The 55668-nt window shown below is 69.5% G+C and carries 51 protein-coding genes and 1 riboswitch; of the genes, 22 read left to right on the forward strand and 29 right to left on the reverse strand.

The window, feature by feature from the left end; translation table 11 throughout:
- Nucleotides 1–238: 238 nt before the first annotated feature.
- The 5 genes from ASF94_RS05300 to ASF94_RS05320 all read right to left on the reverse strand — a co-directional run bounded on the left by ASF94_RS05300 (nucleotide 239) and on the right by ASF94_RS05320 (nucleotide 6364).
- On the reverse strand, nucleotides 239–1174 hold the full coding sequence (locus ASF94_RS05300) for a CysB family HTH-type transcriptional regulator (RefSeq protein ID WP_056662671.1): 936 nt from the start codon (nucleotides 1172–1174) through the stop codon (nucleotides 239–241).
- A gap of 186 nt (nucleotides 1175–1360) precedes the next feature.
- Nucleotides 1361–2380, reverse strand: a complete 1020-nt coding sequence (locus ASF94_RS05305; protein ID WP_056662674.1) for an iron ABC transporter permease — start codon at nucleotides 2378–2380, stop codon at nucleotides 1361–1363.
- Nucleotides 2377–3363 carry an ABC transporter substrate-binding protein gene (locus ASF94_RS05310; protein WP_056662677.1) on the reverse strand — a complete coding sequence of 329 codons (987 nt, stop codon included), beginning with the start codon at nucleotides 3361–3363 and terminating at the stop codon, nucleotides 2377–2379. Before ASF94_RS05310 ends, ASF94_RS05305 begins: the two co-directional genes overlap by 4 nt.
- Nucleotides 3360–4142 (reverse strand): ABC transporter ATP-binding protein, encoded by a 783-nt coding sequence (locus ASF94_RS05315; RefSeq protein WP_056662678.1) that lies wholly within the window; start codon nucleotides 4140–4142, stop codon nucleotides 3360–3362. Before ASF94_RS05315 ends, ASF94_RS05310 begins: the two co-directional genes overlap by 4 nt.
- Before the next feature lie 14 nt (nucleotides 4143–4156).
- Entirely contained in the window at nucleotides 4157–6364 is a 2208-nt protein-coding gene (locus ASF94_RS05320; protein WP_082493002.1) for a TonB-dependent siderophore receptor, read from the reverse strand.
- 75 nt (nucleotides 6365–6439) lie between these two features.
- Nucleotides 6440–6689: riboswitch (cobalamin riboswitch) on the reverse strand.
- Nucleotides 6690–6868: 179 nt separating this feature from the next.
- Between ASF94_RS05320 and ASF94_RS05325 the strand changes: the two genes are divergently transcribed.
- Nucleotides 6869–7252 (forward strand): Fur family transcriptional regulator, encoded by a 384-nt coding sequence (locus tag ASF94_RS05325; protein ID WP_056662683.1) that lies wholly within the window; start codon nucleotides 6869–6871, stop codon nucleotides 7250–7252.
- Nucleotides 7253–7601: 349 nt separating this feature from the next.
- On the opposite strand, the gene ASF94_RS05330 is transcribed toward ASF94_RS05325, so the two are convergent.
- The 8 genes from ASF94_RS05330 to ASF94_RS05365 all read right to left on the reverse strand — a co-directional run bounded on the left by ASF94_RS05330 (nucleotide 7602) and on the right by ASF94_RS05365 (nucleotide 13896).
- Nucleotides 7602–7817: a molybdopterin-binding protein gene (locus tag ASF94_RS05330; protein WP_056662686.1), complete on the reverse strand. Its 216-nt coding sequence runs from the start codon at nucleotides 7815–7817 to the stop codon at nucleotides 7602–7604.
- Nucleotides 7818–7891: 74 nt separating this feature from the next.
- Nucleotides 7892–8743 carry an ATP-binding cassette domain-containing protein gene (locus ASF94_RS05335; RefSeq protein ID WP_056662688.1) on the reverse strand — a complete coding sequence of 284 codons (852 nt, stop codon included), beginning with the start codon at nucleotides 8741–8743 and terminating at the stop codon, nucleotides 7892–7894.
- A gap of 19 nt (nucleotides 8744–8762) precedes the next feature.
- Entirely contained in the window at nucleotides 8763–9629 is an 867-nt protein-coding gene (ssuC, locus tag ASF94_RS05340) for an aliphatic sulfonate ABC transporter permease SsuC (RefSeq protein ID WP_056662691.1), read from the reverse strand.
- On the reverse strand, nucleotides 9626–10003 hold the full coding sequence (locus ASF94_RS05345) for a VOC family protein (protein WP_056662695.1): 378 nt from the start codon (nucleotides 10001–10003) through the stop codon (nucleotides 9626–9628). The genes ssuC and ASF94_RS05345 overlap by 4 nt, the downstream gene beginning before the upstream one ends.
- 87 nt (nucleotides 10004–10090) lie before the next feature.
- The gene (gene ssuD / locus ASF94_RS05350; protein ID WP_056662698.1) at nucleotides 10091–11254 is read right to left on the reverse strand and encodes an FMNH2-dependent alkanesulfonate monooxygenase; all 1164 of its coding nucleotides are present in this window, start codon (nucleotides 11252–11254) and stop codon (nucleotides 10091–10093) included.
- 55 nt (nucleotides 11255–11309) lie between these two features.
- Complete coding sequence (locus ASF94_RS05355; RefSeq protein ID WP_056662701.1) at nucleotides 11310–11549, reverse strand: hypothetical protein; 240 nt, start codon at nucleotides 11547–11549, stop codon at nucleotides 11310–11312.
- Between the two features lie 49 nt (nucleotides 11550–11598).
- Entirely contained in the window at nucleotides 11599–12561 is a 963-nt protein-coding gene (locus ASF94_RS05360) for a sulfonate ABC transporter substrate-binding protein (RefSeq protein ID WP_056662705.1), read from the reverse strand.
- A gap of 312 nt (nucleotides 12562–12873) precedes the next feature.
- Complete coding sequence (locus ASF94_RS05365) at nucleotides 12874–13896, reverse strand: sulfate ABC transporter substrate-binding protein (protein ID WP_056662708.1); 1023 nt, start codon at nucleotides 13894–13896, stop codon at nucleotides 12874–12876.
- A 142-nt stretch (nucleotides 13897–14038) separates the two neighbouring features.
- Here ASF94_RS05365 and ASF94_RS05370 point away from each other — a divergent pair, with 142 nt between their 5' ends.
- From ASF94_RS05370 to mnmC, 3 genes are all read left to right on the forward strand, one after another.
- A complete protein-coding gene (locus tag ASF94_RS05370) occupies nucleotides 14039–14311 on the forward strand; it encodes an oxidative damage protection protein (protein ID WP_056662711.1) in 273 nt (90 codons plus the stop codon).
- Nucleotides 14312–14556: 245 nt separating this feature from the next.
- Nucleotides 14557–15225, forward strand: coding sequence for a trimeric intracellular cation channel family protein (locus ASF94_RS05375; protein ID WP_056662714.1), 669 nt, complete (start codon nucleotides 14557–14559; stop codon nucleotides 15223–15225).
- 34 nt (nucleotides 15226–15259) lie between these two features.
- On the forward strand, nucleotides 15260–17251 hold the full coding sequence (gene mnmC, locus ASF94_RS05380) for an FAD-dependent 5-carboxymethylaminomethyl-2-thiouridine(34) oxidoreductase MnmC (RefSeq protein WP_056662717.1): 1992 nt from the start codon (nucleotides 15260–15262) through the stop codon (nucleotides 17249–17251).
- Between the two features lie 23 nt (nucleotides 17252–17274).
- Here the strand turns inward: mnmC and ASF94_RS05385 are convergent, their stop codons facing one another.
- On the reverse strand, nucleotides 17275–18549 hold the full coding sequence (locus tag ASF94_RS05385; protein WP_056662721.1) for an MFS transporter: 1275 nt from the start codon (nucleotides 18547–18549) through the stop codon (nucleotides 17275–17277).
- 197 nt (nucleotides 18550–18746) lie between these two features.
- Between ASF94_RS05385 and ASF94_RS05390 the strand changes: the two genes are divergently transcribed.
- From ASF94_RS05390 to ASF94_RS05420, 7 genes are all read left to right on the forward strand, one after another.
- Nucleotides 18747–19553, forward strand: a complete 807-nt coding sequence (locus tag ASF94_RS05390) for a sulfite exporter TauE/SafE family protein (RefSeq protein ID WP_056662723.1) — start codon at nucleotides 18747–18749, stop codon at nucleotides 19551–19553.
- A gap of 39 nt (nucleotides 19554–19592) precedes the next feature.
- Nucleotides 19593–21452, forward strand: a complete 1860-nt coding sequence (locus ASF94_RS05395) for a nitrite/sulfite reductase (RefSeq protein WP_056662725.1) — start codon at nucleotides 19593–19595, stop codon at nucleotides 21450–21452.
- Nucleotides 21453–21485: 33 nt separating this feature from the next.
- Nucleotides 21486–21872, forward strand: a complete 387-nt coding sequence (locus tag ASF94_RS05400) for a DUF934 domain-containing protein (RefSeq protein ID WP_056662728.1) — start codon at nucleotides 21486–21488, stop codon at nucleotides 21870–21872.
- 47 nt (nucleotides 21873–21919) lie between these two features.
- Nucleotides 21920–22867, forward strand: coding sequence for a sulfate adenylyltransferase subunit CysD (gene cysD / locus ASF94_RS05405; protein ID WP_056662732.1), 948 nt, complete (start codon nucleotides 21920–21922; stop codon nucleotides 22865–22867).
- Complete coding sequence (locus ASF94_RS05410; RefSeq protein WP_056662734.1) at nucleotides 22867–24240, forward strand: sulfate adenylyltransferase subunit 1; 1374 nt, start codon at nucleotides 22867–22869, stop codon at nucleotides 24238–24240. Before cysD ends, ASF94_RS05410 begins: the two co-directional genes overlap by 1 nt.
- Nucleotides 24241–24345: 105 nt before the next feature.
- The gene (gene fdxA / locus ASF94_RS05415; RefSeq protein WP_056662738.1) at nucleotides 24346–24669 is read left to right on the forward strand and encodes a ferredoxin FdxA; all 324 of its coding nucleotides are present in this window, start codon (nucleotides 24346–24348) and stop codon (nucleotides 24667–24669) included.
- 12 nt (nucleotides 24670–24681) lie between these two features.
- Nucleotides 24682–25761 (forward strand): NAD(P)/FAD-dependent oxidoreductase, encoded by a 1080-nt coding sequence (locus tag ASF94_RS05420; protein WP_056662741.1) that lies wholly within the window; start codon nucleotides 24682–24684, stop codon nucleotides 25759–25761.
- A gap of 96 nt (nucleotides 25762–25857) precedes the next feature.
- Here the strand turns inward: ASF94_RS05420 and ASF94_RS05425 are convergent, their stop codons facing one another.
- The 5 genes from ASF94_RS05425 to ASF94_RS05445 form a co-directional block, all read right to left on the reverse strand.
- The gene (locus ASF94_RS05425) at nucleotides 25858–27450 is read right to left on the reverse strand and encodes a hypothetical protein (RefSeq protein ID WP_056662743.1); all 1593 of its coding nucleotides are present in this window, start codon (nucleotides 27448–27450) and stop codon (nucleotides 25858–25860) included.
- Nucleotides 27416–28327, reverse strand: a complete 912-nt coding sequence (imuA, locus tag ASF94_RS05430; RefSeq protein ID WP_156382429.1) for a translesion DNA synthesis-associated protein ImuA — start codon at nucleotides 28325–28327, stop codon at nucleotides 27416–27418. The genes ASF94_RS05425 and imuA overlap by 35 nt, the downstream gene beginning before the upstream one ends.
- A gap of 146 nt (nucleotides 28328–28473) precedes the next feature.
- Nucleotides 28474–29886, reverse strand: a complete 1413-nt coding sequence (locus ASF94_RS05435) for a CoA transferase (RefSeq protein ID WP_056662746.1) — start codon at nucleotides 29884–29886, stop codon at nucleotides 28474–28476.
- Between the two features lie 15 nt (nucleotides 29887–29901).
- Nucleotides 29902–30540 carry a 3-oxoacid CoA-transferase subunit B gene (locus tag ASF94_RS05440; protein WP_056662750.1) on the reverse strand — a complete coding sequence of 213 codons (639 nt, stop codon included), beginning with the start codon at nucleotides 30538–30540 and terminating at the stop codon, nucleotides 29902–29904.
- A gap of 1 nt (nucleotide 30541) precedes the next feature.
- Nucleotides 30542–31363 carry a CoA transferase subunit A gene (locus ASF94_RS05445; RefSeq protein ID WP_056662753.1) on the reverse strand — a complete coding sequence of 274 codons (822 nt, stop codon included), beginning with the start codon at nucleotides 31361–31363 and terminating at the stop codon, nucleotides 30542–30544.
- A 75-nt stretch (nucleotides 31364–31438) separates the two neighbouring features.
- On the opposite strand from ASF94_RS05445, the gene ASF94_RS05450 reads away from it, so the two are divergent.
- Both ASF94_RS05450 and ASF94_RS05455 read left to right on the forward strand, forming a co-directional pair.
- Nucleotides 31439–31984 carry a PAS and helix-turn-helix domain-containing protein gene (locus ASF94_RS05450; RefSeq protein WP_056662754.1) on the forward strand — a complete coding sequence of 182 codons (546 nt, stop codon included), beginning with the start codon at nucleotides 31439–31441 and terminating at the stop codon, nucleotides 31982–31984.
- Nucleotides 31985–32148: 164 nt separating this feature from the next.
- On the forward strand, nucleotides 32149–32856 hold the full coding sequence (locus tag ASF94_RS05455; protein ID WP_235505272.1) for an HD domain-containing protein: 708 nt from the start codon (nucleotides 32149–32151) through the stop codon (nucleotides 32854–32856).
- 105 nt (nucleotides 32857–32961) lie between these two features.
- Here ASF94_RS05455 and ASF94_RS05460 read toward each other — a convergent pair whose 3' ends face one another.
- From ASF94_RS05460 to ASF94_RS05485, 6 genes are all read right to left on the reverse strand, one after another.
- Nucleotides 32962–34242, reverse strand: a complete 1281-nt coding sequence (locus ASF94_RS05460) for an NAD(P)/FAD-dependent oxidoreductase (RefSeq protein WP_056662757.1) — start codon at nucleotides 34240–34242, stop codon at nucleotides 32962–32964.
- 160 nt (nucleotides 34243–34402) lie between these two features.
- Nucleotides 34403–35878, reverse strand: coding sequence for a YdgA family protein (locus tag ASF94_RS05465; protein ID WP_056662761.1), 1476 nt, complete (start codon nucleotides 35876–35878; stop codon nucleotides 34403–34405).
- 209 nt (nucleotides 35879–36087) lie between these two features.
- Complete coding sequence (gene katG / locus ASF94_RS05470; protein WP_056662764.1) at nucleotides 36088–38316, reverse strand: catalase/peroxidase HPI; 2229 nt, start codon at nucleotides 38314–38316, stop codon at nucleotides 36088–36090.
- 371 nt (nucleotides 38317–38687) lie between these two features.
- Nucleotides 38688–39620, reverse strand: coding sequence for an NAD(P)-dependent oxidoreductase (locus tag ASF94_RS05475; RefSeq protein WP_056662767.1), 933 nt, complete (start codon nucleotides 39618–39620; stop codon nucleotides 38688–38690).
- Nucleotides 39617–40303 (reverse strand): diguanylate cyclase, encoded by a 687-nt coding sequence (locus tag ASF94_RS05480; protein ID WP_056662770.1) that lies wholly within the window; start codon nucleotides 40301–40303, stop codon nucleotides 39617–39619. The genes ASF94_RS05475 and ASF94_RS05480 overlap by 4 nt, the downstream gene beginning before the upstream one ends.
- 250 nt (nucleotides 40304–40553) lie before the next feature.
- Nucleotides 40554–41567 (reverse strand): tripartite tricarboxylate transporter substrate binding protein, encoded by a 1014-nt coding sequence (locus ASF94_RS05485; RefSeq protein WP_235505273.1) that lies wholly within the window; start codon nucleotides 41565–41567, stop codon nucleotides 40554–40556.
- Nucleotides 41568–41680: 113 nt separating this feature from the next.
- Between ASF94_RS05485 and ASF94_RS05490 the strand changes: the two genes are divergently transcribed.
- Both ASF94_RS05490 and ASF94_RS05495 read left to right on the forward strand, forming a co-directional pair.
- A complete protein-coding gene (locus tag ASF94_RS05490; protein ID WP_082493004.1) occupies nucleotides 41681–42532 on the forward strand; it encodes an IclR family transcriptional regulator in 852 nt (283 codons plus the stop codon).
- Nucleotides 42533–42718: 186 nt separating this feature from the next.
- On the forward strand, nucleotides 42719–43303 hold the full coding sequence (locus tag ASF94_RS05495) for a peroxidase-related enzyme (RefSeq protein WP_056662773.1): 585 nt from the start codon (nucleotides 42719–42721) through the stop codon (nucleotides 43301–43303).
- A gap of 68 nt (nucleotides 43304–43371) precedes the next feature.
- Here ASF94_RS05495 and ASF94_RS05500 read toward each other — a convergent pair whose 3' ends face one another.
- Complete coding sequence (locus tag ASF94_RS05500) at nucleotides 43372–44415, reverse strand: LacI family DNA-binding transcriptional regulator (protein ID WP_056662775.1); 1044 nt, start codon at nucleotides 44413–44415, stop codon at nucleotides 43372–43374.
- A 409-nt stretch (nucleotides 44416–44824) separates the two neighbouring features.
- Between ASF94_RS05500 and ASF94_RS05505 the strand changes: the two genes are divergently transcribed.
- The 3 genes from ASF94_RS05505 (at nucleotide 44825) to garD (ending at nucleotide 48708) form a co-directional block, all read left to right on the forward strand.
- Nucleotides 44825–45784, forward strand: a complete 960-nt coding sequence (locus tag ASF94_RS05505; RefSeq protein WP_056662779.1) for a tripartite tricarboxylate transporter substrate binding protein — start codon at nucleotides 44825–44827, stop codon at nucleotides 45782–45784.
- Between the two features lie 99 nt (nucleotides 45785–45883).
- Nucleotides 45884–47080, forward strand: a complete 1197-nt coding sequence (locus ASF94_RS05510) for a mandelate racemase/muconate lactonizing enzyme family protein (protein WP_056662782.1) — start codon at nucleotides 45884–45886, stop codon at nucleotides 47078–47080.
- A 50-nt stretch (nucleotides 47081–47130) separates the two neighbouring features.
- Complete coding sequence (gene garD, locus ASF94_RS05515; RefSeq protein ID WP_056662861.1) at nucleotides 47131–48708, forward strand: galactarate dehydratase; 1578 nt, start codon at nucleotides 47131–47133, stop codon at nucleotides 48706–48708.
- A gap of 84 nt (nucleotides 48709–48792) precedes the next feature.
- On the opposite strand, the gene ASF94_RS05520 is transcribed toward garD, so the two are convergent.
- Complete coding sequence (locus tag ASF94_RS05520; protein WP_056662785.1) at nucleotides 48793–49473, reverse strand: TetR/AcrR family transcriptional regulator; 681 nt, start codon at nucleotides 49471–49473, stop codon at nucleotides 48793–48795.
- A 122-nt stretch (nucleotides 49474–49595) separates the two neighbouring features.
- On the opposite strand from ASF94_RS05520, the gene ASF94_RS05525 reads away from it, so the two are divergent.
- Nucleotides 49596–50522, forward strand: coding sequence for a metal-dependent hydrolase (locus ASF94_RS05525; RefSeq protein WP_082493010.1), 927 nt, complete (start codon nucleotides 49596–49598; stop codon nucleotides 50520–50522).
- A 188-nt stretch (nucleotides 50523–50710) separates the two neighbouring features.
- Complete coding sequence (locus ASF94_RS05530) at nucleotides 50711–51064, forward strand: response regulator transcription factor (protein WP_056662863.1); 354 nt, start codon at nucleotides 50711–50713, stop codon at nucleotides 51062–51064.
- A 72-nt stretch (nucleotides 51065–51136) separates the two neighbouring features.
- On the opposite strand, the gene ASF94_RS05535 is transcribed toward ASF94_RS05530, so the two are convergent.
- Nucleotides 51137–51988, reverse strand: coding sequence for an MBL fold metallo-hydrolase (locus ASF94_RS05535; RefSeq protein WP_056662866.1), 852 nt, complete (start codon nucleotides 51986–51988; stop codon nucleotides 51137–51139).
- Nucleotides 51989–52103: 115 nt separating this feature from the next.
- On the opposite strand from ASF94_RS05535, the gene ASF94_RS05540 reads away from it, so the two are divergent.
- Nucleotides 52104–52532 carry a DUF1810 domain-containing protein gene (locus tag ASF94_RS05540; protein WP_056662792.1) on the forward strand — a complete coding sequence of 143 codons (429 nt, stop codon included), beginning with the start codon at nucleotides 52104–52106 and terminating at the stop codon, nucleotides 52530–52532.
- 65 nt (nucleotides 52533–52597) lie between these two features.
- Here ASF94_RS05540 and ASF94_RS05545 read toward each other — a convergent pair whose 3' ends face one another.
- On the reverse strand, nucleotides 52598–53524 hold the full coding sequence (locus ASF94_RS05545; RefSeq protein WP_056662795.1) for a DMT family transporter: 927 nt from the start codon (nucleotides 53522–53524) through the stop codon (nucleotides 52598–52600).
- 239 nt (nucleotides 53525–53763) lie between these two features.
- On the opposite strand from ASF94_RS05545, the gene ASF94_RS05550 reads away from it, so the two are divergent.
- Nucleotides 53764–55470 (forward strand): electron transfer flavoprotein-ubiquinone oxidoreductase, encoded by a 1707-nt coding sequence (locus ASF94_RS05550; RefSeq protein ID WP_056662798.1) that lies wholly within the window; start codon nucleotides 53764–53766, stop codon nucleotides 55468–55470.
- Nucleotides 55471–55668: the final 198 nt, after the last annotated feature.

Below are 55668 nucleotides of genomic sequence, written 5' to 3' on the forward strand. Positions count from 1 at the left end.
CCGAAGTGCTCGGTGGACTGCATTTCCTGGTTTTCGCAGTGCTCATGTTGCCCGCTGCCGTACGGGTGCTGACTTCGGCGGGAAGTTCATAACACGCTCTAACTTCGGTGGCTTACCGTCGAACCTGGCCGCACGGGATCCTCCCCTTCACAACCGGGTCGGCACCCGGGAAGACGCCAGCCCGTGTGAAGATTCGGCGGCATTGTGGGCGGCTCGCAGTGGCGCCGCTGGCCGCGACTCAGCCTGGGGCTTGCGCCGCCATGGCCTGCTCCACGGTCGCCCGCGTCAGCGTGGGCACGAAGGTTTCGATGAAGCGGTAGGCGTAGCCCCGCAGCCAGCTGCCGCGGCGCAGCCCCAGGCGGGTGAGGTTGACCTCGAACAGATGCCGTGCGTCCAGCGCGCGCAGGTGCCGGTCACGCTCCGGATCGACGGCGATGGAGGCCACGATGCCCACGCCCATGCCAAGCTCCACGTAGGTCTTGATGACGTCGGCATCCATGGCGGTCAGCACCACGTCGGGCGCCAGTCCTTCACGGGCGAAGGCCTCGTCGATATGGGCCCGGCCGGTGTAGCCGAGTTCGTAGGTGACGATGGGATAGCCAGCCAGCTGCTGCAGCGTGACGGGTGCATCGCCTTCCAGCAGCGGGTGGCCGGGCGGAACGACGATGCTGTGCGTCCAGCGGTAGCAGGGCAGCGTGACCAGCGCGTCATAGCCCGCCAGTGCCTCGGTGGCCACGCCGATGTCCGCCTCGCCGTTCAGCAGCATCTCGGCCACCTGCCGGGGCGAGCCCTGGTGCAGGTGCAGCGTGACCTGGGGATACAGCGCGCGGAAGTCGCGCACGACCTGGGGCAGCGCGTAGCGGGCCTGCGAATGCGTCGCCGCGACCGACAGGCGGCCTTCCTGGCTGGCGCTGAAGTCGTGCCCGACGCGCTTGAGGTTGTCGGCCTCCAGCAGCAGGCGCTCCACGATGGGCAGGAGGGTCTCGCCCGGCGGCGTCAGCCCCGTGAGCCGCTTGCCGGCGCGCACGAAGATCTCGACGCCCAACTCGTCTTCCAGCTCCCGTATCTGCCGGCTGACCCCGGGCTGCGAGGTGTAGAGCATGCCGGCCACCTCGGTCAGATTGAAGCCGCAGCGGACGGCCTCGCGCATGGAACGCAGTTGCTGGAAGTTCATGGCCGCCCCTCGGCGGCCGCGCGCGGTAAGCGGGAAACGGCGCCGTCATAGGCGCGGTGATGGCACACGGAAAGCCCTCCAGAACACAACAGGGCCCCATCGTAGTTTTCCGTCTATCGATCCAGAACGACTTTGTTTCCATGACGATGGAAGCAAAAGTTCTAATCAGCGCCGCACTCCGGGGCCCTACCGCGCCGGTCGCCGCAGCAGCAGGGCCATCACGAAGCAGGCCCCCAGCCCCGCAGTGACGATGCCCACCGGCAGCTCCTGCGGGCCCAGGGCGGTGCGGGCGATCAGGTCGCTGGCGACCAGCAACCCGGCCCCCAGCACCGCCGCGAGCGGCAGGAAGCGTGCATGCAGCGGTCCGGCCACGCGCCGCGCCAGGTGGGGCACCATCAGTCCGACGAAGCCGATCACGCCGCAGAGCGCGACGCAGCATGCCGTGGTGATCGCAGCCACCAGGAACAGCTGCAGCCGCAGCCGCTCGGGCGCAACGCCCAGGCTGTGGGCCGTGTCATCGCCCGCCAGCAGCGTGTCGAGCGAACGGTGCCGGCGGCCGACGAAGCCGGCCACCACCAGCAGTCCGGCCAGAGGCAGCCAGAGGTTGTCCCACCGGGCCAGGCCCAGGCCGCCCAGCGACCAGAACACCACCGCGTGGGCAGCACGCTGATCGCCTGCGAACACCAGCACATGCGTCACCGCGCCCAGCAGGAACGAGATGGCCAGCCCGCCCAGCACCATGTTGGCCGGCCCCTGCGCGCCCACCCGCCGCACCAGCAGCAGCACCGCGCCGGCAGCCGCCAGCGCCCCGCCGAAGGTGGCTGCCGGCAGGGTCCAGGCGCCCAGCGCATCGCCAGCCCAGCCGATCACTGCGACGGCCGCCGCCGAGGCGCCCGAAGACAACCCGAAAAGGAAGGGGTCCGCCAGGTCGTTGCGGGTGCTGGTCTGCAGCAGTCCTCCCACCACGGCCAGCGACGCGCCCACCAGCAGCGCCAGCAGCAGGCGCGGCAGGCGCAGCTCCCGCACGATCGCCTGGGCCATGTCGCCGGGCACCGTCCAGCCCCATGCGGGCGCCCAGGGCCCGGCCAGCGCCGCCAGGGCCGCCCGCCAGCCCAGGCTGTGGCTGCCTGCGGTGAGCGAGGCCAGGGCCAGCGCACCCAACACCGCGGCGCCGGCCAGCGCCAGGGCCAGGTTGCGCAGCCTCACCGGGGCGCCCTCAGGGCGCGGGCCATCTTTTCGATGGCGTCGATGTTGGCCGGGCCGGGGGTCAGCTCGGCGTAGCGCAGCACGATGTAGCGGCGCTCTCGCACTGCCTGGGTCAGGCGCATGACGGGGTGCCGCTCCAGCACCCGGCGCAGGTGGTCAGGCCCCTGGCCGTTCTGGTAGTCGAGCAGCACGATGAATTGCGGATCGCGCTCAGCCACCGCTTCCCACGAAGTGCTGCCCCAGCCCATGGGCAGGTCGCCCATCGCATTGACGCCGCCGGCCGCTGCGATCAGCGCCTGAGGCATGGCCGCGCGGCCGGCGGTGAAGGGCTTGTCCTCGCCCGAGTCGTAGACGAAAACGCGGGGGGGCCGGGCCAGCGCCGGCTGGGCGGCAACGCGCACCCGCTCGCGCCAGCCAGCCACCAGCCGCTCGGCCAGGCCCTGCCGGCCAAAGACGCTGCCCAGGCGCAGCACGTCGCCGTAGAGCAGCTCCAGCGTGGCTTCGGGCTTGTCGGCACGGGCATGGATACAGCTCTCCGTCAGCACCAGCGTGGGCACACCGTGGCGCGCCAGCGTGGCGGGCGTGACCTCGCCGCCGGGCTGCATGCCGTAGTACCAGCCGGCCACGAACAGGTCGGGCCGGGCAGACAGCAGGTTCTCCAGCGTCGGGTACTTGGCTGCCAGCTCGGGCACCTTGCCCAGGGCGGTGAAAAACTCGGGCGCCGCCTTGTACCAGCCGGTGATGCCCGTCACCCCGGCCATGCGCGACTGCAGGCCCAGGGCCAGGGCCATCTCGGTCATGTTGAGATCGTGCACCACCATGCGGCGAGGCGGGGCGTCGAAGCGCACCGGCTGGCCGCAGCTGCTGACCGTGACGGGAAAGCCGGGTTCGGCCGCGGTCGCAGCGATCGATACCGCGGCACTCAAGGCGCCCGCAATCAGCGCCGCACGCACGGCGCCACGCAACTGGCGGGCGGTCGTCATGCGGCAGCCCTTTCGAAGGACCACAGCGTGCCGCCGTGACGGGGATGCCGGGTATGCACCAGCTCCATGCCGAAAACCGAGGCCACCCTGGCCGGGTCGAGCGCGCGCGCCGGAACGTCGTCCGCCACCAGCCGGCCGCCCTTCAGCACCCAGGCGCGCGTGGCGAAGCCCGGCACCAGGCCCAGCTCGTGCAGGGCCGCCACGACGGTCAGGCCCAGGCTGCGCACCAGCGCCAGCAGGTCGGCGCGCGCGGCCAGGTCCAGATGGTTGGTGGGCTCGTCCAGCAGCAGCAGCGTGGGCTGCTGCGCCAGGGCGCGCGCCAGATGCACGCGCTGGCGTTCGCCGCCCGACAGCGTGCCCAGCGGCCGGTCCGCCATGCCTTGCACCGCGCAGGTGTGCAAGGCGGCGGCCACGGCAGCCTCGTGCTCGGCACGGCTGGCGCTGTGCTGGTGCGGTACCCGGCCGAAGGCCACGTAGTCGCGCACGCGCAGGCCGCCCTCCACCGACTCGGTCTGGCTCAGCAGCGCCACGTGGCGGGCGCGGCCGGAGGCGGGCCAGTCGGCCAGGTCGTGCCCCAGCAGCCGGACCGTACCGCGCGTCGGCGCCAGCCGGGCGCCCAGCAGCTTCAGCAGCGTGCTCTTGCCCGCGCCATTGGGGCCGACCACTGCCACGCACTCGCCGGGCTGGACGACGGCGTCGATGGGCTCGAGCAGCGCCCGGCCTTCGCGCGTCTGGAAGCCAGCGCCCTGCAGTTGCAGTACCAAATGCGGTGGATTCATCGCGGCAATCGCGCTCAGAGCGTCCAGCGCAACGCGAGCTCGTAGCTGCGCGGCACACCCAGCAGGACCTGGTCAGGGTAGAACGGGTCGGACCAGGCGGCATAGGTGCGGTTGCCCAGGTTGCGGCCGCGCAGCGTGAGCTGTACCCCGCGCGCCACATCCACCGCCAGGCCTGCATCAAACACGGTGTAGGCCTTCAGGCGCACGGTGTTGGCGTCGCTGTGGAACCGGTCACCGACATGGCGCACGGAGGCGGACACCTGCATCGGCACGCCCAGCACGAAGCGGTAGCCCACGCCGGCATTGGCGATGACGCGTGGCGCGTTGGGCGGCTGATGGCCCGAAAACGACGTGCCATCGGCCTGCACGTAGCCTTCGTACCGCGCCCGGTTGAGCGCCAGGTTGCTCCAGAGGCTCCATTGCGCATCGGGCCGCAGCGCCAGCGAGGCCTCGACGCCGCGGGACTTCAGCGCGCCGGCCTGCGCCAGTTGCTGGCCACCCTGCGCGGCGTAGACGTTGCGCCGCTCGGTGTCGTAGTAGGCCAGCGTCCAGTCGCCGCGCTGATCCCAGAACGACTGCTTGACGCCCACTTCGGCATTGCGCGTGCGGGTCAGATCGAGCGGCTGGGTAGCGCCCAGCAGGAAGATGTTGTTGGCTGCCACGTCCGCCGCCGTGCCGTACTGGCCGTAGACGGTGGTGCCGGGCGCAGCCTCCCAGGTCAGGCCGATGCGGCCGGTGGTGGGGTTCCAGGTCTTTTCGTAGGGAAAGCCCGCGCGCTGAACGCCCGCGGCGTTGGCGGAGCTCCTGTCCAGTGCGATGCGCTCATGCCGCAGCCCGCCGATGAGCGCGACGGTGGGCGTCACGCGCAGCCGGTCTTCCAGCGCCAGCGCGGTGTTGCGGAGGGCGGTGGTCTGCAGCTGCGTGGTCAGCCGGCCATAGCTGCCGCGCGCTGGGTCCACCAAACTCACGCTGTCGCCGGGGAAGTTGGCAGCGCCGGGACGGTCGAGGTCCGTGTGGCTGTACTCGAAGGCGGCGACCAGCCGGTTGTCCAGGCCTCCCAGGCGGGCATCCCACTGCGCCTCGGTCTTGTTGCCCCAGCTGGCCTGGTCCTGCGCCACGTAGAAGCGTTCCCGGTCCACCAGGCCGGTGGCGGCATTGAACGCGCTGATCTCGTTGTTGAGCCAGGTACGGTCGGCCGTGTAGCGCCAGAACTGGCTGCGCAGCACCAGCGCGTCGCTCGCCTGCCATTCGCCACCGGCCCGCAGCCAAGTTTCCCGCGCTTCGTTGCGGTTGTCCTGCACGTTGTAGTTGGTGCGCAGCGTGCGCCCATCGATGGCGACCGCGCCCAGGTCGCTGCCGTTGAAGCCCGAGCGGTAGGTGCCCGAGACGATGCCGCCGCGCGGCTGCACACCCGGCGCGCCGGCCGACACCAGCGGCGTGCCCCAGTAGCTGCTGCCGCTGTCGCGCTTGGCCTCGCCCGCGACGAAGAGCTTGACGCCCGGCGCGGCCCGCCAGTCGAGCCCGCCCGACAGATGGCGGTTGCGCTGGCTGGTGTCGTCGATGAAGCCGTCGCGGTGGGACACGCTGGCGTCGACGCGGTAGTCCAGGTCCTTCCAGCCCGTCGTGCCGCCGGAGCCGACCGACAGGCGCCGGTCGCCGAACGAGCCGGCAGACGTGTTCACCTCGGTGCGCACCGGCCCCCGGTGCGGGGCCTTGGTGACGAAGTTGACGGCGCCGCCGGTGGCCCCCTCCCCCGACATCAGCGAGGCGGCACCCTTGAGGAATTCGACACGTTCCAGATTGGCCGTGTCCATGACGCGCGAGGTCATGTTCGGCGGGCCCACCTTGATGCCGTTGTACAGCGTGTTGATCTGGCTGTTGGCGAAGCCGCGCATCGAAAACGCACTGGGCTCGGCGGGAAAGTCCCCTGCCAGCACGCCGGTGGCGGCCTGGGCGGCTTCGGTCACGGTGTGCAGCCCGCGCTCGGCCAGCACCTCGGACGGGACGAGATCCACGGAGGCCGGCGTTTCGCGCACCGTGAGGCCCAGCCGCGAGGCGCTGGTGGCCGGCTGATCGAGCGGCGCCGGGGCGCCAGGCGCAGGCGCCGTGCCGGTGACGACCACATCGGGCAGGGTCGAGGTGGTTTGTGCGCAAAGCGGAAATGCGGCGGCCAGGGCCAGGGGCAACACGGCCACCCGCGCGGAGCGAGACGAGTGATTCATACGATCGATGGAAGACACATAGGCCCTGCGCCAGCCACCCGCCAGCACGTGAGCGTCACAGTGCCGCGCCCTCGGGGAGCAGCACCTCTTGTTGGCCGGTATCCGGGCTGGCGGATGAATCTCCCCAAGCCTTCCCAGGTGCTTGTTCAAGGCATCCAGTGGCTGTGGGCGGGGAGACCGGGACGCTCGGAAAGAGCGCCCCATCCGTTGACCGTTGCGGGGGCAGCGCAGGCGCGGCACTTTCCTGGTCGGTCGTGCTTCCCTGCTTCCCGTTGAACTGCAGCCTGCGAACCACGCTGCGAGCACCAACGCGGCGATTCTAGGGGCATGAGAAGCTCGGGAGGATCACGACCAAGATGATAATGCATTATCAATATCAAATAAGCCAGATGCCTTCCTTTTCGGACGCGACAACCTCTGCCTGCATGAGCGGCCGATAATTCCTGCGTCTTCCCGCCTGACTGCCCTTCCGACAGCCTTCCCGACTCCTGCGCACCTGCATCCATGGAACGATCTACCCGGCAACGCACCGCCATCCAGTCCGCCATCGAGGCGGCGCACCGTCCGCTGACGCCCCAGGAGGTGCTGGACAGCGCGCGCGAAAGCGTGGAGGGACTGGGTCTGGCGACGGTCTACCGCAACATCAAGGCGCTGGTGGAAGACGGCGCCGTGCAGGTGGTGAACCTGCCGGGCGAGAACCCCAGATATGAATCGGCCGGGCACGACCACCATCACCACTTCCAGTGCACGGTGTGCTCGCGGGTGTTCGACGTGCACCAGTGCCCGGGCGATCTGCTGGACCTGGCGCCCAAGGGGTTCACCGTGGAACGCCATGAGCTGACGCTCTATGGCCGGTGCGCGGACTGCGGGAAGGGACGCCGGCGCTAGCCGTGCGGCTTGGCCAGCGCCGCGCTGGACTGGGCCAGGGTGGGCTGGGCTTTCAGGCAGGCAGGCCGTGCGAGCGCAGGGCAGCCTTTCGACAGGCTGCCAGCGAACAGGGCCCGGGGTCCGCGGTCTGGAACCCGTGGGGTCACTGGCCCTGGCAGTACGAACGGCGCTGCACCCACCGTGCGGGCTGAGCCTGTCGTAGCCTGCTCGCCTTCTGCGCCTGACCCTCGCGCGCGAAGGACAGGCGTGCCAGCCGCCGGCCACAGCCGGCATTACGCTATCTTTTTAATAGCATTATCTGGCCGAACGGCGGGCGCCAGAGGGCAGTCTGGCTCTGTTTTCCAGCAGACTACAGCTTGGCGATCGACACCTCGGTGGACTTCACCAGCGCCACGACGTCCGAGCCCACTCCCAGGCCCAGTTCGTCCACCGAGCGGGTGGTGATGACCGATGTGACGATGCCCCAGGGCGTCTCGACATCGACTTCGGAAACGACGTCGCCGCGCACGATTTCGCGGACCTTGCCCTTGAACTGGTTGCGGACGTTGATGGCTTGGATGGACATGGTGGGCTCCTTGGAAAAAAACGGTGTGGATGGAACGGGATCGAAGAAACAAGACAGGAGAAGGCCGCGCCCGGCTAGACCGCCCAGCGCAAGCCATGGGCTGGCACGCCGGGCCAGAGCGCGTCAGCCGCGTGCGGGCTGGCGCCCTCCCCCGACGCCGGCTTTTGCAGCACGCGATCGAGGATGCGTTTCTCGATGGCGGCGAAGGCGGCGTCGCCCTGCGACCGGGGCCGCGCCAGGGCAATGCGTTCATCCAGCGCGATCCGGCCGTCCTCGATGAGGATCACCCTGTCGGCCAGGGCCACGGCTTCCTGCACGTCGTGCGTGACCAGCAGCGCGGTGAAGCGGTGGCGCTGCCACAGGCCTTCGATCAGCCGGTGCATTTCGATGCGGGTCAGCGCGTCCAGTGCGCCCAGGGGCTCGTCCAGCAGCAGAAGGCGTGGCTGGTGGACCAACGCCCGCGCCAGGGCCACGCGCTGACGCTGCCCGCCCGACAGGCGTGCCGGCCACTCGCCTTCGCGCTCGGCCAGGCCCACCTGCGCCAGCACCTCGCGGCCCCGCTCGCGCAGAGCGCCCGGCAGGCCCAGCGTGACGTTGTCCAGCACCCGGCGCCAGGGCAACAGGCGCGCCTCCTGGAACATGATGCGCGTGTCGGCATGCAGGCCGCGCACGTCCTGGCCGTCGGTGGTCAGCGTGCCGCTGGTGGCGGCCTCCAGGCCGGCGACGAGGCGCAGCAGCGTGCTCTTGCCGCAGCCGCTGCGGCCCACGATGGCGACGAATTCGCCCGGCTCGATGGTCAGCTGCGCGTTGCGCAGCACCTCGCGCTGGCCGTAGCGTTTGTGCAGGCCGTGCGCGTGGAGCCGCACGCCGCCGGGGGCGGGGTCAGCCAACGGGGCCGGCGGGGGGAACAAAGAAGTGTCGGTCATGGTCGTTCGGCCTTTCCATTCACTTGGGCTGGTAGCCAGGGTGCCAGCGCAGCCACCAGCGCTCCAGCCCGCGCGCCAGCAGGTCGGCCAGCTTGCCGAGCAGTGCGTAGAGCAGGATGCCCACCAGCACGATGTCGGTCTGCAGAAACTCGCGGGCGTTCATGGTCAGGTAGCCGATGCCGGACTGCGCCGAGATCGTTTCCGCCACGATCAGGATCACCCACATCAGCCCCAGCGAGAACCGCAGGCCGACCAGGATCGACGACATGGCGCCCGGCAGGATGATCTGGCGGTAGAGCTGCCACCGGCCAAGCCCGTACGTGCGGCCCATCTCGATCAGCTGCGGGTCGACGTTGCGGATGCCGTGGAAGGTGTTGAGATAGATCGGAAAGAACACCGACACGGCGATCAGGAAGATCTTGGCCGACTCGTCGATGCCGAACCACAGGATCACCATCGGAATCAGCGCCAGCGCCGGAATGTTGCGCACCATCTGGATGGTCGAATCGAGCAGCGTCTGCGCGGTGCGCACGGAGCCGGTCAACAGCCCCAGCGCCAGCCCCAGCCCCCCGCCGATGGCCAGGCCCGCCAAGGCCCGGGCCGCGCTGATCTTCACGTGCGTCCACAGCTCGCCCGACACGGCCAGCTGCCAGGCGGCCACCAGCACGTCGGACGGTGCCGGCAGCACGCGCGACGACAGCCAGCCCAGCGCCGAAGCCACCTGCCAGCCCGCCACCAGCGCCACGGGCACCAGCCACGGCAGGAACAGCTGCCACGCGGTGCCGAAGCCCCTGCGCGCAGCGGCGGCCAGCGCGCCGCTGGCCGGCGCCTCCAGCGACTCGGGCAGGGGCGACACCTGCAATTCTCGGATGGCGGGCGTCGTCATACCGGCCACTCCCGCTCGGTATCGGGCTCCAGAAATTCGAGCTGATTGCCCGCCGGGTCCTTCACGTAGAACCGAAGGTAGCCGGGCAGCGCGCGGTTTTCCACCAAGGGCAGCTCGGCCTGCAGCAGCCGGCCCCGCAGCTCGGGCAGGTTGTCCACCTCGAAGGCCAGGTGCGACGCGGCAGGCGCGCCGGCCCAGCGGTCGGTGGGCACCAGCTCGATGCGCTGGGCGCCGGCCGCGAAATGCAGCGCCGTGCCGGCGGCCGCGTGGCGCAGCTCGGTCAGGCCCAGCAACGCGCTGTAGAAGTTGCGGATCTGCCCTTCCGCCCCGACCGGGAACGGCAGCTGCACGTGGTTGATGGAATGGATCGCCATGTGGTTTCTTCCTCCTCGGCCGGGGGCCGTCTCGTCTTTCTTCATCGTTGTGTCGTTGCGTCGTTGCGGTGCCGGGTCGTTGCGTCGTCAGCTTTGCGAAGCGCGGGGCGCGTACTGGTTGCCCACCGTCTCGCCGAAGGGGCCGAGCGGGTTGCCACCGGACAGGCGTTCCTGCACCGCCAGCGGCAGCAACGGGAAGACCAGCTCCGCGAAGCGGTAGGCCTCTTCCAGATGCGGGTAGCCGGACATCACGAAGGTGTCGATGCCGAGGGCGGCGTATTCCTGGATGCGCGCGGCCACGGTCTGGGGATCGCCCACCAGCGCCGTGCCCGCGCCGCCGCGCACCAGTCCCACGCCGGCCCACAGGTTGGGGCTGATCTCCAGGTCGGCGCGCGATCGCTTCGCGCCGCCCTGGTGCAGCGCGGCCATGCGGCGCTGGCCTTCGGAGTCCATGCGGGCAAACACGGCCTGGGCCTGCACCACGGTCTCGTCCTTCACGCGGCTGATGAGGTCTTCGGCGGCGGCCCAGGCAGCGGACTCGGTTTCGCGCACGATGACGTGCAAGCGGATGCCGAAGCGCACCGTGCGGCCCAGGCGGGCGGCACGCTCTCGCACGTCGGCCACTTTCTTGGCCACTTCGGCCGGTGGCTCGCCCCAGGTCAGGTAGGCATCGACCTGTTCGGCCGCCAGCGCATGAGCGGGTTCCGAGGAGCCGCCGAAATACACCGGCGGATAGGGCTTCTGCAGCGGCGGAAAGAGCAGCTTGGCGCCCTTGACCGAGAGGTGGTCGCCTTCGTAGTCCAGTGCCCCGCCCTCGTGGCTGCGCGCCAGGATCTCGCGCCAGATCCGCAAGAACTCCGCGGCCTGCTCGTAGCGCCTGGCGTGGTCGAGGAACACGCCGTCGCCTTCCAGCTCCACCCGGTCGCCTCCCGTCACCAGGTTGATCAGCAGCCGCCCGCCGGACAGGCGATCGAAGCTCGCCGCCATGCGCGCGGCCAGGCTGGGCTGGTGCAGGCCGGGCCGCACGGCGACCAGGAACTTGAGGCGCTGGGTGGCACCGATCAGGCTGGACGCGATCACCCAGGGGTCCTCGCACGACCGGCCAGTGGGAATCAGCACGCCTTCGTAGCCCAGGCTGTCGGCCGCGACGGCCACCTGCTTCAGATAGTCGAAGCTCAGCGCCCGGCCGCCTTCGGACGTGCCGAGGTAGCGGCTGTCGCCGTGCGTGGGAATGAACCAGAACATCTGCATGGGAAATCTCCTCGAAAGTCTTGCGGGGGGGCCTGGGCGCGTCGCCCTAGCCGTGTCAATACGAAATGTCGAAGCCGTGCGCCGAGAGCCGCAGCCGCGACGGGCTGGCGGCGCGGCGGTCGCGGCAGGCATTCAGCCGCTCGGCCAGGCGGCGGGCGGATGCCGTCGCCGCCCGGGCGGCCGCCCGGGCGCCGGCGGGCGCCGGCACGCCCCAGGCGCGGGCAGTGATGCAGAGCATCTGGGCGGCGGCGTCGAAGGCGGTGTCAAGAGCGGCGGAGCGAATCAGGCGGGCCATGGCGGTCTCCAGGTAGCGGGCTCGGGTGGGGCAAGGACATCGCTGGCGATCACGCCAGATCGACCGGCGCCGCATGCAGCAGATTGATCTTTTTCGGGATCAGCTTGAGGTCGAAGAAGGTGTCCGCGATCTGCTGCTGCTCGGCCAGGATCTGCCGGGTGACCACCGCCGTGCCGTAGCTGGCCCGGCCCACGAACAGCTCCGTGACGGAGCGTTCCAGCCCCAGCAGGGACGACAGCTCGCCGGCTGCGGCCGGCTTGTTCTTCTCGACCCAGGCATCGACGGCGTTCACCTCCTCGATGGCGATCTTCAGCACGTCGGCGTTGCGGGTGGCGAAGTCGCGCGAGGTGAAATAGAAAGCCCGGTTGTTGACGACGCCCGTGGCGTCTGCCAGCAGACGGGCGTCCAGCGTCTTTTGCGCGGCGGCCAGGAAGGGGTCCCAGATGACCCAGGCGTCGATGGCGCCGCGTTCGAACGCGGCCCGCGCATCGGCCGGCGCCAGGAAGACGGGCTGCACGTCGGCATATTGCAAACCGTGCTTTTGCAGCAGCTTGACCAGGAAGTAGTGGACGTTGGAGCCTTTGTTGAGCGCCACCCGCTTGCCCTTCAGGTCCGCCACGCTGCGCAAGGCCGACGTCTTGGGCACGATCACGGCTTCCAGCGCCGGGCGCGGCACGGTGGCGCCGGCATAGACCAGCGGCGCGCCGGCGGCCTGGGCGAAGATGGGAGGCGCCTCGCCCACGTCTCCGAAGTCGATCGAGCCGACGTTGAGGGCTTCCAGCTGCACCGGGCCGGCGTTGAACTCCGTCCAGGCCACTTGCACGCCCAGAGGCGCCAGGCGCTTCTCCAGCGTGCCGCGGCCCTTGAGCAGCGACAGCCAGCCCTTCTGGTTGCCGACGCGCAGCACCCGGTCCTTCTTCTGCGACCAGACGGCCGGCGCGCCGGCAAGCGCCGCAGTGCCTGCGGTGGCGGCCAGCAACTGGCGTCGAGAAATTTTCAATGGCGAATTCATGGCAAGCGGCTCCTGGTGGAGGAATCAGACGTCGAGACCACCGCGCGCCGGGCAAGGCTTCGCCCAGACCGCCTTCCCAAAGGAAGCGGCATGCGGTGACACAGTGAAGAAGCGGAAGAGGCGGCGCGGACTACGGCGGGTCAACGCCGTCCGTGGCCGGCTGCACCGGCGGCCGAAGGCCCCGACATCGCCCGCGCAACGCCGCAGCGGTGGCCGCCGAACGCTTGCGAGCGGGCGACCGATGTGCGGCGGTCATGGCGAGGTTGTCCGGCATCGGGGCCATCGGCGTGCGTCCGGCGAGGCGATGGCCGCTTACTTGCGGTTGGTGTAGATCTGGTCGAAGCTGGCACCGTCGGCGAAATGGTCCTTGTCCGCCTGCGTCCAGCCGCCGAACGCCTGGTCGATGGTCACCAGGGTGAGCTTGGGGAACTGCTTGTCGTACTTGGCCTTGGCCTTGTCGCTCGTCGGGCGGTAGAAGTTCTTGCCGGCGATGTCCTGGCCGTCGTCGGAATAGAGGTACTTCAGGTATTCCTCGGCCAGCGCACGGGTGCCCTTCTTGTCGACCACCTTGTCCACCACCGCGACCGAAGGCTCAGCGAGGATGGACAGCGAAGGCACCACGATCTCGAACTTCTCGGGTCCGAACTCCTTGAGCGCGAGGAAGGCCTCGTTCTCCCAGGCCAACAGCACGTCGCCCACGCCACGCTGCACGAAGGTGATGGTGGAGCCGCGCGCGCCGGTGTCGAGCACGGGCACATTGCGGTAGAGCTTGCCCACGTAGTCCTTGGCCTGGGCGTCGCCGCCGTACTTGCGCTTGGCGAACTCCCACGCCGCCAGGTAGTTCCAGCGGGCGCCGCCGGAAGTCTTGGGGTTGGGCGTGATCACCTGCACGCCGGGCTTGACCAGGTCGTCCCAATCCTTCAAGCCCTTCGGATTGCCCTTCTTCACCAGGAAGACGATGGTGGAGTTGTAGGGCGCGGAGTTGTGCGGCAGGCGCTTTTGCCAGTCCGCCTTGACCAGGCCGTGCTTGACCAGCGCATCCACGTCGCCGCCCAGGGCCAGCGTGGCCACGTCCGCGTCGATGCCGTCGATGATCGACCGCGCCTGCTTGCCCGAGCCGCCGTGCGACTGTTTGAATTGCACGTCCTGGCCCGTCTTGGCCTTCCAGTGCTTGCCGAATGCCTGGTTGTATTCGACGTAAAGCTCGCGCGTCGGGTCATAGGACACGTTCAGGAACTGCACCGGCTGTGCCAGCGCCGGCAGTGCCGTCAGGGACAAGCCGGCGGCCAGGGCGGCGGCAAAGGGAAACTTGATAAAGTCGCGGCGCACGTTCATGAGAGGCTTTCTGGTCATTGGGAAGTCGGTGCCGATCACCGATGCCACGGATTCTGAAAGCCTGCTCTTAAAACTGGAACAACTTAAATTTCAGTTTCAAATTCCCAAAACATCTAATCAAACCCCGAAGGACACCCGCTACATGGCACGCACCGTTCAATGCATCAAGCTCGGCAAGGAAGCCGAAGGCCTCGACTTCCCGCCCTACCCCGGCGACCTGGGCAAGCGCATCTACGAAGGCGTGAGCAAGGAAGCCTGGGCCGGCTGGCTCAAGCACCAGACCATGCTGGTGAACGAAAACCGCCTGAACCTGGCCGACGCCCGCGCCCGCCAGTACCTCGCCCGGCAAATGGAAAACCACTTCTTCGGCGGCGGCGCAGACGCCGCGGCGGGCTACGTCCCGCCCAGCGCGTAACGCAGTGCAGCGCTGCAGAAGTGGTTTCGAGAAAACCACTTCTTCGGCGGCGGCGCAGACGCCGCGGCGGGCATGCTTCCCGCCCAGCACTCCCCGATCCCCCCGCCGCCCCGCCTTCCGGGGCGGCCTCGCTTGCGGCGACGGCCTTTCCAGCGCCTACACTGAGCGCCCTCTCCCGAAGCCCGTCCCCACCGGCCGGGAACGCCGCGCCAGGCGGCCTTCCTCTTCTTTCTCCATCGCCCGCCGTGCTGCCCTCCGTCTCCCTGCTGGAATCCTTCCAGGCCTCGCAGTTCTCCGCCATCCTGGTGATCTACCTGGTGGCGATCACGGCCGAAGCCATGTCGGGCGCGCTGGCGGCGGGTCGGCGCAACATGGACGTCTTCGGCGTGGCGGTGATCGCCTTCGTCACCGCGCTGGGTGGTGGCACCATCCGCGACATGGTGCTGGGCCACTACCCCATCGGCTGGACCCAGCATCCGGAATACGTCTACCTGGTGATCTCGGCCGGTCTGCTGACCACCCTGGTGGCGCGGCACATGCACCACCTCAAGCGCGTCTTCCTGCTGCTCGACGCGATGGGCCTCATCGCCTTCTCGCTGATCGGCTGCAACGTGGCGATGGAGCTGAACTACCCGCCGGTGGTGGTCGTCATGGCGGGCATGCTGACGGGCATCAGCGGGGGCATCCTGCGCGACGTGCTGTGCAACCAGGTGCCCGTCGTGTTCCGGCGGGAGCTGTACGCCAGCGTGTCCCTGGCGGTCTGCCTGCTGCTGCTGGGCCTCACCGCGCTGGATGTGAACCCGAACATCAGCACCGCCGTGTGCTTCGCCGCCGGTCTGGCGCTGCGCATGGCGGCGGTGCGCTTCCAGTGGCGGCTGCCGGTGTTTTCGTACCAGGAGCGCTGGGAAGACTGATCGCCGGTCATCACCCCGGCCCTTGCACCGCACCATGTCCGAGCCCATCGAGTGGATGCCTGACGGCACCCCGTACAGCCCCCGCTTCGGAGACCGCTACCACAGCGAAGACGGCGGCCTGACCCAGGCCCGCAGCACGTTCCTGCAGGGCTGCGGCCTGCCGGCGGCCTGGGCCGGACAGCCACACTGGCGCATCCTGGAAACGGGTTTCGGCTTCGGCCTGAATTTCCTCGTGACCTGGGCGGCCTGGCGGGCGGACCCAGCGCGCTGCCGGGTGCTGCATTTCACGTCGTGCGAAGCCTGGCCCGTGGGTGCGGACGACCTGCTGCGTGCCGCCTCCCAGCATGCGGACCTCCTTCCCCTGGCACGCCAGCTGCACGCCCAGTGGTGGGGACTGCTGCCGGGCGTGCACCGGCTGGCCTTCGACGAGGGCCGGGTGTTGCTGACCCTCTTCGTGGGCGACGCGCCAGCCCTGCTGCGCCAGCAGACGCCGCAGGCCGACAGCATCTACCTGGACGGCTTCAGCCCTCAGCGCAATCCGGGCATGTGGGACGCGCAGATGCTCAAGACCATTGCGCGTTGCTGCCGTCGTGGCACCCGGCTGGCGACCTGGACCATCTCGCGGCCCGTGCGCGATGCGCTTGCGCAGTGCGGCTTCACGGTGCAGAAAGTGCCCGGCGCGCCGCCCAAGCGCGACAACCTGCAGGCCACGTTCGACCCGGCCTGGGAACCCCGCGCAGCGGCAGTGCCGCCGGTGGGCAGCCCAGCCGCCGTCGCCGCCAAGCTGCCTGGCGATTGCCTGGTGATCGGCGGCGGTCTGTCCGGCGCCGCCGTGGCCGCCAGCCTGGCCCGACGCGGCTGGCAGGTGCAGGTGCTGGACCGGGGCGCGCAGCCGGCAGCCGGAGCGTCAGGCCTGCCGGCCGGCGTGTTCGCGCCGCATGTATCGCCCGACGACAACCTGCTGTCGCGCCTGTCGCGCAGCGGCGTGCGGGCCACGCTGCAGGCGCTCGCCTCATCGACCCGGTTGCTGGAAGGCGAGGACTGGAGCGCCTCCGGCGTGCTGGAGCGTGCGCTGGACGGCAAGCTGCGCCTGCCGGCCGCATGGACAGCCGGCGCCAACGACAGCGACAACGACAACGAACGCGCGGCCACGGCGGCGAGCGCCGGTGCGCAGTGGAGCCGCCCTGCCGATGCCGCCACCCTGGCCGCCGCCGGGCTGCCGGCCTCGGCAGCCGCCTGCTGGCATGCCCGCGCCGGCTGGCTGCAGCCGGCGCGGCTGGTTCGCGCCTTGCTGGAATCGCCGGCCATCGCCTGGCAGGGCTCGGCCACCGTGGCAGGCCTGCAGCAGGTGACCGGAGCCGACGGCAGCCCGCGCTGGCAGGCCCTGGCTGCCGACGGTGCCGTGCTGGCGGAAGCGGCCTATGCGGTCATCACGGCCGGCTACGACAGCCGGGCCTGGTTGCCATCGCACTACCCGCTGAACGCCCTGCGCGGCCAGATCAGCTGGGGCCTGCGCGCCGAAGCCCCGCCGGGCGCGGCCGCCGCCTGGCCGCCCTTCCCCGTCAACGGTCACGGCAACCTGGTGCCGCAGGCCGGCCGTGGTGCGCAGGCGCGCTGGGTGATGGGGTCGACCTTCGAGCGCGGCGAGACGCAGCTGCCGCCCACCCCGGCAGCGCAGGCAGAGGCCCATGCGGTCAATGCGGCCAAGCTGGAGCTGCTGCTGCCCGGTCTGGCCGCCGGCCTCGTCCCGGCCCTGGCGGGCCCCGCTGCCGCGCCCCGCCACTGGGCCGCCGTGCGCTGCACCGCGCCCGACCGCCTGCCGTTCGTCGGCCCCGTGGATCCGGTGCGTCAGCCGGGCCTCTGGGTCTGCACGGCCATGGGGGCGCGCGGCATCACCCTGGCGCCCCTGTGCGGGGAACTGCTGGCCGCCCGCATGACGGGCGAGCCGCTGCCCATCGACGTGCGGCTGGTCCGCGCGCTGGCCACGGAGCGGCTCGGCACGGTGGGCGACCGTGAGAGGCAGTGAGACAGTGAGACAGTAAGAAAGGGCTAGGGAGCGACTGAATCCCCGGCGCGCTTCGCCGGCAGCTTGCGTGCGGGAATCCACAGGCCCAGCAGCCCCGCCGCTGTGAGCGACAACAGGCCGGTGACCGCGATGCCGCCCGCCAGCGATACCGTGGCCACCAGCGCCGACAGCAGCGCCGGCCCGCAGGAGCCGCCCAGGTCCGACAGGAAGCGCCACACCGCCAGGAAGTAGGGCCGCCCGTGGCGGGGCGAGAAATCCGCCCCCAGGGTCATGATCAGGCCGGAGCCGATGCCGTTGCCCAGCCCGATCGCGGTCGCCGCGATCAGCAGCGTCGTGAAGCCGGTGGTGAAAGGCATGAGCAGCATCGCCACACCGATGATCGCCATCGACGGCACGGCCACCCAGCGACGGCCCTTCAAGTCCATCACCCGGCCTGCGGGGTAGAACAGCAGCATCTCGATGCCGCCGGCAATGCCGTAGATGATCGAGGTGATCGCGGGCGCCAGCAGGAGGTGGTCGGCCCAGAGCGGGATCACCGCCTGGCGCGATGCGCGCACCGCGCTTACCAGGGCCACGCCCAGGCCCAGGGTCAGGAACACGCGGCGGTGGTCCGCCAGGATGGAGCGCAGGTTCACCGGCGCCGGCGCGGGCGCGCCCGCCGGCTGTGCTGGGGCCACCAGGTCCGGCAGCCGCGCCCCGACGGCGGCGGCTGCCAGCACGCCGGCAATGCCCACGGCAAACGCTGCTTTCAGCCCGAAGGCATGCACCGCCGCCGCAGAGAGGAATGGGCCGATGAACATGCCGATGCGCATCACGCCGCCGAGCGTGGAAAGCGCCCGGGCGCGGTAGGCCGGAGGCACGGCTTCCGTCAGGTAGCTCTGCCGCGCCAGGTTGTAGATGGCTTGCGACATGCCCACCATGCAGCAGCCGATGGCGAGCGGCACCACGCCCGGCAGCAGCACCGCCAGCAGCATGCCCAGCGCACTCCAGAGGCCCGCGGCCACGATGGCCCAGCGCTCTCCCCACCGGATGGTGATGACCGACGCCGGAATGTTGTTGAGCAACGACCCCAGGCCGATCAGCGTGACCACGAAGGCAGCCGTCGGCACCGAGGCGCCCAGGTCGCGCGCCAGCAGCGGCACGATGGGCAGGATGGCGCCCTCGCCCACGCCGAACAGCAACGACGGGCCGAAAGCCGGCAGTGCGATGCGACGCCAGGAAAAATCAGGGGACTCTTCGCTGCCAGCGGCGGGGGAGGCTTGCGGAACAGGGGAGCGGGCGTCGGCAGGATCGGTCATCGGAAGAAGGGCGGCAGGAAGGCGGCGGAGCGCAACGAAGCCACGCCACGATACGCCAAGCGGAGCGTGCCTGCCCGCCCGCGCGCCGCCGTTCCACGCAGGCCCGGCCGGCCGCCTGCCTTTATAACCAGATCGATATACATGAAGGAGCAAACAATAGTTTGAAACCATAAACGAACTCTCTACAGTCACGCCCCATGCACGACTTGGCATTCGTTTTCGCGGGATTCGCAGTGGGTTTGATCGTTGGCCTGACGGGGGTCGGCGGCGGCTCGCTGATGACGCCGCTGCTGATCTTCTTCTTCGGCGTGAAGCCGCACATGGCCGTGGGCACCGACCTGTTGTTCGCCGCCTTCACCAAGATGGGCGGCACGGTCAGCCTGGCCCGCCAGCGACTGGTGCCCTGGCGCGTGGTGGGCCTGCTCTGCACGGGCAGCATTCCAGCCGCGCTGCTGGCGCTCTGGGCGCTCGACCGCATGGGCCCGGCCAGCCACGCCGCCCAGCAGATCATGACCACCACGCTGGGCGTGGCGCTGCTGCTCACGGCCGCCGCCATGCTCTACAAGGCCGTGGCGTTCTCCCCCGCACGCGCGGCTGCCGAACAGGCCCGGCGCGCCGGCGTGAGCGAGGCCGAAGCCACCCGTCCGCGCCACTGGAGCCTGCCGGTGCTGATGGGCGCGGTGATCGGCACGCTGGTCACCTTCACCTCGGTCGGCGCAGGCGCCATCGGCGTCACGGTGCTGCTGATGGTGTTCCCGCTGCTGCCGCTGCCGCGCATCATCGCGGCCGACATCGCCTACGCCGTGCCGCTGACGCTGGTCGCGGGACTCGGACATGCATCGCTCGGCTCCGTGGACTGGCCACTTCTGCTCCAATTGCTGGCTGGCTCGCTGCCGGGCATCTGGCTCGGCTCGCGCCTGGTCACACGGGCACCGGAGCGGCTCATCCGCTCGGCCCTTTCCGTGCTGCTCGCCTGGGCGGGCGCCAAACTGGTTTTGATCTGATCCGAGCGCGCAACGTCTCAACAAGCGCGCCACCCCACCATGTACCAATACACCGAATTCGACAAACAGTTCATCCGCCTGCGGGCCGAGCAATACCGCGACCAGCTGGAGCGCTACCAGGCCGGCACGCTGCTGGGCGATGAGTTCAAGCCGCTGCGCCTGCAAAACGGCTGGTACGTGCAGCGCTACGCCCCCATGCTGCGCGTGGCGGTGCCGTATGGCGAGCTGTCCAGCACGCAGTTGCGCGTGCTGGCCCGCGTGGCCCGCGAATACGACCAGCCCGACGCCACCCTGCTGGCCGAAGCGCAGGCGGCGCAGGAAAAGCTGGGCGACATCCCGCTCGCCGATGGCCGCCGCATCAACACGCGCCTGAAGTACGGCTACGGCCACTTCACCACCCGCACCAACGTGCAGTTCAACTGGATTCCGCTGGACAAGAGCGCCGACGTGATGGACCTGCTGGCCTCCGTGCAGCTGCACGGCATCCAGACCAGCGGCAACTGCATCCGCAACATCAACAGCGACGCGCTGGCCGGCATCGCCGCCGACGAGATCGCCGACCCGCGCCCGTTCGCCGAGATCCTGCGCCAGTGGAGCACGCTGCACCCCGAATTCGCCTTCCTGCCGCGCAAGTTTAAGGTGTCGCTGAATGGCGCGCGGGAAGACCGCGCCGCGCTGGGCTGGTACGACGTGGGCCTGCAGCTGGTCAAGAACGACGCGGGCGAGCTGGGCTTCAAGGTGCGCGTGGGCGGCGGCATGGGCCGCACGCCCACCATCAGCCCGGTGCTGCGCGACTTCCTGCCATGGAACCAGCTGATGAATTACCTGGAAGCGGTGATCCGCGTCTACAACAGCTACGGCCGGCGCGACAACCTCTGGAAGGCGCGCATCAAGATCCTCGTCAAGTCCGAGGGACAGAGCTTCATCGACCAGGTGGATGAAGAGTTCCGCCAGATCGTGGAGGTGGAAGGCGGCCCGCACACCATCACCCAGGCCGAATACGACCGCGTGGCGGCCAACTTCCACGAGCCTGCGCTCGACCTGTCGCCCGCCGACGCCGAGGCCGAAACCCTGGCCCTGTTGCGCGCCGCCACCGAGGAAGACCGCAACTTCGGCCGCTGGCTCGAAAGCAACGTGCTGCCGCACCGCCTGCCGCAGCTGCGCGCCGTGGTGCTGTCGTTCAAGCGCCTGGGCTACGCGCCCGGTGACGCGACGGCCGACCAGATGGACGCCGCCGCCGACCTGGCCGACCGTTTCTCGGCCGGCGAGATGCGCGTCACGCACGAGCAGAACCTGGTGCTGCCCTGGGTGCGCCGCGACCAGCTGCCCGCCCTCTACAAGGCCGCCAAGGCACTGGGCCTGGCGCAGCCGAACATCGGCCTCCTGACCGACATGATCGCCTGCCCGGGCGGCGACTTCTGCTCGCTGGCCAACGCGCGCTCGCTGCCCATCGCGGAAGCCATCACCGAGCGCTACCAGGACCTGGACGAGCTGTGGGACCTGGGCGAGATCGACCTGCACATCAGCGGCTGCATCAACAGCTGCGGCCACCACCACAGCGGCCACATCGGCATCCTCGGCGTCGACAAGGACGGCAAGGAGTGGTATCAGGTCACGCTGGGCGGCGCCGACGGCTCCGATCTCTCGGGCCCCGCCCAGCCGGGCAAGGTCATCGGCCCGTCGTTCAGCGCCTCCGAAGTGCCGGGCGTCATCGAAGCGCTGCTGGCCACCTACCGCGAGCACCGGCAGGCCATTCCGGCCGACGCCGCCCACGGCCCGCGCCATGAGCATTTCATCGACACGGTGCGCCGCGTCGGCATCGAGCCCTTCAAGGCCGCCGGCAATTCCGCCCGCCACCCTGCGCCCGACGCCGCCCCGCAAGCCGCAGCCACCGCCTGAATCCGAGCCTGAGCCCTTTACTCGAGTATTACTATGAAATTGATAGCTGCAAGCGCTCACACGACGAGCGCGGAAGGCCAAAAAGTGCTGGAACTGGCGAATGACGCCGACCCGCTGCTGCAGGACCTGTCGGGCGTGACGCGCATCGACCTGCATTTCCCCAAGTTCAGCGATGGCCGCGCTTTCAGCCAGGCCCGCCTGCTGCGGGGCCGCGTGCGGTTCACCGGCGAAATCCGCGCCACCGGCGACGTGCTGGTGGACCAGGTGCTGCAGATGGAACGCTGCGGATTCGACGTGGCGGTGCTGCGCGAAGACCAGGACCTGGCCGCGGCCGAACGCCAGCTGCATCGCTTCCCGGCCTTCTACCAGGGCGACGCGCAGCACGCGCTGCCGCATTTCCGCCAGACCGAAGCAGCCTGAAGGCCCGGATCACCCACAGACTCGACCCCGCGAAAGAAGCCCCGCGCATGAACGCCCGCATCGACGAACCCCTGGCCGCCCCGGCGGCTCTGAGCCAGCTCAGCAACCGCCACCTGGACGCGCTGGAGGAAGAAACCATCTTCATCCTGCGCGAGGTGGCTGCCGCCTTCGAACGCCCCGCCCTGCTGTTCTCGGGCGGCAAGGACTCGCTGGTGATGCTCAAGTGCGCTGAAAAAGCGTTTGGCGCGGGCCGCATCCCTTACCCGCTGCTGATGATCGACACCGGCCACAACTTCCCCGAGGTGACCGACTTCCGCGATTTCCGCGCCAAGGAACTGGGCGCCGAACTCATCGTGCGCAACGTGGAAGACTCGATGGCCCGCGGCACCGTGCGCCTGGCCCACCCGGGCGAGTCGCGCAACGTGCACCAGTCGGTCACGCTGCTCGAAGCCATCGAGGAATTCCGCTTCGACGCGCTCATCGGCGGCGCCCGCCGCGACGAGGAGAAGGCCCGCGCCAAGGAACGCATCTTCTCGCACCGCGACAGCTTCGGCCAGTGGCAGCCCAAGGCGCAGCGGCCCGAACTCTGGACGCTGTTCAACACGCGCCTGGCGCCCGGCGAGCACTTCCGCGTGTTCCCGATCAGCAACTGGACCGAGCTCGACGTGTGGCAGTACATCGAGCGCGAGGACATCGCGCTGCCCAGCATCTACTACACGCACAAGCGCCAGGTGGTCGAACGCAAGGGCCTGCTGATGCCGGTAACCGAACTCACCCCGCCGCGCGACGGCGAAACGGTCGAAACCCGCGACGTGCGCTTTCGCACCGTGGGCGACATCACCTGCACCGCGCCGGTGGAAAGCACGGCCGCCACCGCCGCCGACATCGTGCTGGAGACCCTGGCCGCCGATGTGAGCGAGCGCGGCGCCACCCGCATGGACGACAAGACGAGCGATGCGTCGATGGAAAAGCGCAAGAAGGATGGGTATTTCTGATGACCACTATTGATTTGATAGCAGAAGGCGCAGGCGGATCGAGCGCTGCAGGCCAAAACGACCATCAATCCGCACTCAAGTTCATCACCTGCGGCTCGGTCGACGACGGCAAGAGCACGCTGATCGGACGCCTGCTGGTGGACAGCCGCGCCGTGCTGCAGGACCACCTGGCCGGCGTGCAGCGCGGCGGTGAGACCGATCTGGCGCTGCTGACCGACGGCCTCTCGGCCGAGCGCGAACAGGGCATCACCATCGACGTAGCCTACCGCTACTTCGCCACCGAAACGCGCAAGTTCATCATAGGCGACGCGCCGGGCCACGAGCAGTACACCCGCAACATGGTCACCGCCGCCAGCAGCGCCGATGCCGCCGTGGTGCTGGTCGATGCGACCAAGCTCGACTGGAAGAACCCGCAGCTGGCCCTGCTGCCGCAGACGCGCCGCCATTCGCTGCTGGTCAACCTGCTGCGCGTGCCCTCGCTGGTGTTCGCCGTGAACAAGCTGGACGCGGTCGAAGACCCCGCCCTCGCCTTCACGCACATCCGCGCCGCGCTGGAAAAATTCGCCCAGGCCGCCGGCATCGCCGTGCGCGCCACGGTGCCCGTGTCGGCCCTGAAGGGCTGGAACGTGGTCGATGCGCACGCCGGCTGGTGCGGCTACGAAGGCCCCAGCCTGCTCGCCATCCTGGAACAGTTGCCCACCACGCCCGCCGACACGGCGCTGCCCGTGGCCTTCCCGGTCCAGTGGGTCGAGAAATTCTCCGGCTCGGCCGACACCTCGCAAGGCCGCCGCGTGTTCTGGGGCCGCGTCGCGGCAGGCCGGTTCGCGCCTGGCACCGCCGTGCAGGTCTTCCCGAGCGGCCAGCGGGCCACCGTGGCCCAGGTGCTGGACCATGCCCGCCGCCCCGGCGACGTGGCCGCCGGCACCAGCGCCGGCATCGTGCTGGACCGCGAGGTGGACGTCTCGCGCGGCGACTGGCTGCTGGCCGCGCCCGTGGCACCGGCCACCGCCGCAGCCGACGACGATTTCGGCGACACGTCCGCCCCCGCCTCTCCCTGGCCCTGCCAGCGCGAACTGCGCACCACCGTCGCCTGGATGGACGACGAACCGCTGGTCGCGGGCCGCGTCTACTGGGCGCTGCACGGCCACCGCTGGGTCAAGGCCAAGGTGCGCCGCGTGGTGCACAAGCTGGACATCAATACCCTGGCCGAAGAGGAAGCCAGCCAGCTCGACCCCAACGCCATCGGCCATGTGGAACTGGTGCTGCAGGAAGCCCTGCCCGCCGCTCCGTTCACCCAGGCCCGCGTGCTGGGCTCGCTGATCCTCGTCGATACCGCCAGCCACAAGACGGCCGGCGCCGTGCTGGTGAACTGACCTACCGCACGAATCCTTCCTGCCGCAAGGGACGGGGCCGCGAGCCCCGCCCCGAAACGGCCTAAAATCGCGGGTTACCCCCGATTACACAGACATTTTCGACCCATGACTCACGTCGTTTCCGAGAATTGCATCAAGTGCAAGTACACCGATTGCGTGGACGTGTGTCCCGTGGACTGCTTCCGCGAAGGCCCGAACTTCCTCGTCATCGACCCCGATGAATGCATCGACTGCGCCGTGTGCATCCCTGAATGCCCGGCCAACGCGATCTACGCCGAGGAAGACCTGCCGGCCGACCAGATCGCCTTCATCAAGCTCAACGCCGAACTCTCGCCCCAGTTCAAGAGCATCACCAAGCGCAAGCCGGCCCTGCCCGACGCGGACGAGTGGAACGGCAAGCCCGGCAAGATCGCCGACCTCGTTCGCTGATCCCGCGCCCCGGTGCCGGAGCTCGACCCCCGCCAGCCCATTGCCGCTGACGCCGTCGTCATCGGCGCGGGGCCGGTCGGCCTCTTCCAGGTCTTCCAGCTGGGCCTGCAGGGCATCGCTGCCCACCTGATCGACGCCCTGCCCCACACGGGCGGCCAGTGCGCCGAGCTGTACCCGGACAAACCCATCTACGACATTCCCGGCGTGCCGATGTGCACCGGCCGGGAGCTGGTCGCGCTGCTGGAGCAGCAGATCGCACCCTTCGCCCCCGAGCGGCATCTGGGGCAGACCGTGGCGGCGCTTTCCCTGGAGGACGACGGCCGCGTGCTGCTGGAAACCTCGGGCGGCACGCGCCTGCTGGCCCGCACGGTGGTCATCGCCGCCGGCGTGGGCGCTTTCGTTCCGCGCACTGTCAAGGTGGACGGCATCGATGCCTTCACCGGCCGGCAGGTGCTCTACCACCCCGATGCGGCCACGATCGGCGCGCGCGTGGCGCACCGGCATGTGGTCGTGCATGGCGGCGACGAGCCGGCCGTGATGGCGGCGCTGGCGCTCGCCCATGACGACGCGCAGGCACCTGCCAGCGTCACCCTGCTGCACCGGCGCGACGCTTTCCAGGCACCAGAGGCGGCCTTGTCCGCACTGGCCGCACTGCGTGAGGCCGGCCGCATTCGCGTGGTGGCCGGGCAGATTGCCGGCATCGCCACGTCGCAAGACGGCAGCACGCTGCAGGCATTGCGGCTGGCATTGCCGGACGGCAGCGAAGAGCAGCTGCCGCTCGACTGGCTGCTGGCCTACCTGGGCATTTCCCCGCGGCTCGGGCCGATCGCCGACTGGGGCCTGGCGCTGGACCGCAAACAGCTGGTGGTGGACACCGCCCACTTCCGCACCAGCGTGCCGGCCATCCATGCCGTGGGCGACATCAACACCTACCCGGGCAAGCGCAAGCTGATCGTGTGCGGCTTTCACGAAGCCACGCTGGCCGCCTTCAGCGCCGCCGAAGCGCTGGCCGGCGACGCGGTGGCGCTGCAGTACACGACCACCAGCACCCGCCTGCACGAACGGCTGGGCGTCGCCCACCCGACGCGCTGAATCGGCGGGCGGACCGGCGGCTGACGTCGTCGCGCAGGAACCGCGCGCCGATCCAGGACCTGCGATGGGCGGACAGGCCACCCCCGGACCGGTCCCTCAGCCATAGAACCCATGCAGGAGCCAGCGGCCCTGCAGGTCGCGGAAGATCCAGACATAGCCCACGACCTGGTTGTGCGCTACGAAATAGTCGCGCCGGGTCGGGCCGGCAACGGCTTCGCCCGGCAGGCTGCCCCCTGCCGCAGCGCCTGCACCGCCCGCAGTGCCCGCATCGGCCGTGCTTTCAGGGTGGGCTGCCCCCAGGGCTCCCAGGGCTTCCAGGGCCTCCCGCGACTCCCACCAGGCGGTTTCAAAACGCTGCGGCCCCACCAGCAGGCGCAAGGGGCCGTGCAGGCACGGGCGGTTGCCCTGCAGCACCAGCACGCGCGGCGGCTGCACCAGCCAGGTCGGCCACAGCACGGCGCGGGCATCGGGCGGGGTCGCTGCCCTGGTCGATGCCCCCCTGCCCCTGACGGCCGCGCCCGCCTTTTCCGTTTCCAGCGGGTGCCATTGCTGCATGGCTTCAGGCCGGTGGTCGGCCATCAGGCGCAGGCCTTGCACGCGTTCCGTGCCCAGCCGCGCGGACAGGCGTTCCTGCAGCTGGTGCCAGGGCTCGCCGGGTGTTTCGTTCGGCCCGGGTGGCAGCAGGCTGACGCTGTCGCCCACCCAGGGCGCCGTCTGCAGCGCCCGCAGGGCGATGCGGTTCACCGGCGCGGCCAACCGCTGGCGGCCCAGGCGTTCGGCCAGCAGGCGCCGCAGGTGGGCCATCTCCTGCGCCGGCTGGGCGGTGCGCACGTCCAGGGACTGCCACTCCGGCAGATCCACCCCGTCGATGCGCCGCAGGTCATGCCGCCAGGCGAGCGACAGCGCCAGCACGCCCTGGTGCCGCGCCTGCAGCCAGGACTGCAAGGCCACCAACAGCCGGCTGGCGGACCAGAGCAGGCTGTCGGCCGATTCGGCCAGCGCGGGCAGCTCGGCCTCCAGCGCGAAACAGTCAGGCGCCTGCAGCCAGGGCGGCAGATGCTGCACGTCGCCCCAGGCCCGGTCCAGCGCCAGCAAGGGGCCGGCGCCCAGCCGCCGGGCCAGCCCGGCACGCGGCAGGGCCCGCACGGCGCCCCAGGTGCGGCAACCCATGTGTTCCAGGTCGGCGGCGTGGGGACGCAGGTCGCTGAGGGTGCGCAGCGGCAGGTCGTGCGGCAGCCGGCGCGGCAAGGGACGGCCGGCCTGCAACAGCCGCAGTTGCGCCAGGGCCTGAAGGGCGGTGGGGGCTTGCGCGATGCAGGCGGCTTCATGGGGGGATTCGGCAGGGGCCCGAGCGCGGGTGCTGGCGCTGGCCCTGCTGCTGGTGCTGGCGCCGACCGGCGGCATGCCGCGCGCCGGATGCTGCCGCGTGCCAGCCGTCGCCTGGCCTTGGCCGTGGCCGGCGTCTGGCGCCGGCCCGGTCAGAGGGACCGGGCAGTGCTGGCGCAGCAAGCGCACCAGGGCAGGAAGGCCGCCCCAGAGCCGGGCCGTGCTGTCCACCTCGACCAGCAGGCCCTCTTCCAGCAGCGCCACGCGCGGGCTGAAGCGCAGGGCCCACCAGCCATGCGCTTGCGCCGGCACGCCACTGGACGCCGCCTCAGGCGCGGGCAGAGGAAGTGCGATCCAGTGCATGCAATGACTCCACGCCACGCGGCGGCACCGCACCCGGCAGTTCGGTGGGTACGCCCAGCGCTCTCAGTGCGTGCAGGCGTTCCTGCCGCTGCTGCCATTGGTGCTGTGCGGCTTCCTGGGCGCTTTGCCGGCGGCGGGCCTGGGCCTGCAGCACGGCCAGCAGCCGGGCATCGCAGGCCGGCAGCAGCACGGGCGCGAGCGCCGGCGGGCCCCGCCGCTTGAGCACATGCACCTGGACCATCTCGACGTCAGCCTGGGCCTCGCCTGCCGCTCGTGCCCAGAGCCGCAGCGGCGCTGGGGAAGCCTGCTGGCGCCGGTGCTCGGGCCGGAACACCCAGAGCAGGCGCCCCTGCTGCGCCGCCGCCAGCTGCAGCCGCCGCAGCGACTCAGGCGCGGTCTGCGGCAGCCAGGCCAGCACCGCCAGCACATCGCGGCAGCGCAGGGCCTGCTCGGCGGCCCATGCCGCCTGGGCCTCCTGGTGCGGGCCGGCGACGACGCGGTACACCCGGTCTGCGGGCAGGCCGCCTGCCGCCAGCACCGGGCCGAAAGGCGCATGCGGCGGCGCCACCAGCACCACCCGGCCGGGCGACCCCTGCGCCACGGCACGGGCAAGCCCTGGCAGCACCAGCCGCCATTCATGAAAGGCATGGGGTGGCAGCAGCACCTCGGACATGGCGCCCAGCGGCCAGCCGCCGCCAGGCAGCTGGGCATCCAGCGGCGCGTGCCCGGAAGGCTGCGTGCGCTGCGGCGCCTGCGCCATGCCGTCGCCCCGCCAGACACCCGGCACCTGCCAGGCAGCATCGGGCCCATCGGCCGCGCACTCCGAAACCGCCTGGAGCGAAGGCGGGGCAGCGGTGAGCGGAGGTGGGGTGAACATGGCGAAACCTTGATACTGTTTAAATATACAGTATCAGGACGCCGGTCACCACCGGGTTGCCGACAACTTTGCGTAGGCCGACAGCGCCAGTGACCGCAGCGCTTGCCCGAGCGGCTCAGCCGGCTGCCCTGCACGCTTCTCGTGGTTCAGGGCCAGCGCGGAGGATGCGTTCCCGGCGGCATGGACTCCCGCTTCCAGCCAGCGGGGGTGCGCGCCAGTTGCGCGCTGTGCCGAACGGCCTGCAGCCGGCCGAATCCGGAATCGGTCGTTTCCAGATAGGCCGCCCGATCGGGAGCCTGTGCGGCCAGCCCCTGCGGCAGCCGGCCCAGGCTGCGCAGCCAGTGCCCGGTCTGCGCCAGCGACACCTGCACATGCCACTGGCCGCCTTCGCGCTGCTGGCGGCGCAAAGCCGCTGCCGCTCCCAGGGCGATGAGGTAGCCGGTGGCTTCGTCGAGGATCTGCATCGGCAGCGGCCGGGGCGCGCCGCCGCCTGCCGCCTCGCCTTCCGCCTGGTTGAAGCCCATGGCGGTCTGCACCAGGGAATCGAAGCCGCGCCGTCCGGCCCAGGGCCCCCGGGTGCCATAGGCGGAGAGCGACACGTAGACGATGCCGGGCCGCATCGCTGCCACCTCGTCCGGCCCCCAGCCCAGGGCCTGCAGGCCGCCGGGGCGGTAGCCCTGCACCCAGACGTGGGCACCCGCCAGCAGCGAGCGCATGGCGGCCTGGCCTTCGACAGCGCGCAGGTCGATATGCGTGGACAGCTTGCCGCGGCTGGTGTCGGCGATGGCGTCGATGTTGGGCAGGTGCGGCGCATTCACCAGCATGACGTCGGCGCCATAGGCCGCCAGCGCCTTGCCGCCCACGGGGCCGGCCAGGATGCGGGTGAGGTCGAGCACGCGCACACCCGCGAGGGGCCGGTCCTGCTCGGCAAGCGGGGGCAGCGGCAGCGGAGGCGCATCGCCGGCCAGTCGCTCGATGGTGAACAGCGGCTGCGCGGCGATGGCGCGGCCTTGCGGCGTGGCGTCCCATTCGGCGAAGCTGCGCAAGGCAGTGGCCACCAGGCCCGCGCGTGCAGCCGCATCTTCGAAGTCGTGTGCACGCCAATCGGTGAGCGCGGACTGCACGTCGGCGCGTTCCGCCTCGCCGGGGCGCAGGCCCAGCAGCCGCAGCGCGCCCTCTCGGTGGTGCGCGAAGTTGGCATGAATCCGCACGAAGCCGTCCGCGCAGCGGTAGAGGCCGGACAGCGGGTCCCAGAGGTCGGGCGAGCGCCCGTCCAGGCTGAACCAGCCGGTGCATTCGATGGCGGCATGGGCGCTGTCCACCGTGACCTGCTGGCGGGCGGCGCCGCGATCGTGGGCGAATTCACAGGCCGCCAGCGCAGCGGCGGCGATGCTGGCCTGCGCGGCCACGCCGACCGCGAACGACGACGGCAGGTCGGCGCCGCTTCCGGTCAGCCGCGCGAAGGCCAAGGCCTCGGGCGGCAGACCGGCTTGCCGCCAGAGGCCGCGCAGGGCCTCATCGGCGGACAGGGCACTGGCTGATTGCAGGCCGGACGCCATGGCCCGTGCCCTGCTTCAGCGCACCAGCGTGACGCCGGTCTTGGCCTGCAGCGCCTCGAAGCTCACCCCGGGCGCCAGCTCGACCACCTTCAGGCCCTCGGGCGTCACGTCCAGCACGGCCAGGTCGGTGATGATGCGATCCACCACGCCCACGCCCGTCAGCGGCAGCGTGCATTCGGGCAGGATCTTCAGGTCCTCGGTGCCATCCTTCTTCCTGGCGACGTGCTCCATCAGCACGATCACGCGCTTGACGCCCGCCACCAGGTCCATGGCGCCGCCCATGCCCTTGACCATCTTGCCGGGGATCATCCAGTTGGCGAGGTCGCCCTTCTCGCTGACCTGCATGGCCCCCAGGATGGACAGGTTGATCTTGCCGCCGCGGATCATGGCGAACGACTGGTCGCTGCCGAAGATGGACGAACCGGGGATGGTCGTCACGGTCTGCTTGCCGGCGTTGATCAGGTCGGCATCCACCGCGTCTTCGGTCGGGAAGGCGCCGATGCCGAGCATGCCGTTCTCGGACTGCAGCCACACTTCCTTGTCGCCGGTGTGATTGGCGACCAGGGTCGGAATGCCGATGCCGAGGTTCACGTAGAAGCCGTCTTCCAGCTCTTGCGCCGCGCGTGCGGCCATCTGGTCTTGGGTCCAGGGCATGTCAGGCTCCTTCTTGCTTGTTGGCGGGCACCTGGGGCACCACGGGCAGTTCGGCTTCGGCGGCGGCGGCGGCCTGCGCGATGACGGCCTGGGCTTCCACCTTGGCGGCCACCGCATCCACGGGCGCGGCCGCGCTCACGGTACGCTTTTCGATGCGTTTTTCAGGGGTCGGGTTGTGCACGATGCGGTGCACGTAGATGCCGGGCAGGTGCACGTCGTCAGGTGCGATCTGGCCGGTCTCGACGATCTCTTCGACCTCGACGATGCAGACCTTGCCGGCCGTGGCGGCGGCCGGGTTGAAGTTGCGCGCAGTCAGGCGGAACTGCAGGTTGCCCGACTTGTCGGCCCGGTGGGCCTTGACCAGCGCCACGTCGGGCACCAGCGAGCGCTCCATCACGTAGGTCTCGCCGTCGAACTCGCGCAGCTCCTTGCCCTCGGCGACCATGGTGCCCACGCCGGTCTTGGTGAAGAAGGCCGGAATGCCCGCGCCGCCGGCGCGCAGCTTCTCGGCCAGCGTGCCCTGGGGGGTGAATTCCAGTTCCAGCTCACCAGCCAGGTACTGGCGCTCGAATTCCTTGTTCTCGCCCACGTACGACGAGATCATCTTCTTGATCTGCCGCGTCTCCAGCAGCTTGCCCAGGCCGAAACCGTCCACACCCGCGTTGTTGGAGACGACGGTGAGGCCCTTGGCGCCGCTGTCGCGCAGCGCGTCGATCAGCGCCTCGGGAATGCCGCAGAGGCCGAAACCGCCGACGGCCAGCATCTGGCCGTCGGCCACGACGCCCTTGAGGGCCTCGTCCGCATTGGGAAAAATCTTGTTCACTGGAGACTCCTCATCAAGATGGTTGCACGTTACGATACTACGTACTTCATTACGTAGTTTTCCCTAAAGACTTCCATGGATACTGCCGACTACCGCCTCGCGTTCGACATGGCCCCGGTCGGCCTGGTCATCTCGCGCAACCGCACCATGGTCGATTGCAACCGCCATGTGTGCGAGATGTTCGGCGCCTCGCGCGAGGTGCTGATCGGCCAGTCCTTCCGCATTCTCTACCCCAGCGCCGACGAGTACGAACGCCTGGGCCGGCGCATGGAGCCCATCCTGAACGCCAAGGGCCACTATGCCGACAACCGCATCATGAAGCGTGCGAGCGGCGAAGTGTTCTGGTGCCATGTCTCGGGCCGCGCCCTGAACCGCGAGGCACCGCACGAATCGGGTATCTGGAGCTTCGAGGACCTGAGCGCGGAACGCCCCGTCAAGGCAGAGCTGACCGGCCGCGAGCGCGAGGTGGCGGCCCGGCTGCTGGACGGCATGACGTCCAAGGAAATCGGCCGGGCGCTGGACATCAGCCACCGCACGGTGGAGATCTACCGGGCGCGCCTGATGCGCAAGTACGGCGCCTCGACGGCGGGCGATCTGGTGCAGAAACTGCTGGCCGGTTGATCGGGATCTCATCGAAAAAGTGAGCGGACTGCCGGCCCAAAGCAAGCGTTTCAGGCACTTTCCTGCCCCAAGATATTGACTATCAACCGCCTGGCGCTATCAAATTGATAGTCACCCCGTGCCGGCGCGCATGCCTGCCGCACCGGCAGCCCCAAGGACACGCCATGACGATCCACCAGCCCGTTGACGCAGACACCGCCATGAACACCGACCCAGCCCTGCCCTTCGCCCCCCATGCCGCGCTGGCCCGGGCGCTGCTGCCGCATGCGCTGGGCACGCCGGGCGGGACGAGCGACGGGGCGCACGACATCGCCCACCTGCTGCGCGTATGGCGCAACGTGCAGCGCATCGCGTCAGCCGAAGGCGGCGACCTCGAACTGCTGCTCGCCGCCACGCTGCTGCACGACTGCGTGAATGTCGAAAAGGATTCGCCCCTGCGCGCGCAGGCGTCCCGTCTGTCGGCTGAGAAGGCCAGAGGGCTGCTGGCCGACGTGGGCTGGGCGTCCGGCCGCGTGGAAGCGGCCGCGCACGCCATCGAGGCGCACAGCTACAGCGCCGCCATCGTGCCGCGCAGCCTAGAAGCGCGCATCCTGCAGGACGCCGACCGGCTCGACGCCATCGGCCTCGTCGGCGCGGCGCGCTGCTTCTACGTGGGCGGGCGCATGGGCCGCGCCCTGTACGACCCGGCGGACGCCCGCGCCGCGCAGCGCCCGCTGGACGACGGCCGCTTCACGCTGGACCACTTCCAGCGCAAGCTGTTCCATCTGGCATCGGGTTTCCAGACGTCGGAAGGCGCCCGTCTGGCGGCGGTGCGGCAGCAGCGGCTGCGCGACTTCTACGAAGGCTTTCTGGAAGAGATCGAAGAGGGCTAGCCCTGGGAATTCGCTGGCACCCGAGGACGCCAGCGCGGACAGACAGCCAGGCACACAGGCAGGTAGACAGGCAGGCGAGCCCGGACAACGGCGCAGCGTGCCTCGTCAATGCAGCTTGAGCCGCCCCGACACGCGCTTTTGCAGCAGCCGCGCCAGCGCCAGCACCACCGTCTTGCCGGTGCCCAGGATGGCGCGGTGGTGGTTCAGGTGCAGCGAGATGTACATCCACTTGGCGATCAGCCCTTCGACGAAGAAGTTGCGCCCGCCCAGGCCGCCCATCAGGTTGCCCACACCCTTGTTGTCGCCCAGCGAAACGAGCGAGCCGAAGTCCTTGTAGACGAAGGGCTCGGTCACTTCGCGCTCGCGCAGCAAGGCACCCAGCACGTTCGCCAGGTAGTCGGCCTGCTGGTGCGCGGCCTGGGCGCGGGCCGGCACCGTCTTGCCGTCCTCCCACGGGCAGGCGGCGCAGTCGCCCAGGGCCAGCACGTCGGGCGCGGAAGTGCGCAGGCGGTTGTCCACGACAAACTGGTTCAGGCGGTTCACCTCCAGCCCCAGGCGCGCATTGCCATCGGCGGCCTTGATGCCGGCCGCCCAGACGATCAGGTCGGCCGGAATCGCGCCTGCCGGCGTCACCAGCGCGCCGCGCTGGATCTCGGTCACGCGCGTGCCGGTCAGCACATTCACCTGCTTGCGGCGCAGGGCCACTTCCGCCTGCGCGGAAATCTTCTCGGGCAGCCCGCCCAGGATGCGGTCGCCGCCTTCGACCAGGGTGATGTCGAGCCGGAAGCGCTGGCTGGTGCCCAGGCTCTCCAGCAGCTCGGCATAGGCCTCGAGCAGTTCGGCGGACAGCTCCACCCCCGTAGCGCCGGCACCGACGATGGCGATCGACAGCGCCCGGCTGTCCGCGAACGAAGCCCGCGCGCAGGCGCCCAGCCAGTCGGTGTGAAAGCGCTGCGCGTCGCGTACGTTTTCCAGCAGATAGGCGTGTTCGATGCCGGGCGTGCCGAAGGCGTTGGAGCCGCTGCCGATGGCCAGCACCAGCCGGGTGTAGCTCACCGTGCGGCGCGGCACCAGCAGGTCGCCCTCGGCATTGCGGATCTCGCCCAGTTCGATGGACTTGCGCGCGGTATCCAGCCCCACCAGGTCGCCGATGGCAAAGCCGAAGTGGTTGCGCCGCGCCAGCACCGGGTACGACAGCCCTTCCTGGTGCGCATCCAGCGTGCCCGCGGCCACCTCGTGCAGCGTCGGCTTCCAGATGTGGAAAGGCGAGCGGTCCACCAGCAGCACGCGTTCGCGGCCCTGCCTGGCCCCCAGGCTGCGACCGAGGCGGGCCGCCAGTTCCAGCCCGCCTGCCCCGCCGCCGACGATCACGATGTCTGAATGCATGAATGAATCTCCCTGTGCGCAAGGCCCCAGTTTATGCTGGTAAACCCTGATTCACTTCCGAGACTGCGATGCCTCGCCGACAAAAAAGCCCGCAAGGACGGCGGGCTTCGGTGACAGGCGCTGCCCGGCGGCGGACTCGTCGGGCAGCGGCGGGCGAGGCTTACCGCATCAACCCTGGTGGCAGCGGCATGGTCTTGCCGTTGAGGTTCAGCTGGCCCGACTCCAGTTGCACGGTGCTGGTCACGAACTCGCCTTCCTGACGCACATAGCCCGAGGACTGGGCCATGCGGAGCATGGCGTCCACGTCGCGCTCGCTCGCCTGCGGCCGTCCGGTGGCATGGGCCAGCGGCAGCATCCAGGCCTTCGGCATCCGCGCGGAGGCCTGCAGCGCCGAGCTCTTCATCAGCGCCGGCATCCAGCCCGCCTGGGCCACTTCGGCGTCGGAGGGCGCGCGCTTCACCTCGCCGCCATACTGCAGCTCGCCGGTCTTGCCCTGGTAGGTCGCCTTCAGCTGCATCGAATAGGCCGGCAGGGCCTGTACCAGCCGGGGGGCGTTCTCCATCAGCACCGTCATGCTCTGCTGCTCGATCGCCGCCACCGCGTTGGCGATGCCGCCGGCGCGGTAGCTGTCGAGCACCACGCGCTGGAAGCTGCGGATGGCTTCGATGCTGATGCGCTGGATCTTCTCTTCGGCGCTCAGCGCCTCGAAGTCGATCGGGCCCACGCGGCCGGCTGCATTCAGCTGGGTGGTCATGCCCAGCGTGCCGTTGGCGGCTTCCACGGCGTAGTTGCCCACCACGTTCTTCACATCCAGCAGGGGCTTGGAGTCGCCGCCGCCTGCCGGCAGCATGCTGACGAACGCACGCTCCATGCGGAAATCGCCCTTGCCGGGGCCGATGAGCCACAGCCCGTCGATGACGGCCATGTCGAAGCGGCCGTCCACGCCCTGGAGCTGGATGGAGGTGCGATCCACCGGCTCGACCGCGGCGGTCTCGTCGTTGTCGCTTTCTTCCTCGGGGTCAGCCTCGGCCAGCGCGGATTCGTCGGGAATGCCGGTCAGGCCGAACTCGGGCATCCGGAAGCTGCCTTTCAGGTGCTGGCCGTCGCGGCTGATGGCCATGTCGTACGCCATCTCCTGCCAGCGCATGGCCATGCCGTCGCTGTCGCCCATCTCGCCGGCGGGCAGCTGAAAGTGCACGTCGTGGCTGCCCGTCAGGTGGTGCACCGTCGTGAGGATGGGCGCGGAAGCCTTGCTGAGGCGCGCCTGGGCATCGGCGTTCAGTCCCTCCAGCGAAAACCGGGAGTCGATGACCGCGCCGGCGAGCTTGGCGCCTGCCAGCGGACCGTGGCGCACATCGCTCGCCACCACCAGCCGCAGCGGCTGGGGCGCGGCGCCGCCCTCCTCGTCCGGCGCGGGCACCCACTGCAGCACCAGTCGCGCCTTCGACGACAGGAAACCCTTGTCGTAGTCGTTCGACACGACGACGTCGTTGCCCAGCGCCTTGCGCAGTTCGGCGACCGCTTCCTGGTAGTCGGTCTGCACGCGCTGCCCCAGGTACCAGGTCGCCCCGCCGTAAGCCACCACGGCGGCGGCCACTGCACCGGCCACCGCCACTCCCACTCTCTTGTTGCTCATTGTCGAATCCCGTTGTCTGAAAGTTCCGCTCCGTGCGGGCTGGCCCGGGGACAGCCTGCAGCGTGAACGGCGCCGCACCATGCGGTGAGGGTCGGCAAGGTTAGCAGCTTCGGGAATGGGCCCGGCCCACGACAAAAGCCCGCCACCTGGCACCAGGGGCGGGCTTGCAAAGGGAGCGCGGCCCGCAGGCCGCGGCCGACCGGGGTCGATCAGCGCAGGTCGAAGCGGTCCAGATCCATCACCTTCGCCCAGGCAGCGACGAAGTCGCGCACGAACTTCTCCTTGGCGTCGGCGCTGGCGTACACCTCGGCCACGGCGCGCAGCACCGCGTTCGAGCCGAACACCAGATCGACGCGCGTGCCGGTCCACTTCTTCTCGCCGGTCTTGCGGTCACGGCCCTCGAACACGTCACCGGCCGGCTTCCATTCGGTGGACATGTCCAGCAGGTTGGCGAAGAAGTCGTTGGTCAGCGTGCCGGGCGTGGCGGTGAACACGCCATGCGTGGAACCGCCCACGTTGATGTTGATGGCGCGCAGGCCGCCGACCAGCACCGTCATCTCGGGCGCCGTCAGGGTCAGCAGCTGCGCCTTGTCCAGCAGCAGCACTTCGGCCGGCACGCTGTAGCGGGCCTTGGTGAAGTTGCGGAAACCATCGGCCGCCGGCTCCAGCGCCTCGAACGACTCCACGTCGGTCTGGTCCTGGCGGGCATCGGCGCGGCCCGGATTGAAGGGCACGGACACTTCGACCCCAGCGGCCTTGGCGGCCTGCTCCACGCCGGCAGCACCCGCCAGCACGATCAGATCGGCCAGCGAGAGGCGCTTGTCGCCGTCGGCACCCTTGTTGAAGTCGCGCTGGATGCCTTCCAGCACCTGCAGCACGCGGGCCAGCTGTTCGGGCTGGTTCACGGCCCAGTCCTTCTGGGGGCTGAGGCGGATGCGCGCACCGTTGGCACCGCCGCGCTTGTCGGAGCCGCGGAAGGTGGAAGCCGAGGCCCAGGCCGTGCCGACCAGTTCCTGCACCGTGAGGCCGGAAGCCAGCACGCGCTGCTTGAGCGCGGCCACGTCGGCAGCGTCGATCGGGTCGTGCGTGACGGCCGGGATCGGGTCCTGCCAGATCAGCTCTTCCTTCGGCACTTCAGGGCCCAGGTAGCGGGCACGCGGGCCCATGTCGCGGTGGGTCAGCTTGAACCAGGCACGGGCGAAGGCTTCGGCAAAGGCCTGCGGGTTTTCGAGGAAGCGGCGCGAGATCTTCTCGTAGGCCGGGTCGAAGCGCAGCGACAGGTCGGTGGTCAGCATGGTCGGCACGCGCTTCTTGCTCGGGTCGTGCGCGTCGGGGATGGTCGCGGGCGCATTCTTGGCCTGCCACTGGTGGGCGCCGGCCGGGCTCTTGGTCAGTTCCCACTCGTACTTGAAGAGGTTCTCGAAGAACTCGTTGCCCCACTGGGCGGGCGTGCTGGTCCAGGTCACTTCCAGGCCGCTGGTGATGGCGTCGCCGGCCTTGCCGGAGCCGAAGCTGCTGGCCCAGCCCAGACCCTGGTGTTCCAGTCCGGCGGCTTCGGGTTCGGGGCCGACATGGTCGGCAGCGCCCGCGCCGTGGGTCTTGCCGAAGGTGTGTCCACCCGCGATCAGCGCGACGGTTTCCTCGTCGTTCATCGCCATGCGGGCGAAGGTCTCGCGGATGTCGTGCGCGGCGGCCACCGGGTCGGGATTGCCCTCGGGGCCTTCGGGGTTCACGTAGATCAGGCCCATCTGCACGGCGGCGAGCGGGTTCTCCAGCACGCGCTCCTTTTCGTGGCCGTGCATCGCCGGCTCGGCCACCAGGGTGCCGTCGCCGGGCGTGCCCTTGCCGTAGCGGGCATCGCCGCCCAGCCAGGTCTTCTCGCTGCCCCAGTACACGTCCTGATCGGGTTCCCAGGTGTCCTCGCGGCCACCGGCGAAGCCGAAGGTGCGGAAACCCATGGTTTCCAGCGCCACGTTGCCGGTCAGCACCAGCAGGTCGGCCCAGGAGATCTTCTGGCCGTACTTCTGCTTGATGGGCCAGAGCAGGCGGCGGGACTTGTCGATGTTGACGTTGTCGGGCCAGCTGTTGAGCGGGGCGAAGCGCTGCTGGCCACGGCCGGCGCCGCCACGGCCGTCGCCCGTGCGGTAGGTGCCGGCGGCGTGCCAGGACATGCGGACGAACTGCGGGCCGTAGTGGCCGAAGTCGGCCGGCCACCAGTCCTGGGAATCGGTCATCAGGGCGCGCAGGTCGCGCTTGAGGGCTTCGTAGTCGAGCTTCTTGAACTCTTCTGCGTAGTTGAAGCTGCCGCCCAGCGGGTCGGACTTGGTCGAATGCTGGTTCAGCAGGTCAACGCGCAACTGGTTGGGCCACCAGTCCTTGTTGATGGTTCCGCCGTTGGCGGCTGCGGCGTGGAAGGGGCACTTGCTGGCTTCTGTCATGGGGTGGTCCTTTCTGCTTGACGGAACGAATCGTAGCCAAGGTTCCACGCGCCAGAAAGTCAATAAAACCCATGGCGGCCATAGTTATTTCTGCATGCGGTGCATGCCCGGTGCCCGCCTGCTACACGCCCTTGAAACTTGGCCGCGCGGCGAGCGCCGCTTCCATCCGGAGCCGGAAGGCTCGGCACGCCCGTCGAGTACTCAGACCATGCCCAGCCCCGGCTTGGCGGCCAGCCGGCGGCCCTGCGTGTCCACGGCCAATCCATCGTTCTCACCGGGGCCGCCGGGCCGTGCGAGATGAAGAGGGGCTGACCTTGGCGGCCGAGCGGGCGGCGGAAGGCCGTGGCCGCCGCTGCCTGCCGCTCCCTCGGTCAGGCCGCAGCCGAGGCGCGTTCCAGCACCTCCAACAGGTTCCGGGCCGCCCCCACGCCCATGTTCACGTAGGCATCGCCCGTCACGCCACCGATGTGCGGAGAGAGGACGACATACTTCTCGCTCTGGAACGGGTGGCCTGCGGCCATCGGCTCCACGGCAAAGCTGTCCAGGCCCGCCGCCATCACCTGGCGCGAACGCACGGCCTCCAGCAGCGCGGCCTCGTCGATCAGGCCACCCCGCGCGGTGTTCACCACGATCACGCCGCGCTTGCACAGGGCCAGCGTGGCGGCGTTCAGCATGCCGCGGTTCTCTTCGGTCAGGGGGCAGTGCAGCGAAATCGCATCCGACTCGCGCCAGATGGCGTCGAGCGGCACGCTCTGCACGTAGTCCGGCAGGTTCTTGGCGAAAGGGTCGAAGCCGATCACACGCATGCCGAGCGCATCGGCCATCTTCGCGAAGCGCAGGCCGATCGCGCCCAGGCCCACCAGGCCCACGGTGCGGCCGCCCAGTTCCAGGCTCTTGTGCGTGGCCTTGTCCCAGTGGCCGGCGTGCATGCGCGCATCCAGCTCGACCACGGACTTGGCGCAGGCCAGCAGCAGCGCCAGCGCCTGCTTGGCCACCGCCGCGGCATTGGCGCCCACGGCGGCCACCACCTCGATGCCGCGCGCCTTGGCAGCCGCCTTGTCGATGGTGTCGGTGCCGCTGCCGTGCTTGGAGATCACTTTCAGCGACGGAGCCGCGTCCATCACGGCCGCGCCCACCTTGCCGTAGCGCACGATGATGGCCACCGGGTCATGCTGGGTGGCCAGCGCGACCATGTCGCCCTCGGTCGGCGTCTTGCCGGCGTAGACGATGTCGAAGCCCTGCAGCAGATCCAGCGCCTGCTGCGCCAGGTCGGCGCCGGTGACGATGATGGTGCGGGCGCTCACAGCGATTCCCCTTCCTTCAGCAGGCCGGCGGCACGCAGCGCGGCGGGCAGCCACTTCGATGCCGTATCGCCGCGCGCGATGGCCTCGATGCGGGCGGCCTCGTCGGCCACCTTCCTGTCGGCCAGGGCCAGCATGGCGGAGGCCTTGGCGCGTTCGATCACGACCACGCCGTCGGCGTCGCCCACCACCAGATCGCCCGGGTTCACCACCGCGCCGCCGGCGGAGATGGGGTGGTTGATGCGGCCGGGCACGTACTTGGTCGGGCCGGCGGGGTTGAAGCCGGCGCTGAACACGGGAAAGTCCAGCTCCAGGATCTCCAGCCTGTCGCGGATGGCGCCGTCCACGATCACGCCGGCCAGGCCGATCTTCTTGCAGGCGCTGAGCATCAGCGTGCCCATCAGCGCGGCGGTCTGGTCGCCCTTGCCGTCGATCACCAGCACGTCGCCGGGCTGGGCCAGCGCGATGGCGGCGTGGATCATGAGGTTGTCGCCGGGGCGCACCTCGACGGTGAAGGCCGGGCCCGCCACTTTCATGCGCTGGTGCACGGGCGAGATGCGGGCATGCATGGTGCCGCGGCGCCCGGCCACATCGGCCAGGATGGCGGCCTGGAAGGTGCCGGCCTTGGCAACGACGTCGGCGCCCACGCGCTCGATGTCACGGATCATTTCGGGAAGCTGGCTCATGGTGATGCTCGCTGAAAGGAAAGGAAAGAGGGTCGGTTCGCCGGCGCCGGGGGCTGCAGCGATGCGGGGGATGCGCCGAGGACGGCGGGCGTGGGGCCCGCTCCCGTGCGGTCATTCACGGCATGCGGCGGTCGCCGGGGTTGCCGGCGCAGGGGTTGTCTGTGACGACGCCGGTCATCGCGCCCGGACAGACGCCCGAACCGACGCCCGGACAGCCGCCTGGGCGCGGGAGGCATGCGGCGGCGGGCAGTCAGTCGATGCTGGCGCCGGAGTCCTTGACGATCTTGGCCCAGCGGGGCACTTCGGCCTTGAGCAGTGCGCTGAACTTTTCCGGCGTGCCGCCGAGCACGTCGCCGCCTTCCGACTTGAGCTTCTCCGCCACGTCCGGTTGGGTCAGCGCCTGGTTGATCGCCTGGTTCAGCGTCTTCACGATTGCCGCGGGCGTGCCTGCGGGCGCCAGCACGCCGTACCAGGAAGCTGCCTCGAAATCCTTGTAGCCCGATTCGGCCAGCGTGGGCGTGTCGGGCAGTTGGGCGGAGCGCTTGAGCGACGTGATCACGATCGCGCGCAGCTTGCCGTTGCGCACCTGGCCCAGCAGCGTGGGCACGGCGGACATGTACAGGTCGATCTGCCCGCCCACCAGGTCGGTCATGGCCTGCGAGGCGCCCTTGTACGGCACATGGCGCAGCTGGATGCCGGCGGCGTTCTCCGCCAGCTCGCCCGCCAGGTGGGCGACCGTGCCGTTGCCGGAATAGCCCAGCGTGAGCGCGTCGGGCTTGCCCTTGGAGGCGGCGACCACGTCGGCGAAGGTCTTGTAGGGCGAGTTGGCGGGCGCGGCCATGACGATGGGTGCCGAGGACACCAGGGCCACGGGCACCAGGTCCTTGAGCGGGTCGTACGGCAGCTTGGCGTAAAGCGAGGGGTTGATGGCCAGGTTGCTGGTCTGGCCCATCACCAGCGTGTAGCCGTCCGGCGCGGCCTTGGCTGCGGCGTCCACGCCCAGGTTGCCGCCGGCACCCGGACGGTTGTCCACCACCACGTTCCACTTGTGCTGGTCGGTCAGCTTCTGCGCCACGGTGCGCGCGATCATGTCCGTGCCGCCGCCGGGCGGGAACGGCACGATGAGGCGGATGGGCTTGCTGGGGTAGGCGGCCTGCGCGTGGGCGGCTGCGGGAGCGAGTGCGGCCGCACCCATTCCCATCAGGGCCGCAAGGCACAGTGGCGCGCCCAGGGCGCGGCGAGTCATCGAAATGGCGTTCTGCATGGTTTGTCTCCTGTTTGTGGACCTGCCGTGCCGTGCTGCAGGCATGGGTGGCAACCCTACGAAAACGTTTCAACCCATACAATGCAGTTGCGCACAGCGAAACGAATACCACCATGGGCAACCCTTCTACGACACGGTCCTCCGCTCCCTCGAACACCGCATCGAGCGGTAAAGCGGACAGTTCATCCCTGCCTGTCACGGCCCACGACGATGACGCGGGGCAGACCCGGGCCAGAGAGTCCGGTGGCGTGATCGCCGTGACCCGCGCCCTGCAGGTGCTGGAGGCGTTCGCCCTCGGCGAATCCCATCTGCCGCTGGCCGAGCTGAGCCGGCGCTGCGGCCTGCACAAGACCACCGTGCTGCGTCTGGCACGCACGCTTTCGCAATCGGGCTATCTGGTGCAGCGCGAGGACGGCGACTGGCGGCTCGGCCCCGCCACGGGCTGGCTGGGCGCCCGCTACCAGGCGGGCTTCGACGTGCAGAACGTCATGGAACCGGCCCTGCGCGCGCTGACCCAGGCCACCGGCGAAAGCGCCGCCTTCTACGTGCGCGAAGGCAACCTGCGCACCTGCATCGTGCGCGTGGAAGGCCCGCAGGCCTTGCGCCACCATGCGCGCATGGGCGAGGGCCTGCCGCTCGACAAGGGCTCGCCGGGCCGGGTGATCCTGGCTTTTTCGGGCGAACCCGGCGCGGTGTACGAAGCCATCCGCCAGCGCGGCTACCACTGGTCGATCAGCGAGCGCGAACAGGGCGTGGCCACGGTGTCCGCGCCCGTCTTCGGCATGCACTGGCGGCTGATGGGGTCGGTCTGCATCTCGGGGCCCGCATCGCGCCTGACCGAAGACCGGCTGCAGGGGCTGGCGCAGACGGTGGTGAGCGCTGCCACGCAGCTGTCGTACGCGCTGGCGGGGAATGCGTCGGCCCAGGCGGCGCCCGTGCAAAGGGAAAGCCATTGGCATCCCTGACCGGCGGCGGCAGCCCGTCCAGGGGCGTGCTGCTGCGGGCGGTGTGAAGCCCCCAGCCCACCGTACGACCCGCCCTGCAGGCCCGGCCCGCCGAGGCCCGTCACGGCGCCGCCCCCTCGGGACATCGCCGGCCGCCAGCGCGTGCTACCGTCTCCAGCGCCCTTCCCCCACCGTCAGGAGACCCGCTTGAGCCGCTACCCTCACCCCGACCTGAACACCCTGCCCCAGGACATCCGCGCCCGCATCCTGGAAGTGCAGGAGAAATCGGGTTTCATTCCCAACGTGTTCCTCGCCTTCGCGCGGCGGCCGGCCGAATGGCGGGCGTTCTTCGCCTACCACGACGCGCTGATGCTGAAGGAAGAAGGCAGCCTGACCAAGGGCGAGCGCGAGATGATCGTGACCACCACCAGCGCGGCCAACCAGTGCCTCTACTGCGTGGTGGCCCATGGCGCCATCCTGCGCATCTACGAAAAGAAACCGTTCATCGCCGACCAGGTGGCAGTCAACTGGCGCAAGGCCGACATCAGCCCGCGCGAGCGCGCCATGCTCGAGTTCGCCATGAAGGTGTGCCTGAACAGCCAGGCGGTCGAGCCGGCCGATATCGATGCACTGCATGCGCACGGCTTCGACGATGAGGACGCCTGGGACATCGCGGCGATCACGGCGTTCTTCGGCTTGTCCAACCGCATGGCGAGCTTCGCCGGCATGCAGCCCAACCCCGAGTTCTATCTGATGGGGCGGGTGCCGCGCGAAAAGAAGCAGTGCCAGTGAAGCAGCGATGCTACTGATTCAGTAGCACCACAGGCTTATTTGACAAGCGCTCACGGCGGTTTTCACCATCAATCCACGGCGGGGTGGCCGGGCGGACCCGTGTCGCCGGCGGTCGCCGAGGTGGACGCTCGCTCGATCATGCGGAAACCCAGATCGAACGACGACCGCTCGGGCGCCACGCCCCGGCAGCGGTCCACGATGAGCCGGGCGGCCAGGCGGCCGATCTCGGGGCCGTCCACATGCACGGTGGTGATGGCGGGCACCATGTGCGCAGCGAATTCGGCGTTGCCGAAGCCGGACACCGCCAGGTCCTCCGGCACCCGCAGGCCGCGCGCGCGGGCCTCCACCAGCACGCCATGGGCCAGCATGTCGGAGCTGCAGGCCACCGCCTGCAGTCGGGGTTGCCGTTCCAGCAACTCGCCCAGGGCGCGACGGCCCGATTCGAGCGTGCTGGGCGCGGCCACCCGGGCGGTGGGCACATCGCGGCCCCAGGCGGCAGCGAAGCCTGCGTGCCGCTGCATGGCGCGGTGGTCGTCCCCGGTGGCGATGCCCACACGTTGATAGCCCCGCGCCAGGAAATAGCCTGCCAGTGCGCTGCCGACCTTCAGGTGCGAGAAGCCGATCACCATGTCCACGGGCCGGTCGCTGAAGTCCCAGGTTTCCACCACCGGAATACGCGCGCGGCGCAGGCGCTCGCGGGCGCGCTCGGACTGCACCAGCCCCATCATCACGATGCCGTCCGGCTGGCGGCTGATCATGGCGGCCAGCACTTCGTCCTCGCGCGCTGCGTCGTAGAAGGTCTGGCCCAGCAGCAACTGGTAGCCCTGCTCGTGCAGCGCGGCGGTGAGGGTCTGGACGGTGGGAAGGAACTGCGAAACCGACAGGGCCGGAACGATCCCCGCCACCATGCGGCTGCGCTTCGACTTGAGCCCGCCCGCCAGCAGGTTGGGAACATAGCCGGTCGCCTCCACCGCCTGCTCGACCCGGGCGCGCGTCTTGTCGGAGACGATGGCCGGGTTGCCCAGCGCGCGCGAGGCCGTGATCAGCGACACGCCAGCCGCCTTGGCCACGTCGTGCAGCGTGGCGGGTTTGGGGGGAATGGGTGGGTTCATGGAAGGACGTGGGGAAAGATGCTCCGCGAGGCTGCTTCCCACCCCTCGAAGCCCTCAGTCATTCGCGCGGCACAGATGCGTGGCCGGGGTTCAGCGGATGGGGACAGGGACTGGCGAGCAGTGCATGGCGAAGGCAGAACAGCGGGCCGGCGCACTGGCCCGCCCCGCGATTCGGTTCGCATCCTGCCACGGCTTGGGTCCACCCCAGGGGCAGGTTCCGCAAATCCGCCCCGCCGCAGGCACGACCCCAGGCACCAGGAAAACCCTGATGAAATGTCAAAATGACAACGATATCATTTAACCAACGGTGTCCAGATCAGCCTTCTCAGCAGCCAATAACAGAGCGCGCCGTGGATTGAACATTTCAAATGACAACGATGTCACCTCAGGTGCTCGACAAGGAGACAAGATGAAGAAGATGGTTGGGGCTGCGGCCCTCCTGCTGGCCGCGCTGGGCGCGTCGGCCCAGAACTGGCCGGAAAAGCCCGTCACCCTGGTGGTGCCGTTCCCGCCGGGCGGCTCGACCGACCAGGTGGCCCGCGCGGTGGGCCCGCGTCTCACCGAGAAGTTCAAGCAGTCGTTCCTGGTGGACAACAAGCCCGGCGCCACCGGCACCATTGGCGCCACCTTCGTGCAGCGGGCACCGGCCGACGGCTATACCTTCCTGGTGACCTCGCTGGGCCCGCTGGTCATCGTGCCGCACCTGCTCAAGAGCCTGCCCTACGACCCCACCAAGGACTTCGACTTCATCACGGTCGCCGTGCAGTCGCCCAACGTGCTGGTGGTGCCCGCCGCCTCGCCGCACAAGAGCGTGGCCGACGTGGTGGCCCACCTGAAGGCGAACCCCAACAAGATGAGCTTCGCCTCGGCCGGCAACGGCTCCAGCGACCACCTGACGGCCGAGCTGTTCTGGCAGCAGACGGGGACCCAGGGCGTCCACATCCCCTACAAGGGCGGCGCGCCTGCCCATACCGACCTCATCGGCAACCAGGTGGACGCCTCCTTCCAGAACGTGAATTCGGTCATCCAGTACATCAAGGCCGGCAAGATGCGCCCGCTGGCGATCACCAGCCCCAAGCGGTCTGCCGTGCTGCCCGACGTGCCGACGCTGGCGGAAGCCGGCGTGAAGAACGTCGAGGTCGCTTCCTGGCAAGCCATCGTGGCACCCAAGGGCCTGCCGCCGGCCGTGCGCCAGAAGGCCCACGCGGCATTCGTCGAGGCGCTCAACGATCCGAAGGTGAAAGACCAGTTCGTGTCGATCGGCTTCGAGATGGTGACCAACACGCCGGAGGAATTCGCCGCCTTCCAGCGCAAGGAATACGACCGCTGGAAGACGGTGATCCAGAACGGGAAGATCACCATCGATTGAGGTGCGCCTCCCATCCGGGCCCGCTCGGCCGGCGAAGCTCGCGCCGGGTGGGTCACGGACAGATCATTTCCTCGTGTTCATCCCCTCGCCCGCCCTTCCATGCCTTCTGCGCCTGCTCTCGCCACTGCCGCCACTGCCGCCGCCACTGCCGCCATTTCTGAAACCGCCAGCCAGGACCGCATCGCCTGGATCCGGATTTCGTCCTGCTACCTGCCGCTCGCGCAGCCGATCAGCGACGCCAAGGTGCTGACGGGCCGGCAGAAGCCGATGACCGAGATCGCGATGCTGTTCGCGGAGATCGAGACCCGGGACGGCCACCGCGGCTTGGGGCTGAGCTATTCCAAGCGCGCCGGCGGGCCCGGGCAATTCGCGCACGCGAGGGAGATCGCGCCCGCGCTGATCGGCGAAGACCCGAGCGACATCGCGCGCCTCTGGACCCAGCTGTGCTGGGCCGGCGCCTCGGTGGGCCGCAGCGGCATGGCGGTGCAGGCCATCGGCGCCTTCGACGTGGCGCTGTGGGACATCAAGGCGCGCCGCGCCAACCTGTCGCTGTCCAAGCTGCTGGGATCGCAGCGTGACTCCGTGCGCTGCTACAACACCTCGGGCGGCTTCCTGCACACGCCGCTGGACCAGCTCAAGGTGAATGCGCGGGCCTCGCTCGACCGCGGCATCGGCGGCATCAAGCTCAAGGTGGGCCAGCCGGACTGCGCGCTGGACATCCGGCGCGTGGAGGCCATGCGCCAGCATCTGGGTGACGCCACACCCATCATGGTGGACGCCAACCAGCAATGGGACCGCCCCACGGCGCAGCGCATGTGCCGCATCTTCGAGCAGTACAACCTGGTCTGGATCGAGGAGCCTCTCGATGCCTACGACTACGAAGGCCACGCCGCGCTGGCCGCACAGTTCGACACGCCCATCGCCACCGGCGAGATGCTGACCAGCGCCGCCGAACATGCCGAGCTGATCCGCCACCGCAGCGCCGACTTCATCATGCCGGACGGCCCGCGTTTGGGCGGCATCACGCCGTTCCTGAAAGTGGCGGCGCAGGCCGAAGCCGCCCATGTGATGCTGGCACCGCACTTCGCCATGGAACTGCACGTGCACCTGGGCGCCGTCTACCCCAGCGAGCCGTGGGTCGAGCATTTCGACTGGCTGGAGCCGCTCTTCAACGAACGCCTGGAATTGAAGAACGGCCGCATGCTGGTGCCCACCCGCCCCGGCCTGGGGCTTTCGCTGACCGAACAGGCCCGCGCCTGGACGCGCGAGACCGCCGAGATCGGCCAACGGGCATGATCGCACCCGCGGCGCGCGCCCTCCAGCGCAGCCCGCCTGAGGACCCCACCATGAACGCCCCCACCCCCCTCTCCCGCCCGCCCCTGCACATCAAGATGCATGCGGCCGACAACGTCGCCATCATCGCCAACGACGGCGGCCTGCCCGCCGGCACCGCCCTGCCCGGCGGCCCGGTCCTCGTCGAACACGTGCCCCAGGCCCACAAGGTGGCGCTCGAAGACATTCCCGCAGGCGGCGTGGTGCGCCGCTACGACGTGCCGATCGGCTATGCCGTACGGCCCATCGCCGCCGGCAGCTGGGTGCATGAAAAGCTGCTGCAGATGCCCGAGGCGCGTTCGCTGGAAGGGCTGCCCATCGCCACCGTGCGCCCGCCCGCGCTGGAGCCGCTCACCGGCTACACCTTCGAGGGCTATCGCAACGCCGACGGCTCGGTGGGCACGCGCAACATCCTCGCCATCACCCAGACGGTGCAGTGCGTGGCCGGCGTGACCGATTTCGCCGTGCAGCGCATCAAGGCCGAACTGCTGCCGCGTTTCCCCAACGTGGACGACGTGGTGGCGCTGGAGCACGGCTACGGCTGCGGCGTGGCCATCGACGCGCCCGACGCGATCATTCCGATCCGCACGCTGCGCAACATCAGCCTCAACCCCAACTTCGGCGGCGAGGTGATGGTCGTCAGCCTGGGCTGCGAAAAGCTCCAGCCCGAGCGCCTGCTGCCACCCGGCAGCATCCCGCTGCGCGACGAGCGCACGCTCGAAGAAGCCCCGCTCGACGTCGTCTGCCTGCAGGACGAAGCGCATGTGGGCTTCATGTCGATGGTCGAATCGATCATGCGGCAGGCGCAGGGCCATCTGGCGCGGCTCAACGCCCGCCGGCGCGAAACGGTGCCGGCCAGCGAACTGGTGGTGGGCGTGCAGTGCGGCGGCAGCGATGCCTTCAGCGGCGTCACCGCCAACCCGGCGGTGGGCTTTTGCACCGACCTGCTGGTGCGCGCAGGTGCGACGGTGATGTTCAGCGAGGTGACCGAGGTGCGCGACGGCATCGACCAGCTCACGGCGCGCGCCTCCACGCCCGAGGTGGCCCAGGCGATGATCCGCGAGATGGCCTGGTACGACGCCTACCTGAACCAGGGCCGCGTGGACCGCAGCGCCAACACCACGCCGGGCAACAAGAAAGGGGGCCTCTCCAACATCGTCGAAAAGGCGATGGGCTCCATCGTCAAGAGCGGCAGCGCACCCATCAGCGGGGTGGTGTCGCCGGGCGAGAAGGCCCGGCAGAAGGGCCTGCTGTATGCGGCCACGCCCGCCAGCGACTTCATCTGCGGCACGCTGCAGCTGGCCGCGGGCATGAACCTGCACGTGTTCACCACCGGCCGGGGCACACCCTACGGCCTGGCCGAGGTGCCGGTCATCAAGGTGGCCACCCGCAGCGACCTGGCGCGGCGCTGGCACGACCTGATGGATGTGAACGCAGGGCGCATCGCCGATGGCGAGGCGACCATCGAATCGCTGGGCTGGGAGATGTTCCAGCTGATGCTGGAAGTCGCCAGCGGCCGGCACAAGACCTGGGCCGAACGCTGGAAGCTGGCCAACCAGCTGGTGCTGTTCAATCCCGCGCCAGTGACCTGAACGAAAAGCCCAGCCCTATTGCTATACTTATTATAGCTATAGGTGATTTATTCACGGGCGATACAGCCCGTTTTGGCTTGCAATTCACGGCGCAGCCCGCGGCGCATCGTCGTCCGCCCGCAGCAGTCCCCAGATCATGCGCACCAGTTCGTCCTCGAACGCGGGGGTGCCCAGAAGCGGCGAGTTCTCCAGCGCGGCGCTGCGGATGGCGCCCATCACCGCACGGGTGGCGACGAACATCATGGCCGGCGTGGGCGAGCGCACCGAAGCATCGCCCCCGCCCTCTTCCACCAGCCGCGATAGGGCCAGCGCGTTGCGCTCGGCGCCTTCGCGCAGCGCGGCGGTGACGGCCTCATGCCGGTCGATGCGCCAGCCCAGCCGCACCATCTGCCGCCCGGCCAGCGAACGGCCGGTGCCGAAGGCCGCCACCAGCAGGCCCACCATGTCGCGCACCACCGCGCGCACCTCGCGCCGCTCGGCCACCGCCGTGTCCAGCAGCTGCTGGATCTGCTGCTGCACGCGCTGGCGCTCGCGCTCCACCATCGCCAGCAGGATGGCCTCCTTCGAGGGGAAGTACTGGTAGAGCGTGCCGATGGAAAAGCCCGCCACCTCGGCGATGCGATTGGTGGTCACGGCTGCCTCGCCCTGCTGTTCCACGATCTGAGCTGCGGCGCCAAAAATGGTCTCGATGGTCTGCAGCGCACGCTCCTGCGTGGGCTGGCGGCGCAAGGCTGGCCGGGGTTTGGGGGTGTCGGTCTTCTTCATGGGTGATGCGGGCAAAACATGAGCATTAGGCGAGTAGCGGTGCGCGGACGGAATCTGAATAATGCTCAGAAACAGCTTCCACTGCAATGCGGGCGGCCCGCGCCGCCGCCAGGAACGTGCCCATGACCCACACCTCTACCGCTGGAGCCACCTCCGCTGACACCGCGCCGGACGGCCAGGCCGCAGACGTCCGTCGCCCCAGCCCGTTGCCCATCCGCAAGCTGGCCGTGAACCTGGAGCGCGGCTTCGGCCGCCACTGGCACGGCGGCAAGGCGTTTCATACCCAGTTCTTCAATGCGCTGTCGATGAGCTTTCCGGTGGGCGAGCAGTTCTTCATGGACGCGGTCCGGAGCGCGGCCCCCCTGTTGCCCCAGGGCCCCGAGCACGCCGCGCTGCGCGAAGAACTGCAGGAGCAGCTGCGCGGCTTCATCGGGCAGGAGGCCACGCACCGGCAGATCCACGGCCTCTACAACGCGCAGCTGGACAAGCAGGGCCTGGTCAACCGCTGGCAGCAGTGGGCGCGCGAGCGCATCGGCCGGCTCCACGAACGCGCCCCGCATCCGCTGCATGCGCTGGCGGTGACCTGCGCCTATGAGCACTTCACCGCGCTGCTGGCCGATGGCACCCTGCGCTACCCCCGCTGGCTGGAGGGCGCAGAAGCCGAAATGCAGTTGCTCTGGCGCTGGCATGCGGCCGAGGAAACAGAGCACCGCTCCGTGGCGTTCGACCTGTACCGTGCGGCCGGCGGCAGCGACCGATGGAGGGTGCGCTGGTACCTGTTCGTCTGCGTCACTTTCGCGCGCGACGCGCTCTGCCAGACCGCCCTGAACCTGCACCGCGACGGCACGCTCTGGCGGCCCTCGACATGGTGGCAGGCCCTCGATCTCTTCTGGGGCCGCGACGGGCTCGTGTGGCGGACGGTGCCGGCCGCGCTGCGCTACCTGCGCCGCGATTTCCATCCCGACCAGGAACGGCATACACCCGGCTCCGCGGCCCTGGCGCAGGAATGGCTTGTCGCGCATGCGACACGTTTTCGCGTCATCCGCTGATCGGCGCTATCACTCGGATAGCTTCAGGCCGCGGTAGCTAAAGGCTGAGCACCTCCCAGGGCGGGTCATCGGCAGACCTGGGGCATCAGGCGCTCCAAAAACCCTACGGCCCGAAAAGCCTTTGTTCCTACACGCCATGTCGTGCGGCGCCCGGATGCTCGATGGAATCGCTCCGCTCCCACACCCTCATGCAAAAACGCATCATCCTCGTCGAAGACAATCCCGCCATCCGTGCGTCGCTGCTCTCCGCACTGAGCGATCTCACCATCGGTGAGGTGGTGGCGACGGCGGAAACCGTCGACGAGGCGCTGAAGGTGTCCACCGAATGCGACTGGCAGCTGATGGTGCTGGACCTGTTCCTGCGCGAAGGCAACGGGCTTTCGGTGCTGGAGGCGCTGCAGCAGCGCGCGGCCAACCAGCAGATCTTCATGCTCACCAACTACGTGTCGCCCGACGTATGCCGCCGCTGCGCGGCCCTGGGTGCCGATGCGGTGTTCGACAAGTCCACCCAGCTGGACGAGTTCTTCACCGCCATCAACTGAGCTTTCTGCCGCCCCCATCCGGCGGCGCCGGGGCCGCCCGGGGCACGGCCCCCCAGGCAATTCCACCCGCCTTCACGGCAGCGACGACAGGGACCGCCCTGCCAGTTGCTCGAATTCCCGGTTGTCGTGCGCGCAGCAGACCCGCACCTCGCCCGCATGGCCGTGGGCCAGCGCCCGCAGCCGCTGCTGGTTGGCCAGGCGCGCCGGCCGGTCCTTTTCCATCAGGGCCTGGTAGGCCCGCAGCCCGGGGGTGCACCAGGGTGCGGCGGCATCCATCTCGCGGTGATGGAAGTAGGCATCGCCGGCCTGCAGCAGCCAACCCTCTTGCGATCGCACGGCCACGCCGGCATGGCCCAGCGTGTGGCCGGTCAGGGGGACCAGCAGGATGTCGTGCGGAACGCCCTCCAGCTCCCGCACGCAGTCGAAGCCGAACCAGCCTTCGCCCTGCGACGGCGCATAGGTGTGCCAGTGCTGGCGCTGCGTCCACTGCTGCGGCCGATAGCGCTGGCGGTCCAGCCAGCCGCGCCGGGCCATGGCGTCGTCATGTTCCCGCGCCAGCAAGTGCACGCGCGCCCGCGGAAAATCGTCCAGCCCCCCGGCATGGTCGAAGTCGAGGTGCGTCAGGACGATGTCGCGCACGTCGGCGGTGTCGAACCCGAGCCGGCGGATCTGCCGCACGGCCGTCATCTCCTCCCGCAGGTCGGGGTCCATCAGCCAGAGGAAGAACGGGCTCAGGCGGCTGCGTGGGTCGCGCACGTCGCGCAAGCCGTAGCCAGTGTCCACCAGCACGAGGCCGGCGGGCGTTTCCACCAGCAGGCAGTGGCAGCACAGCGGCGCGCGCTGCAGCAGCGAGGGCGTGCAGCCGTCCATCAGATGCCCGCCCAGGGCGCAGGCCGAAATGCAGTTCAGGTGATGGATGCGCAAGGTCATGCGCTGCAGGATCGCGCCGGGCCGACACGCTTTTTTGTAGGACTGGGCACCATCCGACGCGGGCGCAAGCCTCACCACGGGCCGGCCGGCAGCGCGGCCAAGATGGACCATGGCCCCCTTCACTTCGCTCGACCGATTCCTGCAGGCACAAGCCCCCGTCTGGCCCCAGGTACAGGCCGAGCTGCATGCCGGCCGCAAGCGCACGCACTGGATGTGGTTCGTCTTCCCGCAGCTGGCCGGCCTGGGCCACAGCGAGATGGCGCGCCGCTATGCCATCGCCTCGGCCGCCGAGGCCCGGGCCTATCTGGATCACCCGGAGCTGGGCCAGCGGCTGCGTGCCTGCTGCGACCTGCTGCTCCAGCAGGAAGGCCGCTCTGCCCACGACATCCTGGGCAGCCCCGACGACGTGAAGCTGCGCTCCAGCATGACCCTGTTCAGCCAGGTGGCAGCCCCCGAAGACACGGTGTTTGCCGCCGTTCTGCACCGCTACTTCGGCGGCCAGCCCGACCCGCTGACGCTGGAGCGGCTCGCCCCATGAGGCGCTTCGCCCCGCCCGGGTCGGATCGGTGCGGGCAGGCGCTGGCGCGTGCTGCGCCAGCCCTCTCAGCGGTGCGCGCGCACCGACGCGAGAATGCCGAGGGTGAACAGCACGCAGGCCGCCCACTGGGCGGCCGAGGGCCAGTGGCCGGCCCAGGCGAAGGAATAGAGCAGCGCGAAAAGCGTTTCGCTCACGATCAGTTGCCCGCAGAGGCTGGCCGACAGGCGCTGGCTGGCGACGTTCCAGAGCACGGTCGCCAGCCAGCTGGCGCCGATCCCGATGGCAAGGCACACCAGCACGAAGCTGCCAAAGCCCGGGCGCGCAGCCAGCGACCCGAGGCTGGAGCCGAGCGTGAGCCACAGCAGCAGCCCGCCCAGCCCGGTGGCGATGCCGAGCCAGTTCGCCCACTCGCCCGCACGCACCTCGGGGTGGCGCTTCAACCAGGCCGAATTCAGCAGCGCGAACGCCGTCCAGAACACCAGCGCCACCAGCGAGAGACCGATGCCGCGCCAGTAGCTGCCCGCAGGCAATCCCCCGCTGACGGACGCGGCCGCGCCGGTGCTGGAAGCGTCCGCGTGCGGCACGTCAGCCATCAGCAGCAGGCCGGCGACGGTCAGCAGCAGCCCCGGCACCAGCGCGGTCCAGCGCAACCCGTGCGGCTTGCCCAGCACGATGACCCAGACCGGAATGGTGCCGATGATGAGTGCCGGCATGGCCGCCCCCGCATCGCGGATGGCCAGCACCAGCAGGAAGTAGTAGCCCGTGAAGCCCAGCACCGACAGCCCGAGCGCCGCGCCCGCCTGGCGCAGGCTGGGCCAGCGGGGGGTGCCGCGCAGGCTCCAGAGCAGCATGCCGGCCGCCATGGCACCGTAGGCCATGAAGCGCCACGACGCCAGATCGGTGGAAGGAAACCCGTGCGCGATGGCGGGCGCCACGAACACCAGCCCCCAGAGGGCGCCTGCGGCCAGGCCCGCCGCGATGCCGGTCAGCATGGGCGCGCCATGGGTTGGCGCGGCCGCGCTGCTGCCCGCACTGCGATGCTCCGCATCACCTTGGTGTGCGCGCCGGCCGGTGCCGCGCCGCGCGCCTGTCGATCCGCCATGCGGGGCTTCCTAAAAAAAAGAACGGTCGTTCACTTGCGTGAAAGCCGTGCATACAATCGGTTGCGAGGTGACGCCAGGCCGGGCCCAGCGACTCACCGTGTCGATTATCAAATGACGAAGAGACACCCATGACGAAAGACGAGATTCTGAGCACCTATGGTCCGCGAGAGGCCATGGAATACGACGTGGTGATCGTGGGTGGCGGCCCTGCCGGGCTGGCGAGCGCCATCCGCCTCAAGCAGCTGGCGGCCGAGAAGGAAAAAGAGCTTTCCGTCGTGGTGCTGGAAAAGGGCTCCGAGCCCGGCGCGCACATCCTGTCGGGCGCCATCATGGACCCGAAGGCGCTGACCGAACTCATTCCCGACTGGAAAGCGCGCGGCGCCCCGTTGAACCAGCCGGTGACCGAGGACGCGATGATCTTCCTGGGCGAGAAATCGTCCTGGCGCACGCCCAACTTCCTGCTGCCCGAGTGCTTCCAGAACCACGGCAACTACATCGTCAGCCTGGGCAACGTGGTGCGCTGGCTGGCCGCGCAGGCGGAAGAGCTGGGCGTGGAGATCTTCCCGGGCTTCCCGGCGGCCGAGGTGCTCTACAACGAGGACGGCTCGGTCAAGGGCGTGGCCACGGGCAACATGGGCGTCGGCAAGGACGGCGAGCCCACGGGCGAATTCCAGCTCGGCATGGAACTGCACGGCAAATACACCCTGTTCGCGGAAGGCTCCCGCGGCCACCTGGGCCGGCAGCTGATCTCCCACTTCAAGCTGGACGACGGGCGGGACCCGCAAAGCTACGGCATCGGCATCAAGGAGCTTTGGGAGATCGACCCGCAGCGCCACCAGCCCGGCTTCGTGATGCACACCGCCGGCTGGCCGATGAAGTCGGACACCTACGGCGGCTCCTTCCTCTATCACGCCGAGGACAACAAGGTCACGCTGGGCTTCATCACCGGGCTGGACTATTCCAACCCCTACCTGAGCCCGTTCGAGGAATTCCAGCGCTGGAAGACGCACCCGAACATCCGCTACTACCTGGAAGGCGACGAGGCCAAGGGCATCAAGCCGGCCAAGCGCATCAGCTACGGCGCGCGCGCCATCACCGCGGGCGGCCTGATGAGCCTGCCCAAGTTCGTCTTCCCCGGCGGCGCGCTGGTGGGCTGCGAAGCGGGCTTCCTGAACGTGAGCCGCATCAAGGGCAGCCACGCCGCCATCAAGACCGGCATGCTGGCGGCGGAAGCCGCCTTCGACGCCGTGCAGGCAGGCCGCCAGCACGACGAACTGGCCGCCTACCCGACCGCGTTCGAGAACAGCTGGCTCCATACCGAGCTGAACAAGGCGCGCAACTTCAAGACCTGGTTCAAGAAGGGCCTGGCGACCGCGACGATCATGAACGGCATCGAGCAGTTCGTGCTGAAGGGCCACATCCCGTGGACCCTGCACCGCGACAAGCCCGACTACGCCTGCCTCAAGCCCGCTTCCGAGTTCAAGCCCATCGTCTACCCGAAGCCCGATGGCAAGCTGACCTTCGACCGCCTCTCCAGCGTGTTCATCAGCAACACCAACCACGCCGAAGACCAGCCCGCCCACCTGACGCTGAAGGACCCGAGCGTGCCGGTGAACATCAACCTGGCGAAGTTCGCCGGGCCGGAGGCACGCTACTGCCCTGCCGCGGTGTACGAGTTCGTGCCCGACGAGTCGAAGGGCGGCGATGCCCAGCGCCTGCAGATCAACGCGCAGAACTGCGTGCACTGCAAGACCTGCGACATCAAGGACCCGACCCAGAACATCGTCTGGGTCACGCCGGAAGGCGGCGGCGGGCCGAACTATTCGGGTATGTGAGCCGGCGGGCGATGCGGCAGGGGCTGGCCTTTGCCGGCCACTGCCGGCGCCGATAGGGGGGCGTGATCCCGACGCCCCTCCGGCTGACCTGTCGCAGCGAGGGGCGGACGACGGGCCCACCGCCCACCGCCCACCGCCCACCGCCCACCGCCCATCCGGTGGGAGCTTCGGCCACCTCGGGAAGCACGGTTCGATCAC

It is taken from the genome of Acidovorax sp. Leaf160, assembly GCF_001424265.1.
In the GTDB taxonomy this organism is placed as follows: Bacteria; Pseudomonadota; Gammaproteobacteria; order Burkholderiales; family Burkholderiaceae_C; genus Paracidovorax.

Excerpts from the sequence above, each read along its gene's own strand:
- ssuD (WP_056662698.1), bottom strand. The coding sequence starts at position 11,254 with ATGCAGATGTTCTGGTTCATTCCCACGCACGGCGACAGCCGCTACCTC.
- ASF94_RS05320 (WP_082493002.1), bottom strand. The coding sequence starts at position 6,364 with ATGAATCACTCGTCTCGCTCCGCGCGGGTGGCCGTGTTGCCCCTGGCC.
- ASF94_RS05485 (WP_235505273.1), bottom strand. The coding sequence starts at position 41,567 with ATGCAGAACGCCATTTCGATGACTCGCCGCGCCCTGGGCGCGCCACTG.
- ASF94_RS05505 (WP_056662779.1), top strand. The coding sequence starts at position 44,825 with ATGAAGAAGATGGTTGGGGCTGCGGCCCTCCTGCTGGCCGCGCTGGGC.
- ASF94_RS05355 (WP_056662701.1), bottom strand. The coding sequence starts at position 11,549 with ATGGCCCGCCTGATTCGCTCCGCCGCTCTTGACACCGCCTTCGACGCC.
- ASF94_RS05425 (WP_056662743.1), bottom strand. The coding sequence starts at position 27,450 with ATGCACTGGATCGCACTTCCTCTGCCCGCGCCTGAGGCGGCGTCCAGT.
- garD (WP_056662861.1), top strand. The coding sequence starts at position 47,131 with ATGAACGCCCCCACCCCCCTCTCCCGCCCGCCCCTGCACATCAAGATG.
- ASF94_RS05435 (WP_056662746.1), bottom strand. The coding sequence starts at position 29,886 with ATGGCGTCCGGCCTGCAATCAGCCAGTGCCCTGTCCGCCGATGAGGCC.
- ASF94_RS05310 (WP_056662677.1), bottom strand. The coding sequence starts at position 3,363 with ATGACGACCGCCCGCCAGTTGCGTGGCGCCGTGCGTGCGGCGCTGATT.
- ASF94_RS05395 (WP_056662725.1), top strand. The coding sequence starts at position 19,593 with ATGTACCAATACACCGAATTCGACAAACAGTTCATCCGCCTGCGGGCC.
- ASF94_RS05490 (WP_082493004.1), top strand. The coding sequence starts at position 41,681 with ATGGGCAACCCTTCTACGACACGGTCCTCCGCTCCCTCGAACACCGCA.
- ASF94_RS05440 (WP_056662750.1), bottom strand. The coding sequence starts at position 30,540 with ATGCCCTGGACCCAAGACCAGATGGCCGCACGCGCGGCGCAAGAGCTG.
- ASF94_RS05520 (WP_056662785.1), bottom strand. The coding sequence starts at position 49,473 with ATGAAGAAGACCGACACCCCCAAACCCCGGCCAGCCTTGCGCCGCCAG.
- ASF94_RS05530 (WP_056662863.1), top strand. The coding sequence starts at position 50,711 with ATGCAAAAACGCATCATCCTCGTCGAAGACAATCCCGCCATCCGTGCG.
- ASF94_RS05360 (WP_056662705.1), bottom strand. The coding sequence starts at position 12,561 with ATGAATTCGCCATTGAAAATTTCTCGACGCCAGTTGCTGGCCGCCACC.
- ASF94_RS05390 (WP_056662723.1), top strand. The coding sequence starts at position 18,747 with ATGCACGACTTGGCATTCGTTTTCGCGGGATTCGCAGTGGGTTTGATC.
- ASF94_RS05315 (WP_056662678.1), bottom strand. The coding sequence starts at position 4,142 with ATGAATCCACCGCATTTGGTACTGCAACTGCAGGGCGCTGGCTTCCAG.
- ASF94_RS05465 (WP_056662761.1), bottom strand. The coding sequence starts at position 35,878 with ATGAGCAACAAGAGAGTGGGAGTGGCGGTGGCCGGTGCAGTGGCCGCC.
- ssuC (WP_056662691.1), bottom strand. The coding sequence starts at position 9,629 with ATGACGACGCCCGCCATCCGAGAATTGCAGGTGTCGCCCCTGCCCGAG.
- ASF94_RS05400 (WP_056662728.1), top strand. The coding sequence starts at position 21,486 with ATGAAATTGATAGCTGCAAGCGCTCACACGACGAGCGCGGAAGGCCAA.
- ASF94_RS05480 (WP_056662770.1), bottom strand. The coding sequence starts at position 40,303 with ATGAGCCAGCTTCCCGAAATGATCCGTGACATCGAGCGCGTGGGCGCC.
- katG (WP_056662764.1), bottom strand. The coding sequence starts at position 38,316 with ATGACAGAAGCCAGCAAGTGCCCCTTCCACGCCGCAGCCGCCAACGGC.
- ASF94_RS05365 (WP_056662708.1), bottom strand. The coding sequence starts at position 13,896 with ATGAACGTGCGCCGCGACTTTATCAAGTTTCCCTTTGCCGCCGCCCTG.
- ASF94_RS05525 (WP_082493010.1), top strand. The coding sequence starts at position 49,596 with ATGACCCACACCTCTACCGCTGGAGCCACCTCCGCTGACACCGCGCCG.
- fdxA (WP_056662738.1), top strand. The coding sequence starts at position 24,346 with ATGACTCACGTCGTTTCCGAGAATTGCATCAAGTGCAAGTACACCGAT.
- ASF94_RS05545 (WP_056662795.1), bottom strand. The coding sequence starts at position 53,524 with ATGCTGACCGGCATCGCGGCGGGCCTGGCCGCAGGCGCCCTCTGGGGG.
- ASF94_RS05345 (WP_056662695.1), bottom strand. The coding sequence starts at position 10,003 with ATGGCGATCCATTCCATCAACCACGTGCAGCTGCCGTTCCCGGTCGGG.
- ASF94_RS05330 (WP_056662686.1), bottom strand. The coding sequence starts at position 7,817 with ATGTCCATCCAAGCCATCAACGTCCGCAACCAGTTCAAGGGCAAGGTC.
- ASF94_RS05540 (WP_056662792.1), top strand. The coding sequence starts at position 52,104 with ATGGCCCCCTTCACTTCGCTCGACCGATTCCTGCAGGCACAAGCCCCC.
- ASF94_RS05300 (WP_056662671.1), bottom strand. The coding sequence starts at position 1,174 with ATGAACTTCCAGCAACTGCGTTCCATGCGCGAGGCCGTCCGCTGCGGC.
- ASF94_RS05335 (WP_056662688.1), bottom strand. The coding sequence starts at position 8,743 with ATGACCGACACTTCTTTGTTCCCCCCGCCGGCCCCGTTGGCTGACCCC.
- ASF94_RS05550 (WP_056662798.1), top strand. The coding sequence starts at position 53,764 with ATGACGAAAGACGAGATTCTGAGCACCTATGGTCCGCGAGAGGCCATG.
- ASF94_RS05370 (WP_056662711.1), top strand. The coding sequence starts at position 14,039 with ATGGCACGCACCGTTCAATGCATCAAGCTCGGCAAGGAAGCCGAAGGC.
- mnmC (WP_056662717.1), top strand. The coding sequence starts at position 15,260 with ATGTCCGAGCCCATCGAGTGGATGCCTGACGGCACCCCGTACAGCCCC.
- cysD (WP_056662732.1), top strand. The coding sequence starts at position 21,920 with ATGAACGCCCGCATCGACGAACCCCTGGCCGCCCCGGCGGCTCTGAGC.
- ASF94_RS05450 (WP_056662754.1), top strand. The coding sequence starts at position 31,439 with ATGGATACTGCCGACTACCGCCTCGCGTTCGACATGGCCCCGGTCGGC.
- ASF94_RS05325 (WP_056662683.1), top strand. The coding sequence starts at position 6,869 with ATGGAACGATCTACCCGGCAACGCACCGCCATCCAGTCCGCCATCGAG.
- ASF94_RS05455 (WP_235505272.1), top strand. The coding sequence starts at position 32,149 with ATGACGATCCACCAGCCCGTTGACGCAGACACCGCCATGAACACCGAC.
- ASF94_RS05460 (WP_056662757.1), bottom strand. The coding sequence starts at position 34,242 with ATGCATTCAGACATCGTGATCGTCGGCGGCGGGGCAGGCGGGCTGGAA.
- imuA (WP_156382429.1), bottom strand. The coding sequence starts at position 28,327 with ATGTTCACCCCACCTCCGCTCACCGCTGCCCCGCCTTCGCTCCAGGCG.
- ASF94_RS05500 (WP_056662775.1), bottom strand. The coding sequence starts at position 44,415 with ATGAACCCACCCATTCCCCCCAAACCCGCCACGCTGCACGACGTGGCC.
- ASF94_RS05385 (WP_056662721.1), bottom strand. The coding sequence starts at position 18,549 with ATGACCGATCCTGCCGACGCCCGCTCCCCTGTTCCGCAAGCCTCCCCC.
- ASF94_RS05410 (WP_056662734.1), top strand. The coding sequence starts at position 22,867 with ATGACCACTATTGATTTGATAGCAGAAGGCGCAGGCGGATCGAGCGCT.
- ASF94_RS05510 (WP_056662782.1), top strand. The coding sequence starts at position 45,884 with ATGCCTTCTGCGCCTGCTCTCGCCACTGCCGCCACTGCCGCCGCCACT.